Source organism: Allobosea sp. BK604, from assembly GCF_004341515.1.
In the GTDB taxonomy this organism is placed as follows: domain Bacteria; phylum Pseudomonadota; class Alphaproteobacteria; order Rhizobiales; family Beijerinckiaceae; genus Allobosea.
Window position 1 is genome coordinate 220398 of sequence record NZ_SLZF01000011.1, and the last position, 56881, is coordinate 277278.

The window sequence follows — 56881 nt, forward strand, 5'->3', positions numbered from 1 at the left end:
CCATTCCCAGATCAGCAGCAGCGCCGAGAAGCTGGCCAGCGGCCAGGCGATGGCGGAGGCCCAGGCGCGGACCGCGCTCGGCTGCAGGTCACCGGCATTGGCGGCGGGCAGGGCGGCGCTGTCGTTGCTCATGACTGTGCTCCCGTCTGCAGCAGCGCCCGGCCGTTCGGCGCGGGCGCCTGCTGCGCCGCGCTCTGGCGCCGGCGCAGCGGCCAGATCCCGGCCATCTCGGCTGCGGCCTTGCCGAGCGCTTCGGCGATCGCGGCGTGTCGCTCCGGCTGCATGCGCGCCGTCGGGCCGGCGACGCTGAGCGTGCCGGCGATTGCGGCGTTGCCGTCCGGCGAGGCCCGAAAAGTCGTCGCCATGGCGACGGCGCCGAGCTCGCCTTCCTCATTCGCGAGCGCGAAGCCGCGCCGGCGGGTCTCGTCGAGATGCTGTCGCAGCGCATCGACGCCATCGACCGCGTTGGGGCCGGTGCGGCCCTGGAACCCGCGGGCGCAGACGATGCGCAGGGCCTCGTCCTCCGGTAGCGAGGCGAGCCAGGCCTTGCCGGTCGCCGTGGCGTGCAGGACGATTTCGGAGCCCATCGGCGGCTCGTAGCGCAGGCCGGCGGTCGCGCCCTGCGAGCGGGCGATCCAGACGAGGTTTTCGCCCTCGACCACGGCCAGCCGGCAATATTCGCCGGTGGCGCGCGCCAGGCCGTCGAGCACGATCTGCCCGGCATCGGGCAAATGACGCTGGTCGAGATTGCGGAAGGCGAGGAGCGCGAGCTTGAGGGTCAGGGCATAGGCGCCGCTCGCGGCATCCTGCGCAACGAAGCCGCGCTCGGCCAGGGTCGAGAGCAGGCGATGGGTTGCGGACGCCGGAAGGTCGAGCCGCTCCGCGAGCGCACCGAGGTCGACGCCCTCGGCCTCGCCCGACAGCGTCTCCAGCATCTTCAGCGCGCGCTCGACCGCTCCGACCGTCAATGTTCCACCCTGTTATTCTTGGACGATTCTGTTATTTTTGGAATAGCATTCCAATTCAGAATTGAGTTTCGTATAGAAGCGAGGGGAGGCCGAGTCAACGAGCCTCCGGCAGCGCGAGGAAACGCAGGATGAGTCTGGCAGGCGAAGGCGCGGTCGCGATCTGGCACGACATCGCTCCCGAAGGGCGCGGCGAGTTCTATGCCTGGCATGGCCAGGAGCACATGCCGGAGCGGCTCGGCATTCCCGGCTTCCTGCGTGGGCGGCGCTATGCCGCGATCGAGGCCAATCTCGAATTCTTCAACCTTTACGAGGCTTTGAGTGTTGAAGTTCTGAAAGGGCAGGATTATACGGCGCGCGTCAACGCGCCGACACCCTGGACGCTCGCGACCGTGAAGCATTTTCGTTCGGTCGCCCGCTCGCTCTGCCGTGTCAGCCATTCGGCCGGGCCGGCGCAGGGCGGGCTGATCGCGACGCTGCGCTACGATGTGCCCGATGAGGGCGCGGCCGAGCACAAGGCGAGGCTGCTGCGCCAGACCATCCCCGACCTCCTCGCCAAACCCGGTGTCGCCGGCGTGCATCTCCTCACGGCCGATGCCGAGGCCAGCGGCGTCGCCACGGCCGAGCAGAAGGCGCGCGGCGTCGCCAATGCGGTGCCGCGCTGGGTGCTGCTGCTCGAAGGCTGGGGCGACGAGGCGGATTTCGTGAAGCTGGCCAGGGACGAGCTCTCCGTTGCGAAGCTGGAAGCGCTCGGCGGCGAGGGCCCATTCGATCTCGGCATCTATCGCCATCAGATCACCCGCACCAAGACAGCCTGGAGCGCGGGGTGATGGCGGCGCGCTACAATCTTCGGGGCCGCAGGGCCATCGTCACCGGCGGGGCCGGCGGGTTGGGGCGCGGCATCGCCCAGGCGCTGATCGATGCAGGCGCGACCGTGGAGCTCTGGGACGCGAACGAGGCGGCCCTGGCCCTGGCCGCCGCCGATCTCGGCCCGGCCGCGAGCGCCCGCCATCTCGACATCACCGATGCCGCCGCCGTCGAGATCGGGGCGGAGGCCGCCTTCCAGAGTGGCGGCCGCATCGACATCCTCATCAACAATGCCGGCGTGCTCGGTGAGGTGAAGCCGGTCTGGGAAACTTCGCCGGAGAATTTCCAGCGCGTGCTGCAGGTCAACCTGTTCGGTGCCTATCTCGTGACGCGCGCCGTGGTCGGGCGGATGCGGGCGCAGGCGCCGCGCGAAAGCGCCGTGCCGCAGCACGCGCTCCGCGGCCATGTCGTCAACATCGCCTCGATCCAGGGCAAGGAGGGCATGGCGCTCGCCGCAGCCTACAGCGCCTCCAAGGCCGGGTTGCTGGCGCTGACCAAGAGCGTCGCCAAGGAGACGGCGAAGGACGGGATCATCGTCACCGCCATCACCCCGGCCGCTGCCGAGACGGCGATGGCGAAGGAGATCACGGCCGAGCGGCGCGCCGACATCCTCGCGCGCATCCCGATGGGCCGCTTCGTCGAGATCGAGGAAGTCGCCAGGATGGTGCTCTGGCTCTCCTCCGACGAATGCTCGTTCTCTACCGGCGGAGTTTTCGACCTGTCGGGCGGCCGGGCGACCTACTGATCGTTCTTCGGTGAAGGCGGATCAGTCCTCCGTCATGCTCGGCCTAAAGCATTTTCGAGCGAAGTGGACACCGGTTCGCGTGAAGAAAATGCGTCAAAACAAAGGGATAGAGTATTTTCGTGATTCGAAGAAACGCGGAAATACTCTGGTGCCGAGCATCCACGTCCTGAACACCGCCCTCAATCGAGGAAGACGTGGCTGGCCGGGACAAGCCCGACCATGACGGGAGGCGGTCTGCCGACGCGCGCGTCCGTCTCTCAGCCCTTCTTGGCCGGCCCGGTCGCGATCGGGCGGTCGCTCGCGCCCCATTCGGCCCAGGAGCCATCATAGATCGCCCGCGCCGGCTTGCCGATCGTCTCCAGCGCGGCCGAGAGGATCGCGGCCGAGACGCCGGAGCCGCAGCTCGTGATCATCGGCTTGTCGAGGTCGACTCCGGCCTCCGCGAAGGCGGCCGCGATCGCTTCGGGCGATTTCAGTGCGCCGTCCGCGACGATCGCGGGGAAGGGCAGGTTGAGCGAGCCCGGCATATGTCCGGAGCGGACGCCTGGACGGGGCTCGGGCGCCTCGCCGCGAAAACGGTCGGCCGGGCGGGCATCGACGACCTGGACCGCGCCATTGCCGAGCGCGCGCTCGACATCGCCGGCATCGGCGATGGCCGAATGGTCGAGCCGCGCGGTGAAGCTGCGGGCGGCGCGGGGGCGTGGCGCACCATCCTCGATCGGCCGGCCTTCCGCCTGCCATTTCGGGAAGCCGCCTTCGAGAATCACCACGTCCTTGGCGCCGAAGGTCTTGAAGGTCCAGCGCACGCGCGGGGCCGAGAACAGGCCGAGCCCGTCATAGACGACGATCTTCATGCCGTCGCCGATGCCCATGGCGCCGACGGTCGCAGCGAAGGCCTCCGGCCGCGGCAGCATATGCGGCAGGTCGGAGCTGGTATCCTTCACCGTGTCGATATCGAAGCGCAGCGCGCCGGGAATGCGGCGCTCCGCATACTCGGCATGCGGATCGCGTCCATGGACGGGCAAGTACCAGGAGCCGTCCACCACCACGACATCGGGAGCGTCCAGGCGCTCGGCCAGCCAGTCGGTGGAGACGAAGACATCATCGCGAGCCATGTGGCGTTTCCCGTTCTTCAGGCCGATCAGGCGAGCGCGATGCGCACGCGCCGGTTCTGCTTGCCCTTCTTCTCGATATCGGTGACCGCGACAAGGCCGATCTCGGAGGTGTTGCGCACATGCGTGCCGCCGCAGGGCTGCAGGTCGATGCCCTCGATCGAGACCAGCCGGACCCGGCCCGAGCCGCGCGGCGGCTTGACCGACATGGTCTTGACCAGGCCGGGATTGGCATCGAGCTCCTCGTCGGTGATCCAGCGCTCGGACACGGCGGCATTGCGGGCGACGAGCTCGTTCAGCTTCTCAGTGACCTCGGCCTTGTCGAGCCCGCCCTCGGGAATGTCGAAATCGAGCCGGCCGTCGCCATCGCCGATCGAGCCGCCGGTGACGGGGAAGGGCAGGACGACGCTGAGCAGGTGCAGCGCGGTGTGGATGCGCATGCGCTTCAGGCGCCTGTCCCAGTCGAGCACCAGCGTCACCGTCTCGCCGACCTGCGGCGCGCCCTGGCCCTCGGCCGGAACATGGATGACCTGACCCTTGTCCTCCTTGTTGTAGATCGTGGTGCCGATTGCGATTTCCGAGCCGTCAGCACGCCTGAGCTTGCCGACATCGCCCGGCTGGCCGCCGCCGGTGGCGTAGAAGATGGTGCGGTCGAGCACGATGCCGCCGAGCTCGTTGACCGCCTCGACCTTGGCCTCGGCTTCGGTGAGATAGGCATCGTCGCGAAACAGCAATTCGGTCGGCATCGGCTTCAAATCCCGGATATTGATTGTGCTGGCGCAGGGTGCGCCGGTCGCGGCGGACGATGCACCGAATGCGCGCTGCGCGCCAGAGCGGCATCGCCCCTGCGGCCTTGCCCGTTGCGCCGGGGCGGGGCGGGGCTGTAAGCCCTGAGGAGAGCCTCGGAGAGCCCATGTCATTGCCGCGCATGCAGCCGAAGGACGGCGTCGCCTGGATCACCGGCGCCAGCTCGGGCATCGGCGCGGCCGTGGCACTCGAACTGGCCCGGCGCGGCTGGACGGTGGCGATCACGGCGCGCCGGCTCGAGCTGCTCGAAGCGATCGCCGAGCGTGCCGTCGGCCTGCCCGGCCGCATCGTCGCCCATGCCGGCGATGTCACCGATGCGGACGCGATGCGCACGGTCGTGGATGGCATCGAGCATGTGCACGGGCCGATCGCGCTGGCTTTCATCAATGCCGGCATGGCGCCCTATTCCAAGGATGCGCCGCTCGATCTCGGGGCGCTCGATCGCGCGATCGAGGTCAATCTGCTCGGCGTCGCACGCAGCCTGTTTCCGGTGCTCGAGCGGATGAAGGCGCGCCAGCGCGGCCAGATCGCGGTCACGGCTTCCGTCGCCGGCTATGGCGGCCTGCCGGGAGGACCGGCCTACGGCACCTCCAAGGCCGCGGCGATCCATCTCTGCCAGGCGCTCAAGCTCGATTGCGACCCGCTCGGCATCCGGGTGCAGGTGGTCAATAACGGCTTCGTCGATACGGAGATGACGCGCCGGCACAACCGCTACAAGATGCCGCTGCTGATGCCGGCCGAGGAAGCGGCGCGGCGCGTGGTCGACGGCTTTGCGCGCGGCGGCTTCGAGATCGTCTTTCCGCGCCGCATGGTCTGGCCGCTGAAGCTGATCAACCTCTTGCCCTATCCGCTCTATTTCGCGCTGATGCAGCGCTTCGCCAACCGGCGCCGGCCGGGGTCTCCGGGTGCGGACCCCTAGAGCATTTCCGCGTTTCTTCGAATCGCGAAAATGCTCTATCTATTTGTTTTAACGCATTTTCTTCACGCGAACCGGCATCCACTTCGCTCGAAAATGCTCTAGGATCCGTCCTCCAATAGCAGGACACTAAGCGAAGCGCGCCTCGAGCCATGAGACGGCGAAAGCCGTGATCGCGGCGGCGTCGACTAGCACGCTCTGCGCATGGCCGATCCTGCCCTGGCTACCTCGGCCCGAGGCGAGGAATTCGGAGACGATCGTGGCGAAATAGTCGTCGGGCAGGCCGGGCACGACCGGGTCGGAGGTGTCGAACTCCTCGACCATGCGCCAGAGCGTGCCCTCCGTGGTCGCGAACGGCACCTCATAGCGCTTGCTCCGCTTGCCGGCGATATCGGCGAGATGCTCGGCATGGTGCAGCAGGGTCATGGTGTCGAGCGGGGCGCCGAGCATGAGCACCTTGCCGCCGCAAGCGACGAGCTTCGCCAGCGGCGAGCCCTCGCCATAGCCGTAGTCGAGCGCGTGGTCGGCCGTGAACCATTCGGCCTTTGCGCCGAGGGCCGCAACCGAGGCACCGGGATTGCCGCTGCGCCGCGCGCCGGGCCGCGTGCGCAGGAATTCCGGCAGCACCCCATTGTCGCGGATGGCGCGGGAGGCGGCGGCATCGAAAGGCGGGACATGCGCGCGCCATTCGGCCGGCACACGGCCTTCGCCATCGAGCAATTCGTCATAGCGGGCGTCCCAATCGGCATAGGCCAGCACCGTCCCGTCCGGACCGAGCGCTGCGAGCGCGGCGTCGATCAGCGCGTCCGGGCCGTTGAGCAGCCGGCCGACCTGGCTGACCGCGGCATGGATCATCAGCGAATCGCCGGCGACGACGCCGAGGCGCTCCAGGTCGTCGCGCAGCCTGACGCGGGTGACGAACGGCTGATCCATCTCGGGCGCTTCAATCCGATTTCAGCGTCGCCAGCGCATCGAGCGCGCGGCGGCGGCCGAAGTCGAGATCGACGATCGGCTCGGGATAGGTCTTGCCCAGGCTGATCCCGGCCGGCTTGAGTGCGGTCGCGCTCGCTTTCCAGGGCTGGTGGATGTCGCGGTCGTCCAGCTCCGCGATCTCCGGAATCCAGCGGCGGACATAGGCGCCCTTGGGGTCGAATTTCTCGCCCTGCGTCACCGGATTGAAGATGCGGAAATAGGGCGCGGCATCGGCGCCCGAGCCCGCAACCCATTGCCAACTCGCCGGATTATTGGCCGGGTCGGCATCGACGAGCGTGTCCCAGAACCAGGCCTCGCCCTGGCGCCAGTCGAGCAGCAGGTGCTTGATCAGGAAGGAGGCTGCGATCATCCGCACCCGGTTGTGCATCCATCCGGTGCTCCAGAGCTCGCGCATGCCGGCATCGACGATCGGATAGCCGGTCAGGCCGCGCTGCCAGGCGCGTAGCGCCGTCCCGTCCTTGCGCCAGGGGAAGGCATCGAAGCGCCGATTGTAATTGTCGGTGGCGAGATCGGGATTGTGGAAGAGCAGGTGATAGGAGAATTCGCGCCAGCCGATCTCAGAGAGGAATTTGTCGATATCGCCCTGCAGGCGCGGATGGGCATGGCCGGCGGCCTGGGCCGCATGCCAGATCTGCCGAGGGCTGATCTCGCCGAAGCGCAGATGCGGCGAGAGGCGCGAGGTCCCCGGCTTGTCGGGCCGGTCGCGCGCCTCGCCATAGCCGGAGATCGCGCCGTCGAGGAAATCGCTGAGCGCCTCGCGCGCGCCGGCCTCTCCGGGCGTCCAGGCCTCGCGCAGGCCGCCGGCCCAATCCGGTGTCCTGGGTTCAAGCGCGAGTTCGCCATGCGCGACTACATATTTCCCGAGCGTGCCGGGGAGGGGCAGGGCCCTGATTCTCCTGGGTGCCGGCTTCGGCGCGGCCGGCTCGCCCCTGGCCCGCGCCGCACGCCAATAGGGCGTGAACACCTTCATCGGCGTGCCGGCGGTGGTCGTGACCTCCCAGGGCTCGTTGAGGAGATTGGCACCATGGCTCTCGACGGTGATTCCCTGCGCGGAGAGCTTGGCCTTCAACGCCTTGTCGAGTTCGACGGCGGCCCCGTCGTAACGGCGATTCCAGCTGACGAAATCGGTTTTGCAGGCTGCGGTGGTCTCCGGAATCAGCACGGCCGGGTCACCACGCATCAGGGTGAGCTCGCCCCCTTTCGCCGCAAGGCTGTCCGCCAGGGCGGCAAGAGAACGCGACAGCCACCAGCGCGAGGCGCCGCCCAGCGCACGGCAACGCGACGATTCGTCGAGGATATAGAGGCAGAGCACGGGGCCGCGCGCTGCCGCAGCCGCGAGGGCGGGATTGTCGGCGAGCCGGAGATCGTCGCGGAACCAGACCAGGGAGGGTGCGCTCATCGCAAGCTTGCCGAAGCCTTCCTTCCGTACCGCCTACCGATTCGTCTGGCGCGCACGATATCGGCCTCGCTGGAGGCCGGCGACACGGGAACTGCCGATGAGCCGAAAAGTTCGGAAGGAGCCAGGCTCGCGCGCGACTGCGCCGCGGGCGCCGTTGAGGCGGCCCGGCCGGAAACCAGCGATGGTTGGGAGATTGGAGGCCTCGCCCGGAATCGAACCGGGGTGCAAGGATTTGCAGTCCTCTGCGTAACCACTCCGCCACGAGGCCATCCCGGAATTGCCATAGGGCAAATTCCTTAGCGCCGCGTATAATCACATGGCGGGCCTGTCCGCAACCGAAACCGACGCCATGCACAGGCAAGCTTGTGGGCAGGCAATTTCCTGCCATGTGATTGTCGCAAGGGGCTTGCGCCCTCGGGGGAGCGCCGCTATACGCCGCCCATCGGTCCCGGATAGCTCAGCGGTAGAGCAATCGACTGTTAATCGATTGGTCGCAGGTTCGAATCCTGCTCCGGGAGCCAGCATCTTCACGATCCAGCTCCACACGCCCAAAAGCACCGGCTCACTCGGCGCTTTCGCGACTTCGCGGCTTCCTTAGAAGCAGATCGCCGTGCCGTTCTTCATCGTGCACGTCGTGGTGGGCTTGCCGATGTCGATATCCTCAGGCGAGTCGACGAAATCAGCCGTACGCTGCTGGCTGCCGATATCGGACGGGCCCAACGCGCTGAGCGCCGGCTCCCGATCGGCCACGGCGCAGCCTGCCAGCGTCAGGCACCAAATCACGACAATGAGTGTTTTCATCCCTAGTCCCCTGTGCGGTGCCAGCCTGGCACTGTACAGGGGACGCGGCCTCATCCGATCGGATGATCTCGCAAGGGTGGGGGCGCGCGAACGCGCAGCGGCCGATGTATTTCTGTCGCGCCTATTTGCCGGGAATCAGCATACCGAGCGGCGCGAGCGGTCCGACCGGGATGAATTCATAGGCGGCATAGCCTTCCTTGACGATCGGCATGGCGTCGGTCACGGCCTTGGCCTGCTCGACCGTCTCGACATTCATCAGGAAAACTGGGCCGGGCCTGTCCTTGCGGAACCAATACTGATCGACGATGCCGTCGAGATAGAGCCGCAGCGTGGCCGGCACCTCATGGGGCATGAGCCGTGCCCGCTGCTCATCCGCGAGCGGCTTGATGATCGATCCGATGGCTAGAACTTTCATGTGTGAACTCCTCGTCAGAACGTCGATGCGTGTTCGACAGCGATGAATCTAGCTATCGGGCTGCGCTGGGAGTATTGTCGCAAACGACAACGTTGAGGTCATTCACGCCATGCGCCTGACTGTACTCGTCCTGGAAGGAGCGTTCGACCTCGGACTGACGGCGGTGCTCGATGGGTTCAGGATCGCGAATAATCTCGCGCTTCGGCAGGGGCACAGGCCGCCATTCGAGTTGTCGATCGTGGGCTTGCGCAAAAAGGTCCGCTCCAGCGGAGGCCTGATCGTCCCCGTCCAACCGATCACGCCCGGGCTGAAGCCGGATTGGGTGGTCGTTCCCGCCGTTTCCGCGTCCACGCCGGAGCTCCTGGCCGCCGCGCTCGAGCGACCGGATGTGAGGCAGGCGACCGGGCAGCTGCGGGCCTGGCACGACGAGGGCGCGCAGATCGCGACATCCTGCCTCGGGACGTTCATTGTCGCCGAATCCGGCCTGCTCGATCATCGCGAGGCCACCACCACCTGGTGGCTCTCGCCGCTGTTTCGGCAGCGCTACCCGAAGGTGCAGCTCGACGAGTCGCGCATGCTCGTGCCGACCGATATCGGCGTGACGGCCGGTGCGGCGCTGGGCCATCTCGACCTGGCGCTCTGGCTCATCCGGCGGGCCAGCCCGGAGCTGGCGACCGTCGTCTCGCGCTATCTGCTCGCCGATATCCGCTCATCGCAGGCGCCCTACATCATCCCCAATCACCTGGCGCAGGCCGATCCGCTCATCCTGAGATTCGAGCGCTGGGCGCGCGAAAACCTCCAGGCTGGGTTCTCGCTTCAGGAGGCCGCGAAGGCGCTGGCGACCAACCCGCGCTCGCTGCAGCGCCGCTGCCAATCCGTACTCGGCAAGTCACCGCTTGCCTATTTCCAGGATCTGCGGGTCGAGCGCGCCCAATCGCTGCTTCACGGCAGCGGCCTTGCCCTCGATGCGATCGCGGCCGAGGTCGGCTATGTCGACGGCGCGACGCTGCGGACGCTGCTGCGCCAGCGCCTGGGCCGCGGGGTGCGCGATCTCAGGGCCGATCTGCTCTGACGGCGTGAGGTCCACCACCTCGCCGCGCTGCGCCATTCTCCGAACCTATTTGGGGCGGTAGAGTTCATACTTGGCGGGTGGATGAGGAGATCAAGATGGATCGTCGATCATTCGTGACGGGGCTGCTGGCGATCGCCGCAGGCGGTGTCGGTGCCCTGGCAGTGTCGGAGGCCTCCGCCGCTCCCGGAACAGCAGAAGCGTGCACTGTCTCCGACGCTGCGGCGATGGAGAATGCCGGCGCCCTCGACGAGCTTCCAGCCGAGTATGCCCAGTACCACCGCCGCCCGACACATTGGCATCACCGCCATAGCCGGCATCGCCACCATCGCCGTCATGCTCGCCGGCGCTATGTCTGCCGCGTCCACCATGATCGCTGGGGGCGTCGTGTGCGGCGCTGCCATTGGGTCTGGGGCTGAGGCGGTAGCCTCCGCCGCCCGCTAGCGCAGAGGGTTCCAACAGGATTGCTGCCGGGCTGGCGGCCTTCTCGCGGGCGGCCGTAGGGACTTCATTGTTCCGGCGACGAAAAGAAGAAGGGCGCCATTCGGCGCCCTTCGTTAGCTGAGATGGCGATCTCTCCACTCAGACGAAGCGGAAATCGTCCTGGGCGAGGCTGGCGAGCTGAACACCCTTCAGGGTCAGGCTCGTATCGGCATCGATGGTGAAAACAGTGTCGGCGCCGACCTGGTCGGCAGCGTCCATCGCATCGGCGAAGTCGACGAAGATATCGCTGGCGAATTCCATGATGTCCGAGCTCGAGCCCGTCGTCTTGAAGTCGGCGATCGTATCCTTGCCGAAGCCGGCCGCGAAGACGAAGGCGTCGTGGCCCGAGCCGCCGGTCAGCGCGTCATCGCCCGCACCACCCACGATCCGATCGTCGCCCGAGCCGGCATCGACCACATCGTTGCCGGCACCGACGAGGATGGTGTCATTGCCCGAGCCGGCGTCGATCACGTCATTGCCTTCGCCGGCGTCGATCGCGTCATTGCCGGAGCCGGCCTTGATCGTATCGATGCCATTGCCGCCATTGACGCTGTCGTCGCCCGAGCCGCCGTCGAGCAGATCGTCGCCGTCGCCACCCGAAAGCGCGTCGTCGCCGGCGCCGCCCCTCAGCGTGTCGTTGCCGGCACCGCCGTCGAAGGCCTCGTTGCCATTGCCGCCGGTGACCACGTCGTTACCCGCACCGAAGAGCAGCTTCTCGATATTGCTGAAGCTGTCGGTGCCGATGCCGGCGCCGGAAACCATGCCGCGGGTGATGTCGACCGAGATCGGCCCCGTCGCCGCCGAGAGATCGAGCGTGTCGAAACCGGCGCCGCCGTCGATCGTGTCGTTGCCCGCGCCGGCGAGGATGAGGTCGCCACCCGCACCGCCGTTCAGCGTGTCGTTGCCGGCGCCGCCATCGAGCCTGTTGGCGAGATCGTCGCCGCTGATGACGTCGTTGCCGGAGCCACCGATGACGTTCTCGATCGAGGCGAGCGCATCCACGCCGGTGGCGTCGCCCTCGGCCTCACCGGCCGCGAGATCGACGATGATGCCGGCCGTGTCAGCCGAGTAATCGGCGGTGTCGATGCCGTCGCCGCCGACGAGATCGTCATCGCCTTCGCCGCCGACAAGGAGGTCGCTGCCCGCACCGCCGATCAGCGCGTCGTCACCGGCGCCGCCCTTCAGCACGTCGTCGCCGTCATCGCCGGCAAGCACGTCGTCGCCTTCGCCGCCGTCGACGACATCGTCGCCGGCGCCGGCCGAGACCGCATCGTCGCCGAGGCCGGCCATGATCTCGTCCGCGCCGGCCGTGCCGGTGAGGATATCGTCGCCGGGCGTGCCGACGATCTGCCCGGCGCCGTCCAGCACCGTGTCGTCGCGGAGGTTGAGATTCTGGATGCGCTCGTCGAGCTGCGCCGTCGTGTCGGCGACGTCGTAGGCCGTCTCCTGGGTGCCGTGGAATTCCTGCATGTACTCGGCGAAGGCCTGCTGCTCGCCGAGCAGGGTCGAGCCCGCCGGCGTGTTCGCCGCGACGACGGCGGCGGCGGTGAAGTCGAGCGCCTCGTCGACCGGGCCGGACATGCCGCCATCCGAGAGCAGATAGCGGAAGTTCGAGCCGTTCGCCTTCATCGGATAGCTGTCGCCGCCATTGGCGAGGAAGCTCAGCGTCACCACCGTGATCGCGCTCGGCGCGCCCGGCACCAGCACACCATTGTCGTAGAGCGCGACGGTGCGGCCCTGATCGTCGGTGAGCGCGATGTCGGAGACACGGCTGCCGGCCGGCAGGTCCGGGTCATAGGAGAAGGCGATGCCGCCGATCTGCGGGAAGCGGCCCTGATTGCCGAGCAGGCCGACGCCATGCTCCAGGATCGCTTTGATTCCCGCGGCCGTCGTGTCGAAGGCCATCAGCTTGTTGTCGAAGCGCAGCGAGTTCTCGATATCGAGCTGCGAGACGCCGCCCTCCGGCTTGTTCACGTCCGGATTGGCCGGCGGCGGCAGCTTGTCGACCTCGCCGGTGACCGGATCGGGATGGGAGACGGTGCCGATCGGGGCCCGGACGCCGCCGCCATTCTTCACGGAGACGACGAAGGTCGGGCTGGCCTCACCCATCGCGTCGCGCAGGGCCTCGGCATTGGCATCGGCCGAGAGGCTGCCGAGATTGGTCTCCTCGTTGCGGATGATCGCGCGCTCACCTTCGAGATAGACCTCGGTGAAGCCGAAGATCGTGCCGTCCTTGACGTTGATGACGTTCTGCACGGCGTCGGTGACGTCGCGGACCTTGTCGCCCTTGGTGCCGTCGGCGAAGGCGGTCTCGTCGAGATTGTCGACGGTCGTGCCCCAGGCCTCGGCGACATTCTCGTCGGTCGAGGCATAGGCGCCGTTGATCGCGACGTCATCGGCGAGATGGTCGGTGATGATCTCGCCATTGGCGTCGAAATCGACCTTGAGGCGGCCGAGATAGGTGTATTCGCCGTCGGTGTTGACGATCAGCGTGGTCTTGCCGTCGGCGCCGGCCGTGACGATCGGGTACTCGCCCTCGAAGGAGGCGTCGTGGCCCGGGAAGGAGGCCGCGTCGTCATCGGCATCGCCGAGACGGGTGTTCGAGCCGCCGGCCAGGATGATGTCGACGCCGACGAGCTTGGTCGCGAGCAACTGCTCGTTCTGGATCTGCTGCAGGTGCGACTGCAGGATGATCTTGTTCACGCCCTGGGCGATCAGCGCGTTGATGACGGGCTGGAGCTGCTGGGCGAGCAGGTCCATGTCGTCAACCTCGTTGCCGTCGCCCGGGAAGCCCTTCACTTCGGTGCCGGTCGGCGAGGAGATGCGCTCGAGCAGCTGCGTCGTCGCGCCGACGAGGCCGATCTTCTCGCCGCCCTTGTTGATGATGGCGGAGGGAGCGACGCGGCCCTTCAATGTCGCCAGATCCTCTGTGCCCGAGGCGACGAAGCGCGGGTTCATGTCGGCATCGGCCGAGAAGTCGAGATTGGACGAGAGATAGGCGAAGTTGGCGCCCGACCAGCCGGCGACCGAGCCGGCGGTGATGGCATCGCGCAGCACCTTCGAGCCGAGGTCGAAGTCGTGGTTGCCGATGGTCGAGGCCTCGACGCCGAGCGCGTTCATGATCGCGATATCGGCGGCGGCGACCGGCTGGTTGACGCCGGCTGCGATGGTCGAGCCGGTCGCGGCATTGATCGCTTCACGCACCGACGGGTCGGTGCCGGCGGCGATGAACGGGCCAGGCAGGAAATTGTCGCCGCCCGAGAGGATCAGCGTGTTGGCGAAGTCGTCGTCGAAGGCGTCGACCAGGGCGGCCAGGTTCTTGGCGGTCTGGCCGGCGAGCAGGCCCGCCTCGCCGTCGGAGAGATGCAGGAGCTGCAGCGTGAAGACCGGCTCTTCTTCCAGGTCGAGGCCGATCACGATCGGATCATGGTCGGAGACGCGGGCGATGACATCCTCGTCGAAGATCGAGGGGTCGCGCTCGTTGGTGGCGAGGTCACCGTTGAAGTTGAGCTGGTAGTCGAGCGCGTCGGCCTCGTCGGCATTGACGTGCCAGTCGGCGACGCCGGTGACCTGAGCCGAGGCGCTCTCATTGGTCAGGATGTGGTCGAGCGAGCCGGTCTGGCCATCGAAGACATAGCTGTAGCCGCCGGCGCCCTGGTCGGTGTAGCCGGCATCCTTGAGGATATCGATCGGATCCTCGCTGTCATAGGCGTTGAGATCGCCGAGGATGATCTTGTCCGGGTCGGCATGGCCGGTCGGGTTGGTCTTGAGCCATTCCGCCAGCGCCTCGGCGGCGAGCTCGCGCTGGTGGTTCCAGCCGCCATTGCCGTCCTTGATATCGGCGTCGATGCCGGTGCCCGAGCCGCTCTTCGACTTGAAATGGTTGACCGCGGCGGTGAACTCGCCACCGCTGGCGAGCTCCTCGAAGGTCACGGCCAGCGCGGCGCGGCTGGTGTTCTCGCCGTTGAAGACGCGGCCGAGCGTGCTCTGGGCCAGGAAATCCGCCGAGAGGTCGCTGTCGTCGAGGACCGCGACCTGGCTGTCGAAGGAGACGCGCACCGAGGTCACGTCATAGATGAAGCCGACCGCGATCGCGTCGCCGCCGAGGAAATCGCCGCCCGGACGGACCCAGTCATATTTGAAGAAGCCCGAAACGGCGTTGAGCTGCTCGACGAGATATTCGATCGCGTTGCCGGAATGGCCTTCCATGAAGTTGTTCTCGATCTCGAGCAGGCCGAGCACGTCGGCGTCGAGTTCGAGGATGGTGTTGACCAGCTTCGCCGTCTGGCGCTGGAACTCGGCCGCGGTCTCGGCGCCGCGCGGCTCCAGACCGATCGCGGTGTTCTGGCCGTTATCGAGCGTGGTGAAGTAGTTGAGCACGTTGAAGCTGGCGAGCTTCAAGGTGCCGCCGACATCCGGCGGGCTCGTCGGGCGCGGGTTCTCCGAGACGAAATCGTTGATGCCGACGCCGTTCTCGACCGCGTGCACGCGGTACTGGTTGAAGTCGAAATCGAGCACGCCGGTCAGGCCGGTGATCGTGTCGCCCATGCGCGGCGCGGTGGTGGAATTGTAGTCGCCGTCGACGACGGTGTTGTCGAGATTCGGGTTCGAGGTGCTGCGGCCATCGTCGAAGATGACCGAGCGCGAGGCGATGTCGCGGATATGCGCGTCATAGCCGGCGACGCTGGCATCGTGGCCGACCGTGTAGGATTCCGGCCGGCCGCCCTGGGTCAGACGCATCTCGCCGAACTGGTCGAGATTGAACTGCTCGGTGACGGTCAGTGTTTCGGTGAAGCGGACCAGCATGCCCTCATAGGCTTCGAGATTGGCGGTATAGGTGCCGTTCGAGCCCTGCACGCCGACGCTCGGCAGGTCGATATCGACAGCCATCGTGTTGACGTCGGCGACCGCATCGGCCTGGACGAGCGTGACATTCGTGGCGTTCAGCTCGGTATTGCCGAAAGCCTCGGCCACCGTGCCGGTGACGCGGACGCGGTCGCCGATCTGCACGTCGACGCCCAGGCTAGCATAGGAGACGAAGATGCCTTCCGAGGTCAGCACGTTGCCGTCCTGATCGGTGGTCTCTTCCTGCAGCCAGAAGCCGCCGAGATTGCGCCCGCCATCGGCATCGCCGTTCTGGAAGTCGCCGACGACGATCGCCTCGACCGTGACGGTCTGGCCGACCTTGGTGCTGGCGGTGCCGCTGCCCTGGACTTCGCTGATCAGGGTCAGCGCCGGGGCGTTGCCCTCGACCGTGACAATGGTCTCCCGGGAGGCCCCGCCGAGCGTGGCGGTGACGGCGAAGTTCTCATCGGGCTCCGAAAGGCCGTCGGCGAGGGCCGCGACGGTGAAGCTCGCGGAGCTCTGGCCGGCGGCGATGTTCACGCTGGCCGGAATGGTGAGGTCGTTGACCCCGGTGGTCGCGAGGCTCACCACCGTGTCGACCGTGGCCGGCGCGTTGAGCGAGACCGTGAACAGGAAATCAGCGCCTTCGGCCTTGCTGGCATCGTCGACGGTGAGCGAGGCGAGGGTGGGCTCGCCACCATTGCCGCCGCCGATCGTGAAGGTGACGCCGGCGAGCGGCGATTGCGGATCGCTGAGGAAGGGGGCGTCCGGCCCGATGCCGTCATTGTCCTGGTTGCCGGTGCCGCTCTGGGCGACCCAGTTGTCGGTCGTGTTGAAGGCGGAGAGAGCCGCCTCGCGCGTCTCGAAGGACGAGCCGCCGGCGGCGGGGTCGAAGGCGGCGATGTCGGCCGCATCGGTGCGCGGCAGCACGAGCGCGGTCTGGCCGGCGACGAGGCCGGTGCCGCCGAGCAGGCCGCTGCTGGTCGCGCCGTTGAAGCCGCCATTATTGCGGGTCACGGCGGCGAGGAAGCTGGTCGGCGCCGTCTCGGAGGTGCCGATGAAGGCGAAGATGGATTCGCCGGAGACGTTGAGGTCGGAGGTGCTGTTGTTGATCGTGCCGAGATTGACGCCGCGCGCGGCGGCATTGATCAGATCGTGAATCTCGATGACCGTGCCGGCCGGGATCTCGGCGCCGCTATTGGTCCAGGTCAGGCTGCCTTCGCCGGTGTTGAAGGCGCCGCCGGCGCCGATCGGAAGACCGTTCCACTCATTGTCGCTGAAGCGGATGACCGTTCCGGCCGGAATGGCGTCGACCGCGATGAAGGCGAAGCCATCATTTCCGTCCCCGTTGAAGCCAGTGAAAGCGATAGAGCCAGCGCCGAGTGCCATATGGTCTTCCTCCGAATGTCGTACGCCTATGACGGGCAAGATTCCGCATGCGCCACGCGATCCAGCCGGGCATTGTCCGGCTAATCGACGCGTGGCTGCTGCGATGAACAACAGTGGAAATGCCGAGAAGACGCCCATCCCGCGCTTCCCGGCCCGCAACTATCGAGGCTCAAGAAAGGCGCGCATTGTGACGCTAGGATGAAATTCAAAGGACATTGACGGAATGATCGTTTAACCGGCTATTGTTTATCTGTATGATTTCGATCAGGTTCGCAGATTTCGTGGCTATGGATTTGATTATAGCCTCAGCTATCAAAAGATTAACTATACTCTTTTGTGCCGCGGTTTCCGCTCGGTAGCGGCGATTTCCAGTAATCGACTCTCTTGCCTGCCTTTGCGGATGGGCTGACGCGGCGGCTGCGGTGCGAGAGATGGGCCGCGCAACTGTTCTCAAGACGCTGCCGGCAGCGCCCGCGACGGCAAGCCCGACACGCAAGTCCTGGGCATCGACCTCGACACCGGCCGCGCCTGTTACAACGGCCGCAAATCGGAGATTTACTGCCTCTACCGCACGGTCAGGGTGTTCAATACTCGCACCGGCTATTTCGCATTGCGGCGTGCCCGGCGCTGCGGCCGCGGCCTCTATCCCTGAGGAGGCCGCAATGAACTTTGCCGGGAAACTATTTGCCGTGCTGCTCCTCACCCGTCCCGCCGCGGGGAACGGCTCCTCGTCATGCACCGTCCGCTCGCCGCGAGCGCGGTCCAGACGATGAGGCCCCAATCGCCGGTCAGGGCTCGTCGATGATCTCGCGGTCGCGGCCAGGGCCATTGCCGGACGCGGCCTTGCCGACATCGGACGGTGCGGCTGGATCGGCCACCCCGGCCTTGTGTGGCCGAACATGGGGCTTGGCCTGATGGCCCGTCGCGTCAGTTTTCGCCGGCTTGCCGGTAATCCTGGCGGCTTCCTCGTCGGTTAGCTTGCGTCCGAATCCGTCCCTCATCGCTCGCCTCCCTCAGTCGGTCGGCCAGCGCCGGCTACGTTCCTGATGCCTGTCCTGTTCAGCCTCGGCCTGGATCGGCGCACCGCCTTGCTCAAACGGCCGGGCAGGGCCGGCCGGATGCGCCGAAACGGGCGAAGGGCCGGGGCGTTTCGGCGACTGTCCAGGCCGGCCGGGACGCCGAGGCGTCTCGTCATTGGCCGGCCTCTCGAGGCTGCGGTCGGTCATAGAGCGTGTCCTCGCTGGTCCTGTTGGGACCAACGTGCACGCGCTCCGGCCTGTTCCGCCGTCGGCGAGTCGGTCTTTTGGGGACGCTCGTTCCGGCTCAGCTCAGTCCGAGCAGGCCCTGCAGCTTGGCGAGATCCTCGGCCAGGGTGGTAATCGCGGCGGCGAGCGTCTTGCGGTCGGCCTCGGTCAGCTTGTCATAGGTCTCGAAGCCGCCGCCCTGGACGCGGTATTTCGCCAGCGTCTTCTCGACTGCCGCGAAATTGGCGTCGATCTTGGTGGAATAGGCCTTGTCGGTGCGCTCGGTCAGCGGGCGCAGCAGGTCGACGATCTTCCTGGCGCCGTCGATATTGGCCTGGAAATCCCAGAGATCGGTGTGGCTGTAGCGGTCTTCCTCGCCGGATATCTTGGTGGCCGCGACCTCCTCGATCAGCGCCGCGGCGCCGCCGATCATCTTGTCGGGCGGAATGGTCAGGCCCTTGATCCGGGCCTGCAGATCGGTGACGTCGCTCATCAGCTTGTCGGCGAAGGGCGTGAGGCCTTCGGTGCTCTTCTTGGCGAAGAGCCCGTATTCGATGCGGTGGAAGCCGGTGAATTCCGGATCCTCCTCTTTCTTCTCATGGTCGTCGGCGCGCGAATCGATCGAGCCGTCGAGATCGCTGAACAGCTCGGCGATCGGCTCGATCATCTCGTAGGAGACGCGGGTCGGGGCGTAGAGCGCTTGCGCCTTGGCGAGGTCGCCGGCCTTGACCGCATCGGTGAAGGCCCTGGTATCGCGCACCAGCGTGTCGACGCCGCGCGAGACATAGAGCTTGTAATCCGCGATCGGGGTGACGAGCTCCAGCGGCGAGACGGCCAGGGCCGGGCTCGCGATCACGGCGGCGAGCATGCTGGCGCCGGCCAGCCAGGCGAAACGCTGGGCCATCTTAATCTCCTGTCCTGTTCGGGTTCGAGGTCTTATTCGGGTTGGAGCTCTTGGCGGAAGCGAGCTGAGCACGGGCCGCGTCGATCAGGGCGCCGGCATAGTGATCGCCCTTGGCCGGGACTCCGGGCAGCGCGAAATAATAGCCGCCGCCAACCGGCTTGATGTATTCCTCCAGCGGCTCGCCATTGAGCCGCTTCTGCACGGCGATGAAGCCGCGCTCCAGATCCTGCTGGAAGCAGATGAAGAGCAGGCCCATGTCGAGCTGGCCGGCCTTGGTGACGCCGTTCGAATAGTTGAATGGCCGGCGCAGGATGCGGCTGTTCTCGGTCCCCGGCCGGCGCGGATTGGCAAGTCGGATATGGGCATCGAGCCTGGTGCGCTTGCCCTCCGGGTCGGAGGCATAATCCGGCACGTCATATTCACGGGTCATGCCGAGCGGAGCGCCGCTCGCCTTCTCGCGGCCCATGATCTCTTCCTGCTCGACAAGCGGCGTGCGGTCCCAGCGCTCGACGAAATTCCGGATGATCCGGACGACCTGGTAGCTGCCGCCTTCCGCCCAGGCCGGCTCGCCGGCATCGGCCTGCACCCAGACGAGCGCGTCCATCAGCCCGGCTTCGGCGGCGTCCGGGTTGGCGGTGCCGTCGCGGAAGCCCAGGAGGTTGCGGGCGCTTTCGGGCGGCACGCCGGGCCTGGCCGGGCGCACCGGCACGCTGCCCTCCTGTTTCCAACGCAGGAGCAGCAGATCGGGCGTGTTCTTCACGATGTCGCGCAGCGCGTGGATATTGGTGTCGGCGGTGTTCGAGCTGAATTGCAGCAAAAGGTCGCCATGACAGAGCGCGCCGTCGAGCGCGTCATTCGGGAAGCGCCGCATGCGCTGCAGATGAACCGGCTTCAGCGGCGCGAGGCCGAAGCGCTCGTCGAACAGCGAGGCGCCGAGGGCGATGGTGACGGTCAGGTTGTCGGGCGCGATGACCGGGCCGAGGATGCCGCTATCGGGCGGCGGATAGGCGGGATCGGCCGTCGGCGCCTCGCCGCCCTCCATCAGGAAGGCCGCGCGCTCGGTCAGCAGGCGGAAGAGCCGCCCGAGGTCGTCCAGTGACGTGGCGACGACGTCGAAGGCGGCAACGAGGCCGGTCGCCGGGCGCGGCGTGACGATGCCCGGCTGATTCTTGCCGTAGAAGGGCTGGCGCTGGGCGGTGTCGTCGCTCTCGGGTGCTGCGGCGGGGTTCTGGATCGGTGCGGCCACGGTGCCCGTGAACGGGCAGGCGCCGAGCGCGACCGCGCCGGCCGAAAGCAGGGCGCGGCGTGACGGGCGGAAACGGTCGGTAGGCTCGCTCATGGCGTCTTTCCGGTCGTATCGAGCGTCAGTCGTGCGCGCATGGCGGTGAGGTCGCCGGCCAGGGCGGTTGCGCCGCTGGCATCGGCCTGTCCGCGCTCGATGGCACCGAGATCGGCCAGCGTCTTCGCGGCGAGGGCGGTGTCCAGCCTGGCCATGAGCGGGTGCAGCAGATCGACGATCTTGCGGATGCCGGCCGTCCCGGCTTTCGCGCCGTCAACGGGTTGCGGGAGTGCGTTCGCGGCCTCCAGGGCCCCGCCGAGCATGGCCTCGGGCAGGACGGTGCGGGTGGCTAGCGTATCGGCGAGCATCTTGGCGTTGCCCTGCAACGCCTCGATCGAGCCGGTGAGCGCGGCGATATCTGCTCCGGCGCGCGCGCCGTGGGCCAGAGCAAGCGCCTGCTGAAGATCGGCGAGCGGCCCGGCTTTGAGTTCAGCCTCGGTCAAGGCGGGGCGCAGATTCCGGAAGGTGGCGTCGGCATCGGCTGCGGCCTGCGCGACAGCATCGAGCTTGCCAGCCTCAGTCTCATCCTTGATCTGCGCGAGCGCTGCGGCGAGCGTATCGGCCTGCTGGAGCAAATAGACCCGGTATTCGGCCACCGGTCCGACGAAATCCATCAGCGCAAGCCTTGGCGCCGCGGCCTGCGGCGAGGCGGTGACGATGAGCCTGCCGCGCGGGGCGCTGAGCAGGCCACAGGTGATGGCGTATTCGCCGGGATGAAGCTGTGCCGTCAGCCGGCGCGACTGGCCGGGCACGATGTTCTCGCGCTCCTCGACCACGATGACCCCGTCGAGGATTTCCCATTCCAGCACGCGCTGGCTGCGATTCGTGACGAGGAAGGAATGCTTGCCGGCCGGGACAGTGAGCTGAGCCGGCTCGCAGCTGCGCTCGGTGATGGCGATGGCGATATCCGGCCCGGCGCCTTTGGCGGCTGTCGGTCTGGCGCCGCGCTGCGCGGCATAGAAAAAAGCGATGACCCCGCCGCACAGGAGCAGCGCTGTGCCGGCCATGGCGATACGCAGGCCAAGCGAGCGCTTCGCTGCGGGCGCCGCGGCGGTCAAGGCCGCGCTCCGATCGGCTTCGCTTCAGCGCGATCGCTGGCGAGAAAGAAGGCGAGGGCGGGGACAAGGAAGGCGAGATAGGCGAGTACCTCGCCGAATGCCGCGCGTTCCTGATAGCCGAGGAGGCCGGAGAGGACAGAGCCGAGCGGGCCGTCGACCGGGAGGATCGCGCCGATGTCGTAGGCGGTCTGCTGCAGGCTGTTCCACAATCCGGCCTCGTGCAGCGCGCGCACCGCATTGGCGAGCAGCCCGGCCGCGACGAAGAGGATGAAGATCCCGGTCCAGCGGAAGAAGGCGCGCAGGTTGAGCCGCATCCCCATGGCGTGGATGGCGAAACCGACCACAATCGCCGTGGCGAGGCCGAGCGCCGCGCCGACCGGCGCCTCCCAACCGTTGCTTTGCTGCAGGATAGCAAGCAGGAAGAAGACGGATTCGAGCCCCTCGCGCACCACCGCCAGGAAGGCGAGGCCGACCAGGGCCAGGCCCTGCCGCTCGCCGGACAGCGCCGCATCGATGCCGGCATGCAACTCGCCCTTGATGCTGCGCGCGGCCTTGCGCATCCAGAACACCATCGAGGTGAGAAGCACGACTGCGACCAGCCCGACGCAGGCTTCGAACAATTCCTGGGCCCGCTGTGGCAACTCGCCGCTGATGATGTCGAGCCCGGCACCGACAGCGAGGCTCACGCCGCAAGCGAGCAGGACGCCGATCCAGAGTGCGGGCAGCCATTCGGCTCGGCCGGTGCGGGTGAGGTAGCTCGCCACGATTCCTACGATCAGCGCGGCCTCGATACCTTCGCGCAGCATGATGAGGAACGGAACGAGCATGGCAGTACGTCCCCAGTTCCCGCTTGAACAGATCAGGCGGTGCCGAACCGGATGGCCTTTCGGTAGTCCAACGGCTGTGGGTGGTCAACGCGGCGGAAATGTGTTGCCTGGGTCGGAAAGGTGTTTGGTATCCGTAGTTTATACTTATTCTAATCTTTTTCGGTTGAGCTTTCGCCGGGCTGCTGGAGGCGCCGATGACGCCTTGGCGGCAAAGGGGTAGGGCGCTTGAGTCAGCGGCCGCCATCTTGCCTTTTTCGGCGGGCTCGAACAAAAGCTGAGGCGAGCGGCTATATCGTGCTGCGCTGACGGAGATTGCGAACATGGACGGCTTTTCAGAGCTGCGCCGCGTGATGGTCGATTGCCAGCTACGCACTTACGACGTGACGGACCGCGCGGTGCTCGCCGCCGCCGACCGGGTGCCGCGCGAGGCCTTCGTGCCGGCCGAGCTCTCCCATCTCGCCTATCTCGACCAGCCGGTGCCGCTGCCGGGCACCAGCCGCGCGCTGATGGCGCCGATGGTGATCGCGCGGATGATCCAGGTGCTCGATCTCGAGCCCGGCGAGAAGGTGCTCGAATTTGGCGGCGGCAGCGGATTCGGCGCGGCGCTGATGGCCGAGATGGGCACGAAGGCGACGCTGTGGGAGCCGGATGCCGCGGCTTTCGCCCTGGCGCAGAAGGCGATCGGGCAGGCCGGGACCGAGGGCGTCACGCTCAGCGCCGCGCAGCCGGCGGACGCGGATTTCGATGCGGTTCTGGCCAGCGGATCCTGCGAATCGGCACCGGAGAGCCTGTTCGGCCTCGTCCGCGATGGTGGCAGGCTGATCGCGATCGAGGGAATCGGCCGGTCCGCGCGGGTGAAGCTCTACCAGAAGACAGGCCAGATCATGACCGGCCGGCCGGTCTTCGATGCGGCAGCGCCGATTCTCGAAGAGTTCCGCCGGAAACCCGGCTTTGTGTTCTAACGAAGTGTCGCATTTTTGCGGCACTGCGGCACGGAAACACTCGCGGAGCCATCGCGGCGTTGGCGTAGGGCTTGGCGATCGCTATGATTTGTTTGAATTATGCCGAGGCTGGGGCGATGCCTGGGCGCGACTCCAGTCCGCAAGAGGCGTCCACGTGATTGAAAACGAAGTAAAGCGGAAACGGTTCGGCTACAGCCTTGCGGCGGTGCTGGCCTCACTTCTCGGGGCGGCCCAGCTGGCGCCGGCCTCCGCGCAGACCATGGATGCGGCGCTCGCCCGCGCCTATAACGGCAATCCGACCCTGAACTCCCAGCGCGCCCAGGTGCGCGTCACCAACGAGAACGTGCCGCAGGCACTTGCCGGCTACCGGCCGACGATCACCGCCTCCGCCGATATCGGCGCCGAGATCCAGAATACGCATACGCCCATCACCGGCGGCGTCAGCAGGCGCTCGACCCTACGCACGGCGCCGCGTGGCGTCGGGCTCGAAGTCACCCAGAACCTGTTCAATGGCGGCGGCACCACCAGCAGCGTCAGCGCGGCGGAATCGCAAGTGCTCGGCGCCCGTGCGACCTTGCAGAACACCGAGCAGAACGTGCTGCTCGATGCCGCGACCTCCTATATGAACGTGTTGCGCGACACGGCGATCCTCAACCTCAACCGCAACAACGTCGAGGTGCTGGAAGAACAGCTGCGCCAGACGCGCGATCGATTTCAAGTCGGTGAAGTCACCCGCACCGACGTCGCGCAGGCCGAGGCGCGCCTGTCCGCGGCGCAATCGCAGGCGATCCTGGCCGAGTCCAACCTGAAGACCAGCATCGCGCGCTACCGCCAGAATGTCGGTACCGAGCCGAAGTCACTGGCGCCCGGCCGGCCGGTCGAGAACCTGCTGCCGAGAAACCTGGAGGTCGCGCTCAAGGGCGCGCTGACCCAGCATCCGGCGATCATCGCGGCGCTGCACGGAGTCGATGTCGCCGAGCTGCAGGTCAAGGTCGCCCAGTCGGATCTCTATCCCTCGCTCGATGTCATCGGCAGCGTCTCGCGGCGCTACGACACTCAGCTGGGCGGCGACAAGATCAACGATGCCACCATCGTCGGGCGGCTGACCATCCCGATCTACGAGGGCGGCCAGGTCTATTCCCGCACCCGCCAGGCCAAGGAAACCGCCGGCCAGCGCCGGATCGACGTCGATACCCAGCGCGACAGCGTGCGCGCAGCCGTCGTCTCGGCCTGGGGCGGGCTCGATGCCGCCAAGGCGCAGATCATCGCCGCGCAGGCCCAGGTCCAGGCGGCCGAGACCGCGCTGGCCGGCGTGCGCGAGGAGGCCAAGGTCGGCCAGCGCACCACGCTCGACGTGCTCAACGCCCAGCAGGAACTGGTCAGCGCGCGTTCGATCCTGGTCACCGCGCAGCGCGACCGTGTCGTCGCGTCCTACTCGGTGCTGTCGGCGATCGGCAAGCTCTCCGCCACGACGCTGAAGCTCAAGACCGAAGTCTATGACGCCCGCCGGCACTATGATCAGGTCAAGGGCCTGTGGTGGGGCACGCAGACGCCGGACGGCCGCTAAGCGCGGCCTGACCGCCCTCGGCCGGGCGCTTCCGGCTCGGCACGGCTCGGTTCTGACCAGACCTTGGGAGACATTCCGGCAACAGCCCGGATTTCTCCTGTGGGATGCGGTTCCGCCGCCTTGCCTGCTGCACTTTCGGTGAAATACTCAACTTTGGGGCTGCGTTGATTCTCGTGACGCGCCCGGTGTCGAGTGGTCCGGACCCAGCATGAGCGCGCAAGCGAAGCCCAACGAACCGTCGATGGAGGAAATCCTCGCCTCCATCCGTCGGATCATCGCGGACGACGAGAAGCCCGCCGCTGCACCGGAGCCCGTACCGGAGCCGGAACCTGCTCCGGTTGCGCCGCCTGAGCCCGCCGCCGCCGAGATCGATGACGACGTGCTTGACCTCGGCGCCGAGGCGAGCCTCGTGCCGCCGCCCGAGGCGGAGGTGAACGATGTCGAATTCCTCGACGCGCCCGAGCCGCTCGTCCCCGAGCCCGAGCCCGAGCCGGAGCCTGAACCCGAGCCCGAGCCGGAACTGCCGCCCGAACCGCTTGTGCAGGCCTTCGTGCCCCCGTTCCAGCCGAGCCCGGCGCCACAGCTCGACATGGCGGCGCTGATCTCGGACCAGACCGGCGCGGCCGTGCACAATGCCTTCGGCGCCCTGGCCCACACCGTCCTGAGCAACAACGCGCGCACGCTCGAGGACCTGGTCAAGGACATGTTGAAGCCAATGCTCAAGACCTGGCTCGACGACAATCTGCCGACCATGGTCGAGCGGCTGGTGCGCGCCGAGATCGAACGCGTCGCGCGCGGCGGTCGCAGCTAGGCCGCATTGCAAGCCCGCTACAAGCCGAAGCGCGGCGGCCGCCCTGCGATGAGCGCATTGGGAAAGGCAGACGATCCCGCTATATCTGCGTGACGGCGCACGGCCGCCGCAAGCAGGTTGAGGATCATGCCATGTCGAAGAAGCCCGTTTCCCGGATCGACCTCAAGTCCAACACCAAGACCGCGATGATCGAGCTGCTCAATGCCCGGCTCGCCGATGGCATCGACCTCGCGCTCGTCACCAAGCAGGCGCATTGGAATCTGAAGGGCCCAGGCTTCATCGCGATCCATGAGATGCTCGATGGCTTCCGCAGCGAGCTCGACGGCCATGTCGACACGGTGGCCGAGCGCGTGGCACAGCTCGGCGGCATCGCGCTCGGCACCACCCAGACGGTTGCCGCCGCGACCAAGCTCAAGGCCTATCCGACCGATATCGTCGCGGTGAAGGACCATCTCGCCGAGCTGATCGAGCGCTATGCCGAGGCGGCCAAGAGCGTGCGAGCCGCGATCGATACCGCGGCCGAGGCCGGCGATGCCGACACGGCCGACATCTTCACCGGCTATTCGCGTGCCCTCGACAAGTCGCTATGGTTCCTTGAATCAAATGCGGCTTGACGCGAAAGCGTTGACGCGGGCCCTTCGCATGGGCTCTTAAAGCGAACCCTTTGGGCCTTCCAATTTCCGGCCGGGACTTCCCGGCCGTTTTGCGTTCGAGCGAAGCGATGATGGACAAGACATTCGAGCCGGCCTCCGTCGAGGCCCGCATCAGCAAGGCCTGGGAAGAGGCCGACGCCTTCAAGGCCGGGCGCGGCGCCGAGCCGGGCGCCGAGAGCTATTGCATCGTCATCCCGCCGCCGAACGTGACCGGCTCGCTGCATATGGGCCACGCGCTCAACAATACCTTGCAGGACGTGCTCTGCCGTTTCGAGCGCATGCGCGGCAAGGACGTGCTCTGGCAGCCGGGCACCGACCATGCCGGCATCGCGACGCAAATGGTGGTCGAGCGCAAGCTCGCCGCCGAGAACAAGACCGATCGCCGCACGATGGGGCGCGAGGCCTTCCTCGAGGAGGTCTGGCGCTGGAAGGCCGAATCCGGCGGCACGATCGTCAACCAGCTCAAGCGCCTGGGGGCGTCCTGCGACTGGTCGCGCGAGCGCTTCACCATGGACGAGGGCCTCTCCGCCGCTGTCCTCAAGGTCTTCGTCTCCTTGCACAAGCAGGGGCTGATCTACCGCGCCAAGCGGCTGGTGAACTGGGACCCGAAGTTCCAGACCGCGATCTCAGACCTCGAGGTCATCCAGGTCGAGAAGACCGGCTCGTTCAAATGGGAGCGGGGCGGGGAGGAGGCCTTTGACGCGGCCAAGCTCGACAAGGCGCTGAACCGCGATCCGAGCGGACATCTCTATTATTTCAACTACCCGCTCGATGGCGTGACCTACGATGCGGATGACCCGTCGACCTTCATCACCGTCGCGACGACGCGGCCGGAGACGATGCTGGGCGATACCGGCGTCGCGGTGCACCCCGAGAATGAAAAGATCGGCCACCTGATCGGCAAGAACGCCGTGCTGCCGCTGGTCGGCCGCGTCATCCCGATCTTCGGTGACGACTATGCCGATCCCGAGAAGGGCACCGGCGCGGTCAAGATCACGCCGGCGCATGACTTCAACGATTTCGAGGTTGGCAAGCGCCACAGGCTCGCCAGCGTCAATATTTTCAACGCCGAAGCGAAGCTGATACTCGACGGCAATGCCGATTTCCTCGCCGGGGCAAAGCCCGAGGCCGAGGTGCTGAAACTCGACGGCTTCGACCGCTTCGCCGCGCGGCGCGCCATCGTTTCGCTGATGTCCGAGCGCGGCCTGCTCGCCAAGATCGAGCCGCATGCGCATACGGTGCCGCATGGCGACCGCTCCGATGTCGCGATCGAGCCCTGGCTTACCGACCAATGGTATGTCGACGTCAAGCCGCTGGCGCAGCGCGCGCTGAAGGCGGTCAAGGACGGCCGCACCAGGATCACGCCCGAGAGCTGGACCAAGACCTATAATGACTGGCTCGAGAATATCGAGCCCTGGTGCGTCTCGCGCCAGCTCTGGTGGGGCCACCAGATCCCGGCCTGGTACGGGCCGGACGGCGAGTGCTTCGTCGCCGAGTCCGAGGCCGCCGCGCAGGCCCTTGCCGTCGGCCATTATGGCGGCCCGGTCGCGCTCACCCGCGACGCGGATGTGCTCGACACCTGGTTCTCCTCGGCGCTCTGGCCGTTCTCGACGTTGGGCTGGCCGGAGGAGACACCGGAGCTGAAGCGCTACTACCCAACGGCGGCGCTGGTCACCGCCTTCGACATCATCTTCTTCTGGGTCGCCCGGATGATGATGATGGGCCTCAACTTCATGGACGAGGTGCCGTTCCGCGACGTCTATATCCACGCCATCGTTCGCGACGAGAAGGGCGCGAAGATGTCGAAGTCGAAGGGCAACGTCATCGATCCGCTAGTCCTCGTCGACAAATACGGCGCCGACGCCCTGCGTTTCACCCTCTCGGCCATGGCGGCGCAGGGGCGCGACATCAAGCTCGCGACCTCGCGGGTCGAGGGCTACCGCAATTTCGCGACCAAGATCTGGAACGCCGCCCGCTTCGCCGAGATGAATGGCTGCGCCCGCGCCGAGGGCTTCGATCCGGCCGGCGTGAAACAGCCGCTCAACCGCTGGATCCTGAGCGAGGCGGCGCGCGCCAGCGAGGAGATCGCCGAGGGCATCGTCTCGTTCAAGTTCAACGAAGCGGCCGGCAGCGCCTATCGCTTCGTCTGGGGTCAGTTCTGTGACTGGTATCTCGAGCTGTCGAAGCCAGTGCTTCAGGGTGAGAACGTCGCCGCCGAGGAGAAGGCCGAGACGCAGGCGACCGTGGCCCATGTCATCGACCTGATATCCCAGCTGCTGCACCCGTTCATGCCCTTCATGACCGAGGAGCTCTGGGCGGTGAAGGCGGGCGAGGGGGCGCCGCGCCAGCTCGCCAAGGGCGATGCCGCGCTGGTCTGCCTGACCCGCTGGCCGGAGCTCGCCGGCCTGAAGGACGAGAAGGCCGAGGCCGAGATCGGCTTCGTCGTCGACCTGATCTCGGATATCCGCTCGGTTCGTTCCGAGACCAATGTCCCGGCCGGCACGCAGGTGCCGTTGGTGCTGGTCAATGCCAGTGACGCCACGAAGGCTGCGGTCGAGGCCTGGGCGCCGATGATCGAGCGGCTGGCGCGCGTCTCCACCATCGCTTTCGAGGCGGTTTCACCGGCTCAATCGGCGCAGATCATCGTGCGCGGCGAAGTTGCTGCCCTGCCGCTAGCCGGCATCATCGATCTCGACGCCGAGCGGGGGCGGCTCGGCAAGGAGCTGACCAAGCTCGACCAGGACATCCTTGCCGTCGACCGCAAGCTCGGCAATCCCGACTTCGTCGCGCGCGCGCCGGAAGAGGTCGTCGAGGAGAACCGTGAGCGCAAGGCGCAGGCCGAGGCGCGCAAGCTCAAGATCGCCGAAGCCCTGGCTCGCCTGGAGCCGGCTTGAGGCCCGAGGCGCGGCCCTGTGCCGCGCCTGTCCCCGGCGGTTGCGACTTATTGCCAACAGCCGGTCATGAAAACACCTCCAAATTGACCTTGATGTCCGCGACCTCTGGTATATTCACGGAAACGCGATTAGATGCGCTCAGCGCAAGCCCGCCATGCGCCATCAGACCCGCAGCAGGACACGGTAGTTCGGACGCATGCTCAAGCGAGCCTATGACTGGTGCGTATCTTACGCATCCCACCCGGGTGCTCCCTGGCTGCTCTTCGCGCTGACTTTCGTCGAAAGCTCGGTCAGCCCGCTGCCGCCGATCCCGCTGCTGCTGCCGATGTGCATCGCGCGGCCGGACCGGGCCTGGTTCTATGCCGGCATCTGCTCGCTCGGCGCCGTGATGGGCGGCTATCTCGGCTATGCGATCGGTGCCTTCCTCTACGAGTCGGTCGGCGCCTGGCTGATCGGCATCTACGGGCTGCAGGAAAAGGCGGCGCATCTCATCGCGACCTCGCAGGACTACTGGTTCTGGGTGCTGGTCACCAAGGGCCTGACGCCGATCCCGTTCAAGATCGTCACGATCATGTCCGGCTTCCTGCATTTCGACATCTGGAAGTTCACGATCGGCATGGTGGTCTCCCGCGTTACCTTCTTCGCCATGATCGCGCTGGCGCTGCGCTTCTATGGTGACGACATCCGGATTTTCATCGAGAAGCACCTGCCGCTGACCGCGCTTGCGCTGGCGGTCGTGGTGATCGGCGGCTTCTTCGTCCTGCCCGCGGTGCTCTAAGGCCCCATGCGCTGACGGTGCGGTCGTGGCTGTGCCATGGCCCGTCAGTTGCGTGCGCCGCGTCGCGGCTACCGACGGTTTTGTGACATCCTCGCAACACTCTCAGGCATTGCGCCGGGACCGCCCTGCGCTGCCGGAATTGCCGCGATGCTGCCACAAAGCGCGCCCAGCAAAGCCTCATACTAAGTCTCTGAGATATAGAAGAATTAAACTGTGTCTGGCAGGGTCGGGGAGACGGTTTCCCCTCTCATCCTGTCGGGGCGTGAACGTTGCGTCCGGCGCCGGGCGCGTGGCACATCTGCCGCGCACCCTAAGTGCAGGGCGGAACGAGGAAAAAGACGATGGACGCGCGCGTTTTCGATAAGTCGAAGCTCCCCAGCCGGCATGTCAGCGTCGGGCCGGCGCGGGCTCCGCATCGCTCCTACTATTATGCGATGGGGATGACCTCGAAGCAGATTTCGCAGCCCTTCGTCGGCGTCGCGTCCTGCTGGAACGAAGCCGCCCCCTGCAACATCTCGCTGATGCGCCAGGCCCAGGCCGTGAAGAAGGGCGTCGCTTCGGCCAGCGGCACGCCGCGCGAGTTCTGCACGATCACCGTGACCGACGGCATCGCCATGGGGCACCAGGGCATGAAGTCCTCGCTCGCCTCGCGCGAGGTCATCGCCGACTCCGTCGAACTCACCATGCGCGGCCATTGCTATGACGCGCTCGTCGGCCTTGCCGGCTGCGACAAGTCCCTGCCGGGCATGATGATGGCCATGGTGCGCCTCAACGTGCCCTCGATCTTCATCTATGGTGGCTCGATCCTGCCCGGCACGTTCAAGGGCAAGCCGGTCACGGTCCAGGACGTGTTCGAGGCCGTCGGCAAGCATTCTGTCGGCGCCATGTCCGATGAGGACCTCCAGGAGCTGGAAGAGGCTGCCTGCCCGTCCTCGGGCTCCTGCGGCGCGCAGTTCACCGCCAACACGATGGCGACCGTCGCCGAGGCGATCGGCCTTGCGTTGCCCTATTCCTGCGGCGCGCCGGCGCCCTACGACGTGCGCGACACCTTCTGCTACACGGCCGGCGAGATGGTGATGGAGCTGATCGCCCGGAACATCCGCCCGCGCGACATCGTCACCCGCAAGGCGCTGGAGAACGCGGCGATGGTCGTCGCGGCCTCGGGCGGCTCGACCAATGCGGCCCTGCACCTGCCGGCGATCGCACATGAATGCGGCATCGACTTCGACCTCTTCACCGTCGCCGAGATCTTCAAGAAGACACCCTATGTGGCCGATCTGAAGCCGGGCGGAAAATACGTCGCCAAGGACATGTTCGAGGTCGGCGGCATCCCGCTGCTGATGAAGACCCTGCTCGACCATGGCTACCTGCATGGCGACTGCATGACCGTGACCGGCCGGACCATTGCCGAGAACCTCGCCTCGGTGAAGTGGAACGACGAGCAGGACGTGGTGCGCCCGGCCAACAAGCCGATCACCGTGACCGGCGGCGTCGTCGGCCTCGAGGGCAATCTCGCTCCCGAAGGCGCGATCGTGAAGATCGCCGGCATGACCGAGGACAAGCTGGTCTTCACAGGCCCGGCGCGCTGCTTCGATTGCGAGGAGGACGCGTTCAAGGCCGTGACCAACCGCGAGTACGAGATCGGCGATGTGCTGGTCATCCGCTACGAAGGTCCGAAGGGCGGCCCGGGCATGCGCGAGATGCTGGCGACCACTGCCGCGCTCTATGGCCAGGGCATGGGCGACAAGGTCGCGCTGATCACAGACGGACGCTTCTCGGGCGCGACGCGCGGCTTCTGCGTCGGCCATGTCGGGCCGGAAGCCGCTGTCGCGGGGCCGATCGGCCTGCTCAAGGATGGCGACATCATCGAGCTCGATGCCATCACAGGAAAGCTCGCAGTCCGCCTTTCTGATGCCGAACTTGAGGAGCGACGTAAGGCCTGGAAGCCACGCAAGACCGACTATAATTCGGGCGCGCTGTGGAAATACGCACAGACGGTCGGGTCCGCCAAAGGGGGCGCCGTGACCCACCCAGGAGGGGCGGCCGAAACCCATTGCTATGCGGATATCTGACGCCATCATCGCAGGAACATTGCTGATCCTGGGCTGCCAACCGGCCGCCTGGGCACAGGATGTTGCCGGGAGGGCCGCGCCGATTCCGCCGCGGCCGATTCCCGGCATCGCCCTGCCGGAGCCGGAGGCCGGGGCACCGGATCCCGCGGGCGTGCCGCAGTCCCTGAATGGCGGACATGCACCGGCGCCGAATGCGGCGCCGCCGCGCGCGGCGCTGCCACTCGCGCCTTTCACCAGCGCGCGCGACGCGCTCAAGGCCTGGATGCGCGACAAGACCGCCGGCGATCAGGCCGGCGCGGTGCGTGCGCTCGAATATGCCGCCTCGCAGGGCCATCTCACCGCCCAGTTCAAGCTGGGCCGGATGTATGCCGCGGGTGAGGGCGTTCCGGCCAATGACCTCAAGGCTTTCGAGTATTTCTCGAAGATCGCGGATGAGAATGCCGACGCGATTCCCGGCACGGCCGATGGCCGTATCGTCGGCAGCGCCTTCGTGGCGCTCGGTGGCTATTTCATCGACGGTATCAAAGGCAGCTATGTCAGGCCCAATGCCGACCGCGCCTTCGACATGTTCCACTACGCCGCCTCCTATTTCGGCGATCCCGACGGACAGTACAATCTGGCCCGGCTCTACATGAACGGCCAGGGCACGCCGCGCGACCAGCGCCAGGCGGCGCGATGGATGAAACTCGCGGCCGAGAAGGGCCATGTCCCGGCGCGCGCCGTCTTCGGCGACATGCTGGTGCGCGGCAGCGAGGGCGTGCCGCGGCAGATTTCGCAGGGGCTGATGTGGCTCACGCTCGCGCGCGATGCCGCCGACCCGCAACGCGACGCCTGGATCCTGGAGCGCTATGAGGCCGCCTTCGCCTCGGCCTCGGCCAATGACCGCAGCGCCGCGCTCGCGCTGATGGAGCGCCAGCAGCAATATACGAGCGGCCGCATCCCGCGCTAAGGCTGGTCCGACGGCTTCTCCTGGCGCGGCCGCCTGACGGCGCCATCTGCCCGTCCGGTGCTCCCGGACGGAGGCGCGCTCCGGTTCCCGACAGCCACACCGGCTGACTCGCACCAGCCAACTTAAGCCCGCGCAGTCTCGAACGCGCGCGGTTCCGGCGCTTCTGCATCCGCTCCAGCTGCTGCGGCGTAATCCTCGGACAGACCGGGGAGATCCGCCATGATCAGCGTCAGGACATGTTTCGCAGGAGCCACCTTGCTGCTCGCGACCGTCGTCGTGGCGGCGCAGGAGAATTACGAGGCCTGGGCGCCGCTGACGAACCCGTTTCCGAGCACGGGCGGGGGCGGCATCATGATCCACGACTATGATCCGGTCGTCGCCGATAGCGTCTGCACGACGCATTTCCGGGCGATCGAACCGAACGGCACGACCTATCATAACGTGATCAGCTTCGATGCCGTCGCGATTCAGGGCGGCACGCTCTGCTCTAACGGCGCATGGCGCTCGGCCGATGGCAGCGCGAGCGGCACGACGCCGTTTCGGGTCTTCATCAAGAACGGGGTGAAGCGCGGCTCCGCGCAATAGCTGGCTTCTTGTTTTCGCATCGACCTGAAAACCGCAATCCAGTTTTCGGGCCGATGCGCAGGGCTTGGGATCAGTGCGGCCGCAGATCCACCATCACCGGTACGTGGTCGGAGGGCTTGTCCCAGCCGCGGACATGCTTGGCGATGCCGACGCCGCCGAGCCGGTCGGCTGCCTGCGGCGAGAGCAGCAGATGGTCGATGCGGATGCCGTTGTTTCGCTGCCAGGCGCCGGCCTGATAATCCCAGAAGGTGTAGAGGCCGGGGGTGTCGGTGGTGGCGCGCAGGGCTTCGGTCAGGCCGAGATTGATCAGGCCGCGGAAGGCCGAGCGAGTCGGAGGCAGGAAGAGCGCGTCGTCGATCCAGGCGGCCGGATCGCGCGCATCGCGCGGCTCGGGGATGACATTGTAGTCGCCGGCGAGCACGAGCGGCTCCTCATGGGCGAGCAGCGTCTTCGCATGCGTCGTCAGCCGCTGCATCCAGGCGAGCTTATAGGGATATTTCTCGGTATTCGGCGGGTTGCCGTTCGGCAGGTAGATCGAGGCCAGGCGCACGACGCCCGTACCGAATGGCAGCACCCCTTCGAGATAGCGCGCCTGCTCGTCGCTCTCGTCGCCCGGCAGGCCGCGCCTGACATCCTCGAGCTTGGCGCGACTAAGGATCGCGACGCCGTTGAAAGTCTTCTGGCCGTGGGTCTCGACCTGCCAGCCGGCCTCCTCGATCTCGCGGCGCGGGAAATCGGCGTCGAGGCATTTCAGTTCCTGCAGGCAGAGCGCGTCGGGCTCCGCCTCCTTCAGGAAATCGAGCAGATGGCCGAGCCGCTGGCGGACGGAATTGACGTTCCAGGTGGCGATGCGCAACGGCGTGCTCCAAATCAGACCGGCGCAACCTAAGCGGCAGCGGCGCGAGGGGACAAGCCCATTCGAAGCCGTGGCGACGTCCGGGCGAGTCAGGAGCTGGGGATCAGGCAGAAAAAAAGGCCTCCCCGCGTCGCCACGGGGAGGCCGGATCTCGCTTCAGGCGGCCAGCCAGCCGCGGTGCTGCTCAGGGGCAGGCGCGGACCACGCCGCCGGAGCCGATATAGGTGCCGGTCTCCGGGTCGTAGCTGCGGAAGCGGCGCGAGCAATAGGCGATCGCGTCGGCATCGGGCGCCGCATAGACCGGCGCCGGGGGCGGATAGGCCGGGGCTGCAAGAGCGCCGGCCGCCAGGGCGCCGCCGAGGATGCCGGCCGCCACGCCGGCGCCAACCGCCGGGCCGCGCCACCCACCGCGATAACCGTAGCCATAGCGTGGGCCATAATAGCCGTAACGGCGGTACTGAACGTTCTGGACCAGATCCTTGCCGGCCTCGCTGAACGCGGCCGAACCGGCAGAAGCGCTCAGCGGGGCGGCGCTCGCCGGCGCGGCGAGCACGACAGTGCCGGCCAGAGCGACGGCGATGGTCAGGGTCTTGATCATGACGAAAAACTCCTTTTCCTCACCAACGTGAGAGGAACGCCCACTGTTCCTCTGGCTTAGCGGAAAGTACCGCGCAACGCTGGTTCAAGGAAGTGCTAGCGGTGAATATGGGCGAATTTTCATCTGCCTGTAAGCCGGCGATACGCCTCTTGTCGCAAACTTGATCTTCAATCGGCGCGAAACATCATCGTCGCTTGCGCGCCGCGCCGGCTCATACCATGTACGTCGCACGATATTGCATCGCAAAACATCATGTTCATTTGAAAGGATCGGACGCAGCCCATGTCGCATCCCGAAGCAACCCAGCCGCACTCCGCCGGACCGCTGAGGCCGCTGCCGCTGATCATTTTCGGCTCGCGCTGGCTGCAATTGCCGCTCTATCTCGGCCTGATCGTGGCGCAATGCGTCTACGTCTTCCTGTTCCTCAAGGAGCTCTGGCACCTCGTCGCGCATTCGTTCGATTTCAGCGAGCAGCAGATCATGCTGGTCGTGCTCGGGCTGATCGACGTGGTGATGATCTCGAACCTGCTGATCATGGTCATTGTCGGCGGTTACGAGACCTTTGTCTCGCGGCTGCGCCTGGAAGGCCATCCCGACCAGCCGGAATGGCTCAGCCACGTCAATGCCAGCGTGCTCAAGATCAAGCTCGCCATGGCGATCATTGGCATCTCGTCGATCCATCTGCTCAGGACCTTCATCGAAGCCGGCAATATCGGCATTGCCGGGCGCACGGCCAACTACACGGAGACCGGCGTCCTGCTGCAGACGATGATCCATGTCGTGTTCATCCTGTCGGCGATCGGCATCGCCTGGGTCGACCGGATGACGTTGCCGGCCGGCAAGCACCACTGAGCCGACGAATCGCCGCGGGCGGGGCCGATCCCCCGCTCGGGCGGAGTCAGCGCGGCGCACAGGGATCGATCGCCTGGGCCAATCCGGCCTGCTCGCCATAGCCATGACTGGCGAGCCAGCTGGTGACGCGCGCCGAGATGTTCTGGGCGGAGTAGGGACGCTGGCGCTCGAAGCCGGCCGAGCGCGGGATGATGGCGACCAGGATCTGCCTGTTGCCGGTGTCGAGGCGCAGCGCTTCGGGATAGGTCTTCGGCTGTTCGTTTCGTTGCAGGAGCGCCATGTTGAGCGCGACCGAGCCCTCGCCGAGATTGTCGGCCGGGCCGCTATCGGCCAGGATCGCGGCCTGCGTCACACCCGTGGCGGGATTATGGGCGATGGCGAGGTCGCCGATCCGGGCGCCGAAGCGTCGCAGTGCATTGTCGCCGCCCGGCAGGACGAGCGCCGGAATGTGGCGATGGTCGATCTGGTCGTTGACGAGGCATTCGCCGGCGGCCGAGCCGCCGAGCCCGTTGCGAAGCGTGGTCAGCGAGCCGAAATAGCCCTTGTTCGGCCCTTCCTGAAAGATGCAGGGCACCTGCCGCCCATCGACGGTTCGGGCAGCCAGCACATTCTGCCAGCGAATCGTGAAGCCGGCGGGCTCGCGCCAGTTCGCGTCGCGGAAATTCGCGAAGACCGTGCGCGCATCGGCGCAGGCGAGCGTGCGGCCGTTGCTCATGCGTTTGACCGATACGCCGTTGCAGATGTTGTTGATGGCGTTGACGGTACCGGTGAGATCGGTCGGCGAATAGGAGGTCGGCGCGCCGTCGGTATTCACGCGCAGCTTGGCGCGGAAGACGATGAGATCATCCGCCTCGCTGGCGCCGCCATCCCGATTGACCAGATGGATGCGCTCCTGCGTCGATCCGGCCGGTCCGAACGTGTCGATATCCTTGATGTCGCATTGCTGCGCCAAGGCGAGCCCTGGCAGGCAGAGCGCAATGATGGCGGCCAGCCCTGTCGTCCTCGGCATCGTGAGCATCGCGTCAACCCTCCCGGCGGCACGATCGCGGTGAGGCAAGGTCTCGTCTGTGACTGAAGTCACAGACTGCGCAGGTCATCCGCGTGCGCTGCGGGGCAGTCCGGCCGTCCTCGGCTGGGCCAGTCCTGGCGCGGTCTCCAGCCCGAGCGTCGGCAGCGCCAATGTGCGCTGGCCGCGGAAATCGACATGGCAGACGAGGAGGCCGCGCTCCTCGATGTAACCGATCAGCCGGCGGGCACGGCTTGGCGAGTGGCTGCCATAGACGGCGGCCAATTCAGCATCCGAAGGGCAGGGCACCTGCTCGATCGCGCTGCGGACGATGAACAGGAACAGGCTGTGGAGATCCTCGGGCAGCGAGGCGGCGGCGGCGAGCGCCCCCTGCCAGCTTTCCGAGCTGGTCACGCCCTCGCTCGCGCCGGCGCGGGCAATGGCGAGGCGGCGGCGGAACTCGTCGAGGCTCAGATGCGCCGAGGCGACCCGGCGCATCCGGCAGCGGACGGTGAAATCCTGATAGAGCACCGCAACCTGGCGGGTTCGCGTCTCCGGGTCGGCCATCAGCTCGCGCAGGATCTCGGCCATGATCGCCTCGCGCTCCTCCGGCTCCATCGGGATTTCCGGCTCGGGCTCTGGCATGGGCGTCGGGCGATAGCTCTCGATCTGGCGCAGCACGTCATTGGCCGGCGGGCGCGGGCGGGCTGCTGCCGGGCGCGGCGGCCAGGGCGTTGGCGCCGGCTCGTTGGCGCCGGCCTCGAAGATCAGCTTGCTGGCATCCTCGGGCGCCTGTTCGGGCAGCGGCATCAGGCCCGGGGCGCTGCCGCGATCAACCGAGGAGACCGTGCCGATACGCACCGGCAACGGCCGCTTCGACAGGGCGGGGCCGAGCGCCACGAACTGGCCGCGCTCGAGATCGCGGAACATCTCGGCCTGGCGCCGGTCCATGCCGAGCAGATCGGAGGCGCGCTGCATGTCGATATCGAGGAAGGTGCGGCCCATCAGGAAGTTCGAGGCCTCGGCCGCGACGTTCTTGGCGAGCTTGGCGAGGCGCTGGGTCGCGATGACCCCGGCAAGGCCGCGCTTTCTACCCCGGCACATCAGGTTGGTCATCGCGCCCAATGAGAGGCGGCGCGCCTCGTCCGAGGCCTCGCCACCCATCACCGGCGCGAAAAGCTGGGCCTCGTCGACCACGACCAGCATCGGAAACCACATGCTGCGGTCGACATCGAACAGGCCGCCGAGGAAGGCCGCTGTCGCGCGCAGCTGTTCGTCGGCATCGAGATTCTCGAGGTTCAGCACGATCGAGACGCGGTGCTGCCGGACCCGGGCGGCGATGCGCTGCAGCTCGGTATCGCCGCAGGCGGCATCGACGACGACATGGCCGAATTGATCGGCGAGCGAGACGAAATCGCCCTCGGGATCGATGATGGCCTGCTGCACCAACGGCGCGCTCTGCTCGAGCAGGCGTCGCAGCAGATGCGATTTGCCCGAGCCGGAATTACCCTGGACCAGGAGGCGCGTCGCCAGCAGCTCGGGGAGATCGAGCAAGGCGGGCGAGCCGTCTCGTGTCGACCCCATGTCGATGCCCGTCGTCATGCCGTGGTCTTGGTCCTCAAACGCTGTCTCGACCGACGCTTCTAGCACGACGAATCGTGCTGCCGGTGCCACACGGACAGCCTTCCACAGCTATCGGGCCTACGGCAATTCAGCGCGGGCAGCCCAGGTCAGCGCGGGCAGCCCAGGTCGCGTTCCTGCCCGACGATGCCGGAGACCCGGCGCCGGTCATTGGCGGAGAGCGGCACGTCGTCGATATTGTCATATTGGCAGCCGGCATTGCCGAAGGCGGCAATGGCACGCTGGGTGCGGAAGCAATAGCCCTGCGCCTTGTAGATCTCGTTGCGCGCCAGCCAGAGGTCGTTACAGGTCTGCGCCCGGGTCTGGGCCGAGGCACCGCTCCCCGCCGCTGTCACAAATGCCAAAATGATCAAGCTCTTGCGCAGCATTCTTCGCCCCATCGGCAGCCCTGGAGGGCGACAGATTGGGCGATCAGGAGCCCGGCGGCAAGGCTATTTCAGCTCGCTCTTGCGCACCATGGCGGCGCTCATGCTGACGCCGTAATGCTCGCTCATCTCGCCGGCGCTCATATGCCGGACCGCCTCGATATCCGGGATCAGGAAGGCGGCGGCATAGCGCCTCGCCTGATATTCCATCGCCCTAATGCGCGGAGAGAGCCGTTCGGCCCGATTGCCGGCGGGGGCGCGGTGGAGCGTGCCCTCATGGCCGAGCAGGGCGTGGCCAACCTCATGCGCCACCGTCATCAGGGCGCGGCCCTCGCCGCGATTGGCGGCGGCGAAGACGCTGTCCGGGATGAGCAGGCGCTTGGCCTTGGAGTCCCATTGCGCCTCGGCCTCGCCGAGCTGGCCGTCGGGCACGCGCTCATAGGCGAAATTCGGGTAGCGCGCCTTAAGCTTGGTCATCAGGGCGATGAAATCGACGCCCCTGTCGTCGCGAAAGCCGAGTTCGCGACGATGGGCCAGGGCGCGGGCATCGATCTGGGTGTCGGTCAGGAATGCGGGCATAATCGCAGCCTCCCGTGACGGAGCGCGAGCAGCCTAGCCTGAAGTCAAACGGCGCTCAATCATGCGTAAGCGCCGAACTTGCATAGGTAAGCGCCGAACCTGCCTGATTCCGCTCAGGGCTTGTTGGCGGCGATTTCCAGGCAGGTCAGGAGCTGGACGTAGCTCGGCGTGCCCACGAGCCGCGACGCCTCGAGGCATTCAGTGCGGTTTGCCGGGCGATAGCCCGCCCATTTCGTCTCCAGCGAGGCCAGTGCATTCCGCTCCTCTTCGCGGCAGCCGCTAGCGGTGCCGCCAGCGGCGGCGACGCCACGACACCCCGCCTCGATGTCGAAACGAGGGACGGTGTCGGCGATAGGGACGAACAGTCCTGTCGACAAGGACAGCGAGAGAAGTCCAGTAGCGAGCATGACTCAAGCCTCCACCTATGCCCCCCACAGGGCGGAATGGACGAGAGGGGGCTTTGTCCGAACCGCTCAGCACAAGGTCAGACGATTGCGCCCGTTTCTCTTGCTCTCATAGAGCATGAGGTCAGCCCGTCTGTATAGCTGCTCCAAGGTCTCAGTACCGTCGAATGTGGCGGCGCCGACGCTGACCGTGAGGCAGTCGGAGGTCTGCGAGGCTTCGTGGAGAATCGATAGATCGGCGACGGCTCGCGCGATGGCGTCGAGCATGCGCCCGGCCTGCGCCGTGTCGACCCCATAGAGCACGATGGCGAATTCCTCGCCGCCGATGCGTCCCACCATATCCATCGGTCGGCGCAGGCAGGAGGAGATCGCGCCAGCGACCTGGCCGAGCGCGCGATCGCCGGCCTGGTGGCCATAGCGGTCGTTGTACTGCTTGAAATGGTCGATATCGAGCACGGCGAAGACGACGCCGACCCGGTCGCGCCTTGCCTGGAGCAGGGAGATCGCGGCGTGCTGCTCGAAGCTGCGGCGGTTGTCGATGCCGGTAAGCGCGTCCGACATGGCGTGGTTATGCAGGATGCGCCGCAGCAGGAACTGATCGCGCTGGGCATATTCGCGCAGGTAGGCGCCGACCGCGCTGACGAAGACGGCGAAGAACAGCAGCAGCGACAGCCTGATATGCTCGAGCATATGAACCTCGTCGAGCATGACGAGGCCGAGCACCGTGGTCAGGATCGCGATGACCAGCGCGATCCCGAGGCTCTGGTAGAAAGTCAGTCCGACCGGCAGGAAGACCGCTGCGATGATGACGAGTTGCGCCAGATCGGCCTGCGGCAGGTCGCGCAGCTTGTACATGTTGGCGATGAAGGCGCTGGCCGAGCCGATCAGCATCAGCACCAGCATCGAGAGCCGGTGGTAGGCGCGCGGCAGCCGCCGCGCCAACAGCGCGTAGAGCAGCGACGCGATGGAGGCGAGCGTCGCGATGCGCAGCACCATCGCGAATTCGACGTCGCGATGCCCCGCGAAAAGCTCGCGCAGCGCGTTCAGTCGCGACAGGTCGAGGATGATGAAAGCGAGCCAGATGCCGAGCGCGGTGACGATGCAGACCAGTGTGCTCATGCGCTGGTCGGCGCGCATATGCAGCAGGAACTCGCGTTCGAGCTTTCGCGTGAAACGCAGCTTGCGGAAATCGCGCGCGCGCTGCTCCGCATAGGCGTCGCGATGCGCCTGAAGCGGCGGCTCGGCCGCTATCGTGATGTGTTGCGGAGCGTGCACGGACGCGACGTTGCTCGTCAGACCCTAACAGTGCTTTGCTATGTAGCGCTCGGCACGGCATTCGCAGCAGGAGCCTCACGGCTTTCCAATGCGAGGGTTTCAAGAGTCTTGCGCAATCCTGAGAGATGCGCGGCACCGGCCCGAGAGGTGCCGTTGCCTTCCGGCTGGCTGGCCGACGGGATCAAGCAAAATCTGCCGGGCAATTTCTTCCCAGCCTTGGCGGAATCACCACCGCACGCCGCTTGCCGGTGATCGTAACGCTCTGATAAGACTGCATCTTTCTGCCGATCGCCATTGGCCCGAGCGTTGCTTGGTCGGTGCAACCGATCGGGAGATTGCAATGTCGATGTCGATCCAGGGCTCCGCGCCCATGCCACTGGCCGACGCGCTGAAGCGCGGCTCGACCTTGACCTCCAAGGCGGCCGAGACGGCAACGGCCGAGGCCAAATTCCTCAAATACGCGCAGATGACTCCGGCCGAGCGGCTGCATCAGCAGATGCTCGCGAAATTCGGAGTGACGGAAGAGGAATTCCAGAAGATGGACCCGAAGGCCCAGGCCGAGCTTGCCGGCAAGATCCGTGACGAGATCCTGAAGCAGCTGAATGCAGGCGGCGACAAGCGGACGGGAATGCTCGCCGACATCAAAGTCTGATCGCCGCGCAAGCGCATTGCCTCCGCAGGCCAGATGGGCGACTGCTAGCGCATCGGCCCGAAAACCGGCGCGCGGTTCTCGGAAAAAGCCGATGCGAAAACAGGGAGCTGGATCAACGGACCGGATACGATATCCGGTCCGTTGATCCAGCTCCCGGCGGTAACCTGTCCGGGAGATGCGGCGTGAGCGGGGTAGAGCAGGCAGAGGCCAGGCCGTCGAAGCGGATATCGCTCGTGGTTTCGGACGTGGACGGCACGCTGGTCGACCATGACAAGCAGCTGGCTCCGGCGACGATCGCGGCGGCCCGCAAGCTGCGCGAGGCGGGGATCGGGCTGGCGGCAGTGTCGAGCCGTCCGCCGCGCGGCATGAGGATGATCGCTGAGGCATTGGAGCTCGACCTGTTTGCCGGCTTCAATGGTGGCCTCATCGTCGATCGCAGCATGAAGGTGGTCGAGCGGAACCTCGTGCCGGAAGCGGCGGCGCGTATCGCGGTCGCCGAACTCGCCAAGGGCGGGGCTGATATCTGGGTTTTCGCCGGCGAGGATTGGCTACTGACCGATCCAGCGGGCGCCTATGTCCCGCGCGAGCTGCACACCGTGCAATTCGAGCCGAAGCTCGTGCCGAGTTTTGAGCCCTATCTCGATCAGGTCGGCAAAATCGTGGCCTCTTCCAGAGATTTCGACCTGCTAGCTCGCTTGGAACAGGAACTGACGGCGGTGCTCGGTCCGCTCGCCTCGGCCCGTCGCTCGCAGCCCTATTATCTCGATGTGAGCCATCCAACCGCCGACAAGGGCCATGCGGCCCGCGCCTTTGCCAGCCATTGGGGCGTGCCATTGGACGAGGTCGCCGTGCTCGGCGACATGGCGAACGACCTGCCGATGTTTGCGGTCGCCGGATTCGTTATCGCCATGGGCAACGCCACGCCCGAAGTGAAGGCCAAGGCCGATGTCGTGACCGCGACCAATGACGAGGAAGGTTGGGCGCGGGCGATCGAGAAGCTCGTCCTCGCCCAGGCGAAGCTCTGATCAGAACTTGACGGCAAGATGAGGGAGGGCGGCCGCGGGCCCGGTCTCCCGCAGTCGCTAGGAAGCCCCGCAGGGGAAGGCCGCGGCGAGCGAGGACCAGATCGCCGTCACGGCGGGCCGGTCGCCGTCTTCGCCATGCGAGCGGGCATAGGCGATGAAGATGCTGATGAAGCGATCGGCCTTGGTTTCAATCGGCGCGCAAAAGCCGAGGACGGGGTGGTTGGATTCGTCACGCAGGAAAGCCACGCTGTGAATGCCGGAGAAATAGCCGTAGCAGAGCGCGGATTCGAGCTTGCTGTAGCGGATCGAGTAGGGCGTGATTTCGGCGTCCCTCTCGAAAGCCGAGCATTTTTCGAGGAGCCAGCCGGTCGTACCATCGGCTCGCGCGATCGACGGCGCGACGGTCAGGGCCAGCAGGGTGGACAGAACGAGCGCCTGTATTCTCATGAATGACCTCGTGACGGGCATGATGCGAGAACGGCGAAGGGATTGCGCGGGACGACGTCAGCGGCCAGGCAAGGGTCGGCTACTCAAGACTTGGCCAGGCGAAATATGTCGCGACGGGGCTGAAGCCGAGCCGCGACCACATCAGGCGAGCCGGGACATGGTTCGGAGCCGCCGCCGCCCAAGCTACGCAAATCGGATCGGCGGCGCGTCATGCGATTGCGGGACGCGCCTGCAGGAAAAAGCTGAACCCCGCCTGGAGGCCGAGCTGCCCGAGCACGCAGCTTTCGGCGATACCGTCTGACGGTCAAAGCCTGGCGGTCGTGACCTGCGCGCCCGCGGCGGCAAGCGCGAGGACGTCCGGGTCGGTCGCGGGCGCGTCGGTGACGAGATGCCAGTGCGGGGGCAGCGGCGCCCAGGCCGATTGCTCGGAGCGGCCGAGCTTTGTCCTGTCGGCCAGCACCACGATTTCGCGGGCCTGCTCCATCATCAGGCTCTTGAGTGCGACCTGATCCAGGCTCGCCTCGCAAAGGCCACGCCCGGCGACGACGCCATCCGCACTCATGAAGACCCGGTCGGCAGTGATGCGCCGCAGCGCATCGATCGCGAGCGGGCCGACCGTGCCCATGCTGTTCGCCCGCAAGGCTCCGCCGAGCACGGTGACATCGATCTGGGGCTCGCCGGCCAGGAAGGGCAGGACGGCGAGGTTGTTGGTGACGATGCTGAGCCTGCGGCCCTTCAACAGCATTCCGAGCGCCAGCACGGTCGAACCGGCATCGAGGATCAGCGTATCGCCGTCCTCGATCGAGGCGAGGGCCGCATGCGCGATTGCGCGTTTCTGGCCGCCCTGCGCCGCCTGTCGCTCGCCGAGTGTGGCTTCCCTCGCATGGGTCGTCAGAATGGCGCCGCCATAGGTGCGCCGGACCGCGTTCTCGTCGGAGAGCCGCTGCAGGTCGCGCCGGACCGTGGAGGCAGAGACGCCGAAGCGGTGGGCGAGATCCGCGACGTCGACCTCGCCGGCCTGCAGCGTGCCGAGGAGAAGGGAGCGGCGCTCCTTGCTGCGCATGGACGGACCCTTGGCGGTGGCGGAACCGAACGACGAGAGCGCTTCTGCGTTTCTTCGAATCGCCGAAGCGCTCTATCTCTTTGGTCTAACGCATTTTCTTGACGCGAACCGGTACCCGCTTCGCTCGAAAATGCTCTAGGCAGCGAGCCGGCTCGGGGCAAGCCCGACCGCTTGGCGCAGCGCCTCGATCAGGCTGCGCTCATCGGCGACACCGGTGCCGGCAATGTCGAAAGCCGTGCCGTGATCGACCGAGGTGCGGATCACCGGCAGGCCGATGGTGATGTTCACGCCGGCCTCGAGCCCGAGCACCTTGATCGGGCCATGGCCCTGATCATGGTACATCGCGACAACGAGATCGTAGTCGCCGCGGCCGGCGAGGAAGAACAGCGTGTCTGCCGGGAGCGGCCCGCGCACGTCCCAGCCCCTGGCTCGGCAGGCCTCGACCGCGGGCGCGATCTTCGAGGCCTCTTCGCCATAGCCGAACAGGCCGTTCTCGCCGGCATGCGGATTGATCGCGCAGACGCCGATCTTCGGCTCGGCGATACCTGCCTTGACCAGCGCCTCGCGCCCGCGCGTGATCACCCGCTCGACCAAGCCGGGCTCGATCTTCGCGATCGCGTCGATCAGCCCGATATGCGTGGTGACGTGGATGACGCGCAGCTTCGGCGAGACCAGCATCATCGAGACCTCAGGCGTACCGGTCAGATGCGCCAGGAGTTCGGTATGGCCGGGAAATTTATGGCCGGCGGCGTGCAGCGCCTCCTTGCTCAGGGGCGCGGTGCAGATCGCCTGGGCCTGGCCGGCGCTGGTGATCTCCGCCGCCTTCTCGATGAAGCGAAAGGCGGCTTCGCCGGCGAGCGGCGAGACCTTGCCGAAGGGCAGGTCAGGCGGCACGATCTTGAGATCGACGCATTGCACATTGCGGGTGTCGAAACGCGCCTGCGTGGCATCGTCGAGCGAGTCGACTGCCAGATCGACGCCTGTGATCCTGCCGGCCTGCCGCAGGCGGGCAGCGTCTCCGATCACCAGCGGTTCGCAGATCGCATGGACCTCGTCCTGCGCCAGCGCCTTCATGATGATCTCCGGCCCGATGCCGGCGGGATCGCCCATGGTGATCGCGATGGTGGGGAGCCTGGAGGCGGGGCTCATGCCGAGGGTCCTTTCTTGCGGATGGTTCGAAGTCGCTCGGCGATGCGCCCGAGACTGTCCTCGTCTCCGAAGGCGCCAGCCTTGGTCACCACGGGAACGGAGAGGGCGCCAAGCGTCAGGCCGAGCGCGACGCCGGGCTCGATCTCGTCGACGAGGCGGATGCCGTTGACGCCAAAGCTCGAGAGCAGGGCGGCGGCGGTCTCCCCGCCGGTCGCGGCGAAGGCGCCCATGCGGGCGGCGACCGGAGCCAGGGCTTCGGCGAGGCCGGCAACGAGGCGAGGGCCGAGTGACATGTCCGGCTTCTCGCCCATTTCGATCTCGACCAGGACATCCTGTCCGGAATCGAGCAGGGCGATTACGGAACGGCCAAGCGCTATGCGCCCTTCCGGATCGGACAGCAATATCCCCGGCTCGACGGGGACATGCGCGACGCTACCGCCGGCGACGAGCTTGCGCGCACCGGCTCGTGACGCCGCCGCAAGTGAGCCGACGACGATCAGTGAGCCCTGTGCCGAGGGGGCGAAGGGTGGCGGCGCGCCGCCATCCCCGGGCGCGACCGCGGCCAGGGCATGGGCGAGACCTGCGCTGCCGATGAAGAAGCGGCCGGGGCTCGCCGGCAGGCTCGCCAGGGCGATGCGCTGGAGGTCGTCATCGGTCTGCGCATCGCAGATCGCGACGATGTCGCCCTTGGCAGCGATCGTCGCAAGCGCCGTCTTGAGCGTCTCGACCCCGTTGCGGATGGTGGCCAGCGGCAGAATCTCGGCTACAACGCCCGCCGTAGCGAGCACCTCAGCGAGATCGGCGCTGCCATAGCTGTGGTCGCGTCCCCAGACCTCGGCCTCCTCGAGCGGACGGCCATGGACATGAATATGGCCGGCGACGGTCGTGCGATTGGTCGCTGGGAAGGCGGGCGCTAAGATGCCGAAGGCCGCGCCGATGCGGGCCTTCAGGAAGGCGATGGTCGCCGCCGTCTCGGAAGCGGGCTGGCCGCGCAGCGTCGAGTCGATCTTCTTGAAGAGCACCCTATCGGCGGCGAAGAGCCGTTCGAGCAGCTCGCGATGCCGGATCGCGGCAGGCTCGGCCGCCATGCCGCGGCTGTCGGCATCATAGGAGAAGACCGCCGGCTGCGCCTCCGAGGCAACACCGTCACCCCAGCTTACGCCCGCCGCGAGGCCGCGTCGGGCGAAGGCGATCGCGCAATCCGCCGCACCGGTGAGATCATCGGCGAGGATGAGCCAGCGCCCGGACATGTCAGTGCCCAGCCGGTGTCGCGATAGGTGGGGCGGCCTCGGCCGGCTCGACCTCCGCATCCGGGTCGACCGGGCGGCCGAAGGTCTTGTAGGTCCAGGCCGTCGCGAGCGGCACGAGGATCGAGGTCACCACGACGCAGGCCGCGACAAGGATGGTAGCCGGCGCGGTCGCATCGGCATAGGCCGGGTTGGCGGCTGCGACGATCGCAGGCACGGCGGCGGCATTACCCGCTGTCGAGGCCGCGGCGACACCCGCGACGCCGGTTCCGCCCGTCGCGCGGTCGGCCAGGAAGAGCGGGATGCCGGTCACGATGACGACGGCGACACCGAGCCCGAGGCCGAGCAGGCCGGCATGCCAGACCTTGGCGAGATCGAGCCCCGCGCCGAGCGCGAAGGCGAAGAACGGGATCATCACCGGGATGGCGCGGCTCAGGAACTCGCGCATCTCGCGGTCGAGATTGCCGAGCAGCATGCCGACCAGCAGCGGCAGGATCGAGCCGACCAGCGTCTGCCAGGGGAAGGCGGAGAGGCCGGCGACGCCAAGCGTCACCATGGTCAGGAACGGCCCGGATTCGAGCGTCATGATCGTATAGGCGCCGACATCGCGCGGGCGGCCATACTGGCCCATCAGCGCCATGTAGAGGCCGCCATTGGTGTCGTTCATCGCGGCGACGACGGCGAGCGTGGAAAGCCCGGCGAACATGCCGGCGGTTACGGGTGCCTCGCCGAGAAAGCGCCCGAAGGTCACGCCGAGCGCCACCGCCAAGCCGACCTTCACGGCGAAGAGCGTGCCGCCCTTCTTCAGGATATAGGGCGTCGCCTTGAAGTCGATGCTGGCGCCCATGCAGACATAGAACACGGCCAGGATCGTCAGGGAGCCGCTGAAAAGCGCGCCGGTGAAGGAGCCGAAAAACTGCGGCGTGCCGGGAAAGAAGGTGGTGATCAGGGCGCCGATCAACAGGGGCACGACCATCATGCCGCCGGGGACGCGTTCGATCGCCCGCTTGATTGGAATCTGCATTGTCGTCTCCTCACTGCGCGATCCGCGCAGCTTTGCCGAAGCACCGCTCCGGCTATTCGCCTCCCAAGGGTTATCTAGTTGCTCGTATCGCGCATGTCTGCAGCAAGATTGCGCGGTTCGCGCATGTTTGCCATGTCCTGACGGCCGGAGCCGAGCCATTGCGCCCGACGAGCAACGATGGTCGGGCCTGACGGCTGTGAGCGCATCGGCCTGAATAGTGGCTTACGGCTTTCGGAAAAGCCGATGCGAAAACAAGGGGCTAGAGCATCTAGCCCGTGACGGCTCGCTTCAGGCGGGAACGGCCGCCTTCGAGGTGGGACGCGATCGCCGCCTGTGCCGCCTCGCCGTCCCCGGCGACGAAGGCTTCGAGAATGCGCTCATGCTCGCCGAGCACCAGCTCGGATGGGGCGCCCGTCGCGCTGCGCGTCAGATAGAGCCGCGATTGCAGCAGGATGATGTGCAGGCCGGCATAGATCTTCGACATGGCCGGGTTCTCGGCGCTGTCGATGATGGCCTGGTGGAAGCGGGCGTCCTCGTCGGTGAACTTGCGATATTCCCGATACTTTGTGCCGAGCCGCTTGATCGCGCGCATCTTCTTGTAGGATTGCTCGAGCGCCCGCAGCGTCTCCGGGCGCTTCTTCGGTGCGCCGATCAGCGCGCAATGGCCCTCCCAGAGGATGCGGAACTCGAGCAGGCCCTCGAGATATTCCGGTTGCGGGGGCGGGGCGACGGAATAACCGGCGTAGAGCTCCAGCGAGACGAGCTGCTCGCGCTCCAGCCGCGCCAGCGCCTCGCGGATCGGCGTCGAGCTGACGCTCAGCTCGCGCGCCAGTGCATCGATGTTGAGGCGCGCGCCGGGTGGGAGCGTCTGGTCGATGATGCGCTCCTTGATGTCCTCGTAGGTTTGTTCGGAGACGGTGGTCCGAACCAGGGCTCGAGGAGGCGTGCGCGCCATCGACATGGGGATCCTTTCATAGATCGTGCACGATCCTAATATGAAACATGCGATCGGCGCCAGTGACTTGAGCCTGTTGTCAACGAAAGATGAAGGGATTGCGCATCCCGGAAGATCGTGCATTATGCACGAAACATCGGGCATTGAACGACCGCGATGACAGGCGCTCCGCAGCGCCGCGCACAATCAGCCAGAGCCAATTGCGAGCAGCGGCACGGCCGCTTGCGGGCGTCGTGGGAAGGGAAACGTCATGGCCTTGCGACCTGGTCGCTTGCCCTCCGATTTCGGTCGACCGTCGTTGGGCGAGGGCGACAGCGCGTCATGCGAGAGAGCGTCATGAAGGTCGTCCTGATCGGCGATGCGGCGCGCCAGCAAGCTGTGCTCGCGCCGCTCATCCCGGGCGTTGAGATCGCGACCTTGCCGCGCGAGGCGACGGCCTCGGCCGAATTCGATTCGCAGATCGCGCCCGACGATGTCGTCGTCAGCATTCGGCTCAAGCGACCGGATGGCGCGCCGCCCTTCGCGCTGCTGCATGTTCCGGGCGCCGGGCTCGACGGCATCGATCTCGCCGCGCTGCAACCGGGCTGCCGGGTCTGCAATGTCTTCGAGCACGAGATCCCGATCGCGGAATATGTGCTCCATGCCATGCTGAGCTGGGAGATCCGCCCCGATGCCATGCGCTTCACTGCGTCGGGCTGGGGCGAGGCGCATCGCAACCGCAAGCCGCATGGCGAACTCGCCGGCAAGACGCTCGGCATCATCGGCTTCGGCCGGATCGGCCGCGCCATCGCAGAGCGGGCGCGGGCCTTCGGCATGCGCATCGCGACGCTCGACCGCTCGATCGGCCAATACGCTGCGCTGGTCGACGAGCGCGTGCCGCCCCGCGAGCTGCGCAAGCTGCTCGGCCTGTCCGACTATGTCGCGCTCGCCTGTCCGCTGAGCGAAAGCACGCGCGGGCTCATCGGCGCGGCCGAGCTCGCCGCGATGAAGCCGTCGGGCGTGCTGATCAACGTCTCGCGCGCCGAGATCGTCGCGGAAGAGCTGCTCTATCGGGCACTGGCGGATGGCGGGATCGGCGGGGCCATCCTCGACGTCTGGTACCGCTATCCCGGCGGTGCCGGCGACGATCCCGAGCCCTCCGCCTTTCCCTTCCTCGATCTCCCGAACGTGGTGGCGACGCCGCATTCCTCGGCCTGGACCACCGCACTGCCGGGCCGGCGCTACCGCGTCATCGCCGAGAACATCCGCCGCCTCATCGCCGGCGAGCCTCTCCTCAATCAGGTCTGGCCCGAGGCCCAGGCCGCCAGCCGGAAACAAGCATCGTGAACGAGCCGATCAAGATCACCGACATCCAGACCGTCGTCGTCAACGCGGAGATGAGGAACTGGATCTTCGTCAAGGTCGTCACCGACCAGGACGGCCTCTATGGCTGGGGCGAGGCGAGCCTGAACTGGAAGACGCGCGCGGTCACCGGCGCGGTCGAGGACCTCAAGCCGCTGCTGATCGGCAAGGATCCGCGCGATATCGAGCAGATCCTGCGCATCCTCAACAAGCACAGCTACTACCGGCTCGGCATCATCGGGGCGACCGCGATCAGCGGCATCGAGCACGCGCTCTGGGACATCTTTGGCAAGAGCCTCGACCTGCCGGTCTGGCGCCTGCTGGGCGGCAAGACGCGCGACAGCGTGCGTGTCTACACCCATCTCGGGCTCGGTGACATGAAGTCGGTCTACGAGACCTTCGACGAGGGCGCCTTGCGCGACAAGGCGCTGGCCGTCGTCGAACAGGGCTACGACGCGCTCAAGGTCGTCTTCATCCCCTATGCGCATTTCTCGGTCGGCATCCCCGCCCGCAAGCATGTCGGCAAGCTGATGCGGGTGCTGCGCGATGCGGTCGGCGACCATGTCGACATCATGATCGACTTCCACGGCCGCCCGGCCTCGATCGCCGGCGCGTTGCAATTCATCGAGGAGCTCGCGCCCTACAACCCGATGTTCTGCGAGGAACCGGTCATTCCCGGCGACACCGAGGCGATGCGCCTCGTCACCGAGCGCGCCGGCTGCCCGATCGCGACCGGCGAGCGCCTCGTCGGCTTCAAGGAATTCGAGCCGCTCTTTGCCGCCAAGGCCTGCCATATCGTCCAGCCCGACCTCAACCACACCGGCGGCATCCTCGAGGGCAAGCGCATCGCCGCTGCCGCCGAGCAGGCCTTCATGGGTGTCGCGCCGCATAATCCGAACGGGCCGATCGCCGGCGCGGCGGCGCTGCATTTCGACGTCTCGACGCCGAATTTCGTGATCCAGGAGGAGATGAGCGGCGCCGTGCCCTGGTACGACGATGTCGTCTCCGTGCCGATGAAGCGCACCGGCAGCGCCTGGGCGGTGCCCGAGGCGCCAGGCCTCGGCGTCGAGGTCAACGAGCGCGAGGCGGCCAAGCATCCGTTCAAGCAGGAAGTCTTCCATACCGCAACGGCGATCCTGCCCGACGGCACGATCGTGGACTGGTGAGCCTATGACCAATCTCTTCGATACGAGGCGCGATTTCGCGCTGCCCGGCGGCGTCTATAACGCAACACCCTCGCGGATCATTTTTGGCGCCGGCTCGCTGGCCAAGGTCGCGGAGGCGGTGGCGGCCTATGACGCAAAGCGCGCGGTGGTGGTCTCGACGCCCGGTCGCTCCGACCTGGCCCAGCGCGTCGCCGATCTCTTGGGCGAGCGCTGCTGCGGTATCATTCCGGAAGCCATCTCGCAGGTCCCGATCGAGCTCACCGTTCGCGGGCAGAAGCTTGCGGCGGATCTGAAGGCCGACTGCATCGTCAGCGCTGGCGGCGGCGCCTCGATCGGTCTCGGCAAGGGCATCGGGCTCGGCTATGCCAAGCCGATTGTCGCGATCCCGACGACCTATTCCGGCTCCGAGATGACAGGTTTCTGCGGCATCACCATCGATGGCGTGAAGCGCATGCACAAGAGCCTGAACATGCTGGCTTCGACCGTGATCTACGATCCGGAGCTTTCGCTTGGGCTGCCGGTCGATGTCAGCATGGCGAGCGCCATGAATGCGCTCGCCCATTGCGTCGATGCGATCTACGTCTCGACGATCAGCCCGCTGATCGTCAGCGCTGCCTATGAGGGCGCGGCCGCGCTTGCCAAGGCAATGCCGCGCGTCGCCGCCTCGCCGGACGACGTTTCGGCGCGCACCGATCTGCTCTACGGCGCCTTCCTCGGCGGCGCGGCGCTGACCGGCGGTTTCGCCCTGCAGCACGGCGTTGCCCATACCCTGGGCGGCTCCTTCGGCATCGCGCATGGCCTGTCCCATTCGCTCGTGCTGCCGCATGTCGCCGCCTACAATACCCGCTATGCGCCGCGCGAGATGAAGCGCCTGGCCGATGCGATGGGCGTCGAGAATGTCGGCGCGGCCCTGTTCGACCTGATGGTCGGCGTCGGCCTGCCGGCGAGCCTGAAGGAGGTCGGTTTCGACCGTGCCAATATCGAGCGTGCGGCCGAGATTACGGTCGAGACCGATAACGGCCTCAATCCCGGCCCGGTGACGATCGAGGGCGTGCGCGCCCTGCTGGAGGACGCCTATGCCGGGCGGCGTCCCGCATGATCGAGCGGCTCGTCAACCTCACCTGGGTCCTGGTCGGCGCCGCCGCGGCGGTGCTGTCCTGGCGGATCGGCCTGACCGGGCCTTACGGACCTGATTCCGGGCTCTTTCCCTTCGTCGCGGGCATCCTGGTCTGTCTCGGTGGTGTCGGCCTGCTGCTGACCAAGGGCCATGCGGTCAATGGGCTGGAATGGCCGGACCGGGCAGGGTGGAGGCGGATCGGCGGCGTGCTCGCCGGGCTCGCCTTCATGGCGGCGAGCATTCCCTATCTCGGCTTCGCCGCCGCGGGCGTGATCACCATGCTGATCCTGCTGCGCACAGTCGAGCAGTCGAGCTGGGTCTCCTCGATCCTGCTCGCGGTCATCTCCGTCGCCGCGACACTCGGCCTGTTCGGCTACCTGCTCGACCTGCAGCTGCCGCGCGGCCCCTGGGGTTTCTGACGCCATGGAAGCGATCTCCGGCCTCATCACCGGCTTCGGCGTCATCCTGACGCCGAGCAATATCATGCTCTGCCTGCTCGGCAGCTTCGTCGGCACGATGATCGGCGTGCTGCCCGGCATCGGGCCGCTGGCGGCGCTGGCGCTGCTGCTGCCGGTCACCTTCTCGCTGCCGCCGGTGGCGGGCGTCGTGATGCTCGCCGCGATCTTCTACGGCGCGATGTATGGCGGCTCGACCACCTCGATCCTGCTGAACATTCCCGGCGAGGCGGCCTCGGTCGTCACCTGCCGCGACGGCTACCAGATGGCGCGCCAGGGCCGCGCGGGCGCTGCGCTCGGCGTCGCCGCCTTCGGCTCATTCGTTGCGGGCACGCTCAGCGTCATCGCGCTCACCTTCTTCGCGCCGATCCTGGGCGTGATCGCGCTGCGCTTCGGCCCGCCCGAGAATGTCGCGCTGATGGTACTCGGCCTCGTCTGCACGCTCTACATGATCAGCGGCTCGACGCTGAAGGGACTGACGATGATCGCTCTCGGCGTGCTGCTGGCGATGATCGGCACCGACGTGGTCAGCGGCAATGAGCGCTTCACCTTCGGCTCGATCAATCTCTCGGCCGGGCTCGACCTGCTCGCCATCGTCATCGGCCTGTTCGGCGTCTCCGAGATCCTCGCCAATGTCGAGAAGATCAGCAAGAACACGCTGCTCGCCGAGAAGATCAAGGGCCTCTTCCCGACCAAGGAGGACTGGAAGGCCTCGATCGGGCCGATGCTGCGCGGCTCCGGCCTCGGCTTCCTGCTCGGCCTCGTGCCGGGCGGCGGGCCGATCACCGCCTCCTTCATCTCCTACGCGGTCGAGCAGAAGGTGGCGAAGGATCCGAGCCGCTTCGGCAAGGGCGCGATCGAGGGCGTCGCCGGTCCTGAATCCGCCAACAACGCCGCGGTCGGCGGCGGCATGATCCCGGTGCTTTCGCTCGGCATTCCCGGCACGCCGGTGACGGCGCTGCTGCTCGGCGCGCTCGTGATCCAGGGCATCCAGCCCGGCCCGCTCTTCATGCAGCAGCGGCCGGACCTGTTCTGGGGGATCGTCGCCAGCATGTATATCGGCAACGTCTTCCTGCTGATCCTGAACCTGCCGCTGGTCGGGCTCTGGGTGCAGCTGCTGCGCGTGCCTTACCGCGTACTGTTCCCGATCGTGCTGATGCTCTCGGTCGTCGGCACGTATTCGTCCAACAAGAACGTCTTCGATCTATGGGTGATGCTCGCGTTCGGCGTCGCAGGCTATGTGCTGCGCAAGCTCGAATACGATCTCGCACCCTTCCTCATCGCCTTCGTGCTCGCGCCCTTGCTCGAGCAGTCGCTGCGCCAGTCGCTGGTGATGTCGCCTGACGGGATCATGATCATGCTCCAGAGGCCCATCGCCGCAACGCTCATCGTCATCTCCTTCGTGCTGGTGGCGCTGATGATCAGAAGAGGCCTGAAGCCTCGGGAAACGGGAGGAGTTATCAATGAAGTTCATCAATAAGGCGCTCGCCCTCGGGGCGGCGCTCGGCCTCGCCGCGCTCGCCGGCCCGGCGCTCGCGCAGGGCACCAATGCCGAGCTGGTCAAGGCCAAGCCGGCCGGCTTCCCGACCCAGCCGATCGAAATGACGGTGGTCTATCCGGCCGGTGGTGGCGCCGACCTGACGGCGCGGCTGCTCGGCAAGACGATGGAGCAACTCTCCGGCAGCCGGATCCTGGTCAACAACCGCACCGGCGGCGCCGGCATGGTCGGCCATGCCTGGCTCGCCACCCAGGCGCCGACCGACGGCACCGCCATCGGCATGCTGGTCAATCTCGTCTGGGGCGACTCGATGCTGCGGGCCCAGGGGCGCTGGTCGCATACCGATCTCGAGCCGATCGGCTATCTCAACAGCGACCCGATGGTCTGGTTCGTCACCACCGACGGGCCGTTCAAGGACAAGACCGCCGCCCAGGTCATCCAGGCCGCCAAGGAGAAGCCGGGCACGATCCGCGTCGCAACCGTTCCCGGCTCGATGTGGGACTATAATATCGAGCAGGTCGAGGCGCAGACCGGCGCGAAATTCCTGCGTGTGCCGTTCCAGAGCGGCGGCGCCGGCGTGGTCGGCCTGATCGGCAACAATGTCGATGTCGCGCTCGGCTTCTATGCCGAAGCCAAGCCGCACATGGATTCCGGCAAGGTCCGCGGCGTCGGCGTCGCGGCCGGCGAGCGGCTCGCCCATCTCAAGGACGTGCCGACGCTCAACGAGGCGCTGAACGGCAAGGAGTATCTCTGGACCCTGCTGCGCTTCGTCGTCGTGCCGAAGGCCACGCCGGCCGACCGCAAGGCCTATCTCGCCGCGATGGTGAAGGCGGCGATGCAGGACCAGGGCCTGCGCGACGAATATGCCAAGCTCGGCGTCTATTTCGACCCGACGCTGGAGAAGGCCGCGAACATCACCGAGGCGCTCAACAAGGAAGCCGAGCGCGAGCGTGAGTTCTACGTCAAGACCGGCCGCCTGAAGTGAGCTCAGACGGCTGAACGCAGCAACCGGCCTCCCGGAGCGATCCGGGAGGCGCAGAAGCGGATCGAACATGACATCTCCACTCTCGCCCGAGGGGCTGAAGGCGCGGCTTGCCCGTGGCCTGCTCGGCTTCCCGCTGACGGATTTCTCCGCCGATGGCAGCTTTGCGCCGCAGCCCTTCGGCGACAGGGTGCGCTTCATGGGCGGGCAGGGCTGCTCGGCCCTGTTCGTCGCGGGCGGAGCGGGGGAGTTCTTCTCGCTGACCAAGGATGAATACGCGGGCGTGCTCGCGACGGCGGTCGCGGCGCGCGACAACGACATCCCGCTGCTCGGCGCCGCCGGTGGCGGCACGCGCGACGCCATCGAGCACGCGGCGATCGCGCAGCGTGCCGGCGTCGACGGTCTGCTGCTGCTGCCGCCCTATCTGACCGAGGTCTCACAGGAGGGGTTGCGCGCGCATATCGCCGCGATCTGCAACAGCACCGATCTCGGCATCATCGTCTACAGCCGGGCCAATGGCCGGGTCCGCCCGGAAACGCTGTATCGGCTCGTCGACGAGTGCCCGAACCTGATCGCCTTCAAGGATGGCATCGGCGATACCGAGGAGCTCTGGGCGATGCGGACCAAGCTCGGCGGCCGTCTCGCCTTCCTCAACGGCATGCCGACCGCCGAGGTCTATGCGCCGTCCTACCGCGCCATGGGCGTACCGACCTATTCCTCCGCCGTCTACAATTTCGCGCCGCGCGCGGCGATGGCGTTCTTCAACGCCGTCCAGGCGGGCGATCTGGCGCTGATCGACCGGATGATGCAGGCCTTCTTCATTCCCTATGGCCGTATCCGTGCCCGCCAGCCGGGCTATGCGGTCAGCATCGTCAAGGCCGGCGTCGACATCGTCGGGCGCTCGGCCGGCAAGGTGCGACCGCCGCTTTCCGATCTGACGCGCGCCGAATACGAGGAACTGGCGCCGCTGATCGATGCGCTTGTCCAGTTCGCGGAGGATGCTCATGCCCTCGCCAGGTGAGGTCTCGATCTTCACCGTCTCGGCCAGCTCGCAGTGCCATGAGGGCCAGCGCGGCCATGTCGTGGTCTCCGGCTCCTATGGCGGCGAGTACAATGCCTTCCATGCCGGCAAATGGGGCATTCGCGGCGTGGTGCTCAACGATGCCGGCATCGGCAAGGAGCGGGCCGGCGTGCGCGGGCTCGACTATCTCGACCGGGTCGGGCTTGCCGCCGCGACGGCGGATTGCATGACCTGCCATATCGCCGATGGCGACCACATGCTCGCGAACGGCCGGATCAGCCATGTCAACCAGGCCGCCGCTGCACTGGGCTGCAAGGTCGGCCAGAGAGTGCGCGACTGCGCCGAGCTGATGAAGGCGGGGACTCCGGCCAATGCCGAGCTGCCGGCGATCAAGGGCGGCAAGCGCTTCACCCTGCGCGAGGAGGAAGGCGAGCCGAAGGTGATCTGCCTCGATGCCGCGCCGATGCTGGAGGACGCGGATGCCGGCGCGATTGCCATTACCGGCTCGCATGCCGCACTCTTCCGCGGCCAGCCCGACGACGTCATCAAGCCGCAGCTCCATGCCGTGTTCTTCAGCGATGGCGGGGTGGGGCTCGACAAGGCCGGTGTCTGGCGCCTTCCGGAACTCGACAAGCGTGGCATCCCGGCCGGCGCAATCGCGGCGATGAGCGCACCGATCGGCGATGCACGCGGCATCTACAGGGACGGCGTCTT

General features: G+C 66.8%; 54 protein-coding genes and 2 tRNA genes (2 of these 56 only partly in view). 26 read left to right on the plus strand and 30 right to left on the minus strand.

Annotated elements, in window-relative coordinates:
* Together EV560_RS29390 and EV560_RS29395 are read right to left on the minus strand one after the other, a co-directional pair.
* Positions 1–132, minus strand: partial view of an ABC transporter permease gene (locus tag EV560_RS29390; protein ID WP_131859391.1) — the 5' portion only. Its footprint begins 684 nt before the window's first position; 132 of the gene's 816 nt are visible here — the first part of the coding sequence; the start codon lies at positions 130–132; its stop codon lies off the left edge, out of view.
* Positions 129–968 (minus strand): IclR family transcriptional regulator, encoded by an 840-nt coding sequence (locus EV560_RS29395; RefSeq protein ID WP_131859392.1) that lies wholly within the window; start codon positions 966–968, stop codon positions 129–131. Before EV560_RS29395 ends, EV560_RS29390 begins: the two co-directional genes overlap by 4 nt.
* Before the next feature lie 128 nt (positions 969–1096).
* Here EV560_RS29395 and EV560_RS29400 point away from each other — a divergent pair, with 128 nt between their 5' ends.
* Both EV560_RS29400 and EV560_RS29405 read left to right on the plus strand, forming a co-directional pair.
* The gene (locus tag EV560_RS29400) at positions 1097–1795 is read left to right on the plus strand and encodes a hypothetical protein (protein WP_131859393.1); all 699 of its coding nucleotides are present in this window, start codon (positions 1097–1099) and stop codon (positions 1793–1795) included.
* The gene (locus tag EV560_RS29405) at positions 1795–2577 is read left to right on the plus strand and encodes an SDR family NAD(P)-dependent oxidoreductase (RefSeq protein WP_131859394.1); all 783 of its coding nucleotides are present in this window, start codon (positions 1795–1797) and stop codon (positions 2575–2577) included. Before EV560_RS29400 ends, EV560_RS29405 begins: the two co-directional genes overlap by 1 nt.
* A gap of 257 nt (positions 2578–2834) precedes the next feature.
* On the opposite strand, the gene sseA is transcribed toward EV560_RS29405, so the two are convergent.
* A complete protein-coding gene (sseA, locus tag EV560_RS29410) occupies positions 2835–3692 on the minus strand; it encodes a 3-mercaptopyruvate sulfurtransferase (protein ID WP_131859395.1) in 858 nt (285 codons plus the stop codon).
* A gap of 26 nt (positions 3693–3718) precedes the next feature.
* Positions 3719–4435 carry an alanyl-tRNA editing protein gene (locus EV560_RS29415; RefSeq protein ID WP_131859396.1) on the minus strand — a complete coding sequence of 239 codons (717 nt, stop codon included), beginning with the start codon at positions 4433–4435 and terminating at the stop codon, positions 3719–3721.
* A 167-nt stretch (positions 4436–4602) separates the two neighbouring features.
* Here EV560_RS29415 and EV560_RS29420 point away from each other — a divergent pair, with 167 nt between their 5' ends.
* Positions 4603–5415, plus strand: a complete 813-nt coding sequence (locus EV560_RS29420) for an SDR family NAD(P)-dependent oxidoreductase (protein WP_131859397.1) — start codon at positions 4603–4605, stop codon at positions 5413–5415.
* Between the two features lie 126 nt (positions 5416–5541).
* Here the strand turns inward: EV560_RS29420 and aac(3) are convergent, their stop codons facing one another.
* The 3 genes from aac(3) to EV560_RS29435 all read right to left on the minus strand — a co-directional run bounded on the left by aac(3) (position 5542) and on the right by EV560_RS29435 (position 8072).
* Complete coding sequence (gene aac(3) / locus EV560_RS29425; protein ID WP_131859398.1) at positions 5542–6345, minus strand: aminoglycoside 3-N-acetyltransferase; 804 nt, start codon at positions 6343–6345, stop codon at positions 5542–5544.
* A 10-nt stretch (positions 6346–6355) separates the two neighbouring features.
* Positions 6356–7804: a cryptochrome/photolyase family protein gene (locus tag EV560_RS29430; RefSeq protein WP_131859399.1), complete on the minus strand. Its 1449-nt coding sequence runs from the start codon at positions 7802–7804 to the stop codon at positions 6356–6358.
* A gap of 194 nt (positions 7805–7998) precedes the next feature.
* Positions 7999–8072: transfer RNA gene (locus EV560_RS29435), tRNA-Cys, on the minus strand.
* Positions 8073–8250: 178 nt separating this feature from the next.
* Between EV560_RS29435 and EV560_RS29440 the strand changes: the two genes are divergently transcribed.
* A tRNA-Asn gene (locus EV560_RS29440) sits at positions 8251–8325 on the plus strand.
* A gap of 73 nt (positions 8326–8398) precedes the next feature.
* Here EV560_RS29440 and EV560_RS29445 read toward each other — a convergent pair.
* On the minus strand, positions 8399–8605 hold the full coding sequence (locus EV560_RS29445) for a hypothetical protein (RefSeq protein WP_131859400.1): 207 nt from the start codon (positions 8603–8605) through the stop codon (positions 8399–8401).
* 121 nt (positions 8606–8726) lie between these two features.
* Entirely contained in the window at positions 8727–9020 is a 294-nt protein-coding gene (locus EV560_RS29450; RefSeq protein ID WP_131859401.1) for a hypothetical protein, read from the minus strand.
* 109 nt (positions 9021–9129) lie between these two features.
* On the opposite strand from EV560_RS29450, the gene EV560_RS29455 reads away from it, so the two are divergent.
* Entirely contained in the window at positions 9130–10092 is a 963-nt protein-coding gene (locus tag EV560_RS29455; RefSeq protein ID WP_131859402.1) for a GlxA family transcriptional regulator, read from the plus strand.
* 95 nt (positions 10093–10187) lie between these two features.
* Entirely contained in the window at positions 10188–10508 is a 321-nt protein-coding gene (locus tag EV560_RS29460) for a hypothetical protein (protein ID WP_131859403.1), read from the plus strand.
* Positions 10509–10671: 163 nt separating this feature from the next.
* Here the strand turns inward: EV560_RS29460 and EV560_RS35905 are convergent, their stop codons facing one another.
* The 7 genes from EV560_RS35905 to efeU form a co-directional block, all read right to left on the minus strand.
* Positions 10672–16806 (minus strand): ExeM/NucH family extracellular endonuclease, encoded by a 6135-nt coding sequence (locus tag EV560_RS35905; protein WP_165923702.1) that lies wholly within the window; start codon positions 16804–16806, stop codon positions 10672–10674.
* 205 nt (positions 16807–17011) lie between these two features.
* Positions 17012–17545 (minus strand): hypothetical protein, encoded by a 534-nt coding sequence (locus EV560_RS29470; protein ID WP_131859404.1) that lies wholly within the window; start codon positions 17543–17545, stop codon positions 17012–17014.
* A gap of 49 nt (positions 17546–17594) precedes the next feature.
* Positions 17595–17807, minus strand: a complete 213-nt coding sequence (locus EV560_RS29475; protein ID WP_131859405.1) for a hypothetical protein — start codon at positions 17805–17807, stop codon at positions 17595–17597.
* Positions 17808–18129: 322 nt separating this feature from the next.
* On the minus strand, positions 18130–18954 hold the full coding sequence (efeO, locus tag EV560_RS29480) for an iron uptake system protein EfeO (protein ID WP_131859406.1): 825 nt from the start codon (positions 18952–18954) through the stop codon (positions 18130–18132).
* Between the two features lies 1 nt (position 18955).
* On the minus strand, positions 18956–20293 hold the full coding sequence (gene efeB, locus EV560_RS29485) for an iron uptake transporter deferrochelatase/peroxidase subunit (RefSeq protein WP_131859407.1): 1338 nt from the start codon (positions 20291–20293) through the stop codon (positions 18956–18958).
* Positions 20290–21351: a cupredoxin domain-containing protein gene (locus tag EV560_RS29490; protein ID WP_131859408.1), complete on the minus strand. Its 1062-nt coding sequence runs from the start codon at positions 21349–21351 to the stop codon at positions 20290–20292. Before EV560_RS29490 ends, efeB begins: the two co-directional genes overlap by 4 nt.
* Positions 21348–22178: an iron uptake transporter permease EfeU gene (gene efeU / locus EV560_RS29495; RefSeq protein ID WP_131859409.1), complete on the minus strand. Its 831-nt coding sequence runs from the start codon at positions 22176–22178 to the stop codon at positions 21348–21350. The genes EV560_RS29490 and efeU overlap by 4 nt, the downstream gene beginning before the upstream one ends.
* Before the next feature lie 320 nt (positions 22179–22498).
* Between efeU and EV560_RS29500 the strand changes: the two genes are divergently transcribed.
* The 9 genes from EV560_RS29500 to EV560_RS29540 all read left to right on the plus strand — a co-directional run bounded on the left by EV560_RS29500 (position 22499) and on the right by EV560_RS29540 (position 33449).
* The gene (locus tag EV560_RS29500; protein ID WP_131859410.1) at positions 22499–23140 is read left to right on the plus strand and encodes a protein-L-isoaspartate O-methyltransferase family protein; all 642 of its coding nucleotides are present in this window, start codon (positions 22499–22501) and stop codon (positions 23138–23140) included.
* 154 nt (positions 23141–23294) lie between these two features.
* Positions 23295–24707: a TolC family outer membrane protein gene (locus EV560_RS29505; RefSeq protein ID WP_248312258.1), complete on the plus strand. Its 1413-nt coding sequence runs from the start codon at positions 23295–23297 to the stop codon at positions 24705–24707.
* Positions 24708–24915: 208 nt separating this feature from the next.
* Positions 24916–25518, plus strand: coding sequence for a PopZ family protein (locus tag EV560_RS36910; RefSeq protein ID WP_465247049.1), 603 nt, complete (start codon positions 24916–24918; stop codon positions 25516–25518).
* Between the two features lie 131 nt (positions 25519–25649).
* Positions 25650–26132: a DNA starvation/stationary phase protection protein Dps gene (gene dps, locus EV560_RS29515; RefSeq protein ID WP_131859411.1), complete on the plus strand. Its 483-nt coding sequence runs from the start codon at positions 25650–25652 to the stop codon at positions 26130–26132.
* Positions 26133–26239: 107 nt separating this feature from the next.
* Positions 26240–29065, plus strand: a complete 2826-nt coding sequence (locus tag EV560_RS29520) for a valine--tRNA ligase (RefSeq protein ID WP_131859412.1) — start codon at positions 26240–26242, stop codon at positions 29063–29065.
* A 196-nt stretch (positions 29066–29261) separates the two neighbouring features.
* The gene (locus tag EV560_RS29525; protein ID WP_131859413.1) at positions 29262–29843 is read left to right on the plus strand and encodes a YqaA family protein; all 582 of its coding nucleotides are present in this window, start codon (positions 29262–29264) and stop codon (positions 29841–29843) included.
* A gap of 341 nt (positions 29844–30184) precedes the next feature.
* On the plus strand, positions 30185–31915 hold the full coding sequence (gene ilvD, locus EV560_RS29530; RefSeq protein ID WP_131859414.1) for a dihydroxy-acid dehydratase: 1731 nt from the start codon (positions 30185–30187) through the stop codon (positions 31913–31915).
* Positions 31902–32864, plus strand: coding sequence for a tetratricopeptide repeat protein (locus EV560_RS29535; protein ID WP_131859415.1), 963 nt, complete (start codon positions 31902–31904; stop codon positions 32862–32864). The genes ilvD and EV560_RS29535 overlap by 14 nt, the downstream gene beginning before the upstream one ends.
* Positions 32865–33083: 219 nt before the next feature.
* Positions 33084–33449 (plus strand): hypothetical protein, encoded by a 366-nt coding sequence (locus EV560_RS29540; RefSeq protein WP_131859416.1) that lies wholly within the window; start codon positions 33084–33086, stop codon positions 33447–33449.
* Positions 33450–33519: 70 nt separating this feature from the next.
* Here EV560_RS29540 and xth read toward each other — a convergent pair whose 3' ends face one another.
* Positions 33520–34305, minus strand: a complete 786-nt coding sequence (xth, locus tag EV560_RS29545; RefSeq protein WP_131859417.1) for an exodeoxyribonuclease III — start codon at positions 34303–34305, stop codon at positions 33520–33522.
* 184 nt (positions 34306–34489) lie between these two features.
* Positions 34490–34903, minus strand: a complete 414-nt coding sequence (locus EV560_RS29550; protein ID WP_131859418.1) for a BA14K family protein — start codon at positions 34901–34903, stop codon at positions 34490–34492.
* Between the two features lie 282 nt (positions 34904–35185).
* On the opposite strand from EV560_RS29550, the gene EV560_RS29555 reads away from it, so the two are divergent.
* Positions 35186–35755, plus strand: a complete 570-nt coding sequence (locus EV560_RS29555; protein ID WP_131859419.1) for a TIGR00645 family protein — start codon at positions 35186–35188, stop codon at positions 35753–35755.
* Positions 35756–35801: 46 nt separating this feature from the next.
* Here the strand turns inward: EV560_RS29555 and EV560_RS29560 are convergent, their stop codons facing one another.
* The 6 genes from EV560_RS29560 to EV560_RS29585 form a co-directional block, all read right to left on the minus strand.
* The gene (locus EV560_RS29560; protein WP_131859420.1) at positions 35802–36773 is read right to left on the minus strand and encodes a hypothetical protein; all 972 of its coding nucleotides are present in this window, start codon (positions 36771–36773) and stop codon (positions 35802–35804) included.
* A gap of 75 nt (positions 36774–36848) precedes the next feature.
* A complete protein-coding gene (locus tag EV560_RS29565; protein ID WP_131859421.1) occupies positions 36849–38363 on the minus strand; it encodes a helicase HerA domain-containing protein in 1515 nt (504 codons plus the stop codon).
* Positions 38364–38491: 128 nt separating this feature from the next.
* The gene (locus tag EV560_RS29570) at positions 38492–38737 is read right to left on the minus strand and encodes a YARHG domain-containing protein (RefSeq protein WP_465247051.1); all 246 of its coding nucleotides are present in this window, start codon (positions 38735–38737) and stop codon (positions 38492–38494) included.
* A gap of 96 nt (positions 38738–38833) precedes the next feature.
* On the minus strand, positions 38834–39346 hold the full coding sequence (locus EV560_RS29575) for an ImmA/IrrE family metallo-endopeptidase (protein ID WP_131859423.1): 513 nt from the start codon (positions 39344–39346) through the stop codon (positions 38834–38836).
* 113 nt (positions 39347–39459) lie between these two features.
* Complete coding sequence (locus EV560_RS29580; RefSeq protein ID WP_131859424.1) at positions 39460–39753, minus strand: hypothetical protein; 294 nt, start codon at positions 39751–39753, stop codon at positions 39460–39462.
* Positions 39754–39819: 66 nt separating this feature from the next.
* Positions 39820–41025 carry a GGDEF domain-containing protein gene (locus tag EV560_RS29585; RefSeq protein WP_131859425.1) on the minus strand — a complete coding sequence of 402 codons (1206 nt, stop codon included), beginning with the start codon at positions 41023–41025 and terminating at the stop codon, positions 39820–39822.
* A gap of 340 nt (positions 41026–41365) precedes the next feature.
* Here EV560_RS29585 and EV560_RS29590 point away from each other — a divergent pair, with 340 nt between their 5' ends.
* Both EV560_RS29590 and EV560_RS29595 read left to right on the plus strand, forming a co-directional pair.
* Positions 41366–41677: a hypothetical protein gene (locus tag EV560_RS29590; protein ID WP_131859426.1), complete on the plus strand. Its 312-nt coding sequence runs from the start codon at positions 41366–41368 to the stop codon at positions 41675–41677.
* 182 nt (positions 41678–41859) lie between these two features.
* On the plus strand, positions 41860–42702 hold the full coding sequence (locus EV560_RS29595) for a Cof-type HAD-IIB family hydrolase (protein WP_165923703.1): 843 nt from the start codon (positions 41860–41862) through the stop codon (positions 42700–42702).
* 57 nt (positions 42703–42759) lie between these two features.
* On the opposite strand, the gene EV560_RS29600 is transcribed toward EV560_RS29595, so the two are convergent.
* From EV560_RS29600 to EV560_RS29625, 6 genes are all read right to left on the minus strand, one after another.
* Positions 42760–43149, minus strand: a complete 390-nt coding sequence (locus tag EV560_RS29600; RefSeq protein WP_131859428.1) for a Rap1a/Tai family immunity protein — start codon at positions 43147–43149, stop codon at positions 42760–42762.
* A 304-nt stretch (positions 43150–43453) separates the two neighbouring features.
* Positions 43454–44212 carry a DeoR/GlpR family DNA-binding transcription regulator gene (locus tag EV560_RS29605; RefSeq protein WP_131859429.1) on the minus strand — a complete coding sequence of 253 codons (759 nt, stop codon included), beginning with the start codon at positions 44210–44212 and terminating at the stop codon, positions 43454–43456.
* Between the two features lie 135 nt (positions 44213–44347).
* Positions 44348–45361 carry a 4-hydroxythreonine-4-phosphate dehydrogenase PdxA gene (gene pdxA / locus EV560_RS29610; protein ID WP_131859430.1) on the minus strand — a complete coding sequence of 338 codons (1014 nt, stop codon included), beginning with the start codon at positions 45359–45361 and terminating at the stop codon, positions 44348–44350.
* Entirely contained in the window at positions 45358–46611 is a 1254-nt protein-coding gene (locus EV560_RS29615; protein ID WP_131859431.1) for a four-carbon acid sugar kinase family protein, read from the minus strand. The genes pdxA and EV560_RS29615 overlap by 4 nt, the downstream gene beginning before the upstream one ends.
* 1 nt (position 46612) lies before the next feature.
* Positions 46613–47632: a 2-keto-3-deoxygluconate permease gene (locus EV560_RS29620; RefSeq protein ID WP_131859432.1), complete on the minus strand. Its 1020-nt coding sequence runs from the start codon at positions 47630–47632 to the stop codon at positions 46613–46615.
* A 268-nt stretch (positions 47633–47900) separates the two neighbouring features.
* Positions 47901–48587: a GntR family transcriptional regulator gene (locus EV560_RS29625; RefSeq protein ID WP_165923704.1), complete on the minus strand. Its 687-nt coding sequence runs from the start codon at positions 48585–48587 to the stop codon at positions 47901–47903.
* A 336-nt stretch (positions 48588–48923) separates the two neighbouring features.
* Here EV560_RS29625 and EV560_RS29630 point away from each other — a divergent pair, with 336 nt between their 5' ends.
* The 8 genes from EV560_RS29630 to EV560_RS29665 all read left to right on the plus strand — a co-directional run.
* Positions 48924–49913 carry a 2-hydroxyacid dehydrogenase gene (locus tag EV560_RS29630; RefSeq protein ID WP_131859434.1) on the plus strand — a complete coding sequence of 330 codons (990 nt, stop codon included), beginning with the start codon at positions 48924–48926 and terminating at the stop codon, positions 49911–49913.
* Positions 49910–51094 carry an enolase C-terminal domain-like protein gene (locus tag EV560_RS29635; protein ID WP_248312260.1) on the plus strand — a complete coding sequence of 395 codons (1185 nt, stop codon included), beginning with the start codon at positions 49910–49912 and terminating at the stop codon, positions 51092–51094. The genes EV560_RS29630 and EV560_RS29635 overlap by 4 nt, the downstream gene beginning before the upstream one ends.
* Positions 51095–51098: 4 nt before the next feature.
* Complete coding sequence (locus EV560_RS29640; protein WP_131859435.1) at positions 51099–52193, plus strand: maleylacetate reductase; 1095 nt, start codon at positions 51099–51101, stop codon at positions 52191–52193.
* A complete protein-coding gene (locus EV560_RS29645) occupies positions 52190–52630 on the plus strand; it encodes a tripartite tricarboxylate transporter TctB family protein (RefSeq protein WP_131859436.1) in 441 nt (146 codons plus the stop codon). Before EV560_RS29640 ends, EV560_RS29645 begins: the two co-directional genes overlap by 4 nt.
* 4 nt (positions 52631–52634) lie before the next feature.
* Positions 52635–54146 (plus strand): tripartite tricarboxylate transporter permease, encoded by a 1512-nt coding sequence (locus EV560_RS29650; protein ID WP_131859437.1) that lies wholly within the window; start codon positions 52635–52637, stop codon positions 54144–54146.
* A complete protein-coding gene (locus EV560_RS29655; protein ID WP_131859438.1) occupies positions 54130–55149 on the plus strand; it encodes a tripartite tricarboxylate transporter substrate binding protein in 1020 nt (339 codons plus the stop codon). The genes EV560_RS29650 and EV560_RS29655 overlap by 17 nt, the downstream gene beginning before the upstream one ends.
* 67 nt (positions 55150–55216) lie before the next feature.
* Positions 55217–56167: a 5-dehydro-4-deoxyglucarate dehydratase gene (kdgD, locus tag EV560_RS29660; protein WP_131859439.1), complete on the plus strand. Its 951-nt coding sequence runs from the start codon at positions 55217–55219 to the stop codon at positions 56165–56167.
* Positions 56151–56881, plus strand: partial view of a hypothetical protein gene (locus EV560_RS29665; protein WP_131859440.1) — the 5' portion only. The gene runs 109 nt beyond the window's last position; 731 of the gene's 840 nt are visible here — the first part of the coding sequence; it begins with the start codon at positions 56151–56153; its stop codon lies beyond the right edge, outside the window. Before kdgD ends, EV560_RS29665 begins: the two co-directional genes overlap by 17 nt.

Coding starts and splice junctions, on each gene's coding strand:
- EV560_RS29550 (WP_131859418.1), bottom strand. CDS start 34,903: ATGATCAAGACCCTGACCATCGCCGTCGCTCTGGCCGGCACTGTCGTG.
- EV560_RS29420 (WP_131859397.1), top strand. CDS start 4,603: ATGTCATTGCCGCGCATGCAGCCGAAGGACGGCGTCGCCTGGATCACC.
- EV560_RS29405 (WP_131859394.1), top strand. CDS start 1,795: ATGGCGGCGCGCTACAATCTTCGGGGCCGCAGGGCCATCGTCACCGGC.
- EV560_RS29620 (WP_131859432.1), bottom strand. CDS start 47,632: ATGCAGATTCCAATCAAGCGGGCGATCGAACGCGTCCCCGGCGGCATG.
- EV560_RS29475 (WP_131859405.1), bottom strand. CDS start 17,807: ATGAGGGACGGATTCGGACGCAAGCTAACCGACGAGGAAGCCGCCAGG.
- EV560_RS29600 (WP_131859428.1), bottom strand. CDS start 43,149: ATGAGAATACAGGCGCTCGTTCTGTCCACCCTGCTGGCCCTGACCGTC.
- EV560_RS35905 (WP_165923702.1), bottom strand. CDS start 16,806: ATGGCACTCGGCGCTGGCTCTATCGCTTTCACTGGCTTCAACGGGGAC.
- EV560_RS29640 (WP_131859435.1), top strand. CDS start 51,099: ATGACCAATCTCTTCGATACGAGGCGCGATTTCGCGCTGCCCGGCGGC.
- efeB (WP_131859407.1), bottom strand. CDS start 20,293: ATGAGCGAGCCTACCGACCGTTTCCGCCCGTCACGCCGCGCCCTGCTT.
- EV560_RS29615 (WP_131859431.1), bottom strand. CDS start 46,611: ATGTCCGGGCGCTGGCTCATCCTCGCCGATGATCTCACCGGTGCGGCG.
- EV560_RS29400 (WP_131859393.1), top strand. CDS start 1,097: ATGAGTCTGGCAGGCGAAGGCGCGGTCGCGATCTGGCACGACATCGCT.
- EV560_RS29650 (WP_131859437.1), top strand. CDS start 52,635: ATGGAAGCGATCTCCGGCCTCATCACCGGCTTCGGCGTCATCCTGACG.
- ilvD (WP_131859414.1), top strand. CDS start 30,185: ATGGACGCGCGCGTTTTCGATAAGTCGAAGCTCCCCAGCCGGCATGTC.
- EV560_RS29460 (WP_131859403.1), top strand. CDS start 10,188: ATGGATCGTCGATCATTCGTGACGGGGCTGCTGGCGATCGCCGCAGGC.
- EV560_RS29540 (WP_131859416.1), top strand. CDS start 33,084: ATGATCAGCGTCAGGACATGTTTCGCAGGAGCCACCTTGCTGCTCGCG.
- EV560_RS29655 (WP_131859438.1), top strand. CDS start 54,130: ATGAAGTTCATCAATAAGGCGCTCGCCCTCGGGGCGGCGCTCGGCCTC.
- EV560_RS29455 (WP_131859402.1), top strand. CDS start 9,130: ATGCGCCTGACTGTACTCGTCCTGGAAGGAGCGTTCGACCTCGGACTG.
- EV560_RS29500 (WP_131859410.1), top strand. CDS start 22,499: ATGGACGGCTTTTCAGAGCTGCGCCGCGTGATGGTCGATTGCCAGCTA.
- kdgD (WP_131859439.1), top strand. CDS start 55,217: ATGACATCTCCACTCTCGCCCGAGGGGCTGAAGGCGCGGCTTGCCCGT.
- dps (WP_131859411.1), top strand. CDS start 25,650: ATGTCGAAGAAGCCCGTTTCCCGGATCGACCTCAAGTCCAACACCAAG.
- EV560_RS29605 (WP_131859429.1), bottom strand. CDS start 44,212: ATGCGCAGCAAGGAGCGCCGCTCCCTTCTCCTCGGCACGCTGCAGGCC.
- EV560_RS29560 (WP_131859420.1), bottom strand. CDS start 36,773: ATGCTCACGATGCCGAGGACGACAGGGCTGGCCGCCATCATTGCGCTC.
- pdxA (WP_131859430.1), bottom strand. CDS start 45,361: ATGAGCCCCGCCTCCAGGCTCCCCACCATCGCGATCACCATGGGCGAT.
- sseA (WP_131859395.1), bottom strand. CDS start 3,692: ATGGCTCGCGATGATGTCTTCGTCTCCACCGACTGGCTGGCCGAGCGC.
- EV560_RS29565 (WP_131859421.1), bottom strand. CDS start 38,363: ATGACGACGGGCATCGACATGGGGTCGACACGAGACGGCTCGCCCGCC.
- EV560_RS29590 (WP_131859426.1), top strand. CDS start 41,366: ATGTCGATGTCGATCCAGGGCTCCGCGCCCATGCCACTGGCCGACGCG.
- EV560_RS29450 (WP_131859401.1), bottom strand. CDS start 9,020: ATGAAAGTTCTAGCCATCGGATCGATCATCAAGCCGCTCGCGGATGAG.
- EV560_RS29575 (WP_131859423.1), bottom strand. CDS start 39,346: ATGCCCGCATTCCTGACCGACACCCAGATCGATGCCCGCGCCCTGGCC.
- EV560_RS36910 (WP_465247049.1), top strand. CDS start 24,916: ATGAGCGCGCAAGCGAAGCCCAACGAACCGTCGATGGAGGAAATCCTC.
- EV560_RS29430 (WP_131859399.1), bottom strand. CDS start 7,804: ATGAGCGCACCCTCCCTGGTCTGGTTCCGCGACGATCTCCGGCTCGCC.
- EV560_RS29555 (WP_131859419.1), top strand. CDS start 35,186: ATGTCGCATCCCGAAGCAACCCAGCCGCACTCCGCCGGACCGCTGAGG.
- efeO (WP_131859406.1), bottom strand. CDS start 18,954: ATGGCCCAGCGTTTCGCCTGGCTGGCCGGCGCCAGCATGCTCGCCGCC.
- EV560_RS29415 (WP_131859396.1), bottom strand. CDS start 4,435: ATGCCGACCGAATTGCTGTTTCGCGACGATGCCTATCTCACCGAAGCC.
- efeU (WP_131859409.1), bottom strand. CDS start 22,178: ATGCTCGTTCCGTTCCTCATCATGCTGCGCGAAGGTATCGAGGCCGCG.
- EV560_RS29625 (WP_165923704.1), bottom strand. CDS start 48,587: ATGGCGCGCACGCCTCCTCGAGCCCTGGTTCGGACCACCGTCTCCGAA.
- EV560_RS29445 (WP_131859400.1), bottom strand. CDS start 8,605: ATGAAAACACTCATTGTCGTGATTTGGTGCCTGACGCTGGCAGGCTGC.
- EV560_RS29580 (WP_131859424.1), bottom strand. CDS start 39,753: ATGCTCGCTACTGGACTTCTCTCGCTGTCCTTGTCGACAGGACTGTTC.
- EV560_RS29520 (WP_131859412.1), top strand. CDS start 26,240: ATGATGGACAAGACATTCGAGCCGGCCTCCGTCGAGGCCCGCATCAGC.
- EV560_RS29645 (WP_131859436.1), top strand. CDS start 52,190: ATGATCGAGCGGCTCGTCAACCTCACCTGGGTCCTGGTCGGCGCCGCC.
- EV560_RS29525 (WP_131859413.1), top strand. CDS start 29,262: ATGCTCAAGCGAGCCTATGACTGGTGCGTATCTTACGCATCCCACCCG.
- EV560_RS29630 (WP_131859434.1), top strand. CDS start 48,924: ATGAAGGTCGTCCTGATCGGCGATGCGGCGCGCCAGCAAGCTGTGCTC.
- EV560_RS29535 (WP_131859415.1), top strand. CDS start 31,902: ATGCGGATATCTGACGCCATCATCGCAGGAACATTGCTGATCCTGGGC.